Annotated in this window: 52 protein-coding genes and 2 rRNA genes (1 of these 54 only partly in view); 28 read left to right on the top strand and 26 right to left on the bottom strand. The window is 38.3% G+C overall.

Annotated features, from left to right (window positions below):
* Window positions 1-114 precede the first annotated feature (114 nt).
* The 3 genes from MKL33_RS20605 to MKL33_RS20595 all read left to right on the top strand — a co-directional run bounded on the left by MKL33_RS20605 (window position 115) and on the right by MKL33_RS20595 (window position 3,766).
* Window positions 115-3,005 (top strand): 23S ribosomal RNA (locus MKL33_RS20605).
* Between the two features lie 182 nt (window positions 3,006-3,187).
* Window positions 3,188-3,302: ribosomal RNA gene (gene rrf, locus MKL33_RS20600) — 5S ribosomal RNA — on the top strand.
* Window positions 3,303-3,454: 152 nt separating this feature from the next.
* Window positions 3,455-3,766, top strand: a complete 312-nt coding sequence (locus MKL33_RS20595) for an ankyrin repeat domain-containing protein (protein WP_075384129.1) — start codon at window positions 3,455-3,457, stop codon at window positions 3,764-3,766.
* Between the two features lie 43 nt (window positions 3,767-3,809).
* Here the strand turns inward: MKL33_RS20595 and MKL33_RS20590 are convergent, their stop codons facing one another.
* The 5 genes from MKL33_RS20590 to ribF form a co-directional block, all read right to left on the bottom strand.
* Entirely contained in the window at window positions 3,810-4,352 is a 543-nt protein-coding gene (locus MKL33_RS20590; RefSeq protein WP_161283029.1) for an NADPH-dependent FMN reductase, read from the bottom strand.
* A gap of 137 nt (window positions 4,353-4,489) precedes the next feature.
* The gene (locus tag MKL33_RS20585) at window positions 4,490-4,972 is read right to left on the bottom strand and encodes an FKBP-type peptidyl-prolyl cis-trans isomerase (RefSeq protein ID WP_161283030.1); all 483 of its coding nucleotides are present in this window, start codon (window positions 4,970-4,972) and stop codon (window positions 4,490-4,492) included.
* A gap of 1 nt (window position 4,973) precedes the next feature.
* Window positions 4,974-5,504, bottom strand: coding sequence for a signal peptidase II (gene lspA / locus MKL33_RS20580; protein ID WP_009387467.1), 531 nt, complete (start codon window positions 5,502-5,504; stop codon window positions 4,974-4,976).
* Window positions 5,497-8,334 (bottom strand): isoleucine--tRNA ligase, encoded by a 2,838-nt coding sequence (ileS, locus tag MKL33_RS20575; protein WP_005804839.1) that lies wholly within the window; start codon window positions 8,332-8,334, stop codon window positions 5,497-5,499. Before ileS ends, lspA begins: the two co-directional genes overlap by 8 nt.
* A gap of 61 nt (window positions 8,335-8,395) precedes the next feature.
* Complete coding sequence (gene ribF, locus MKL33_RS20570) at window positions 8,396-9,397, bottom strand: bifunctional riboflavin kinase/FAD synthetase (RefSeq protein WP_032012561.1); 1,002 nt, start codon at window positions 9,395-9,397, stop codon at window positions 8,396-8,398.
* A gap of 207 nt (window positions 9,398-9,604) precedes the next feature.
* Between ribF and MKL33_RS20565 the strand changes: the two genes are divergently transcribed.
* Entirely contained in the window at window positions 9,605-10,738 is a 1,134-nt protein-coding gene (locus MKL33_RS20565; protein WP_270907636.1) for a TDT family transporter, read from the top strand.
* Window positions 10,739-10,818: 80 nt separating this feature from the next.
* On the top strand, window positions 10,819-11,385 hold the full coding sequence (locus MKL33_RS20560; protein ID WP_032015174.1) for a 5'-methylthioadenosine/S-adenosylhomocysteine nucleosidase family protein: 567 nt from the start codon (window positions 10,819-10,821) through the stop codon (window positions 11,383-11,385).
* A gap of 35 nt (window positions 11,386-11,420) precedes the next feature.
* Here the strand turns inward: MKL33_RS20560 and MKL33_RS20555 are convergent, their stop codons facing one another.
* The 12 genes from MKL33_RS20555 to ubiG form a co-directional block, all read right to left on the bottom strand.
* Window positions 11,421-12,041, bottom strand: coding sequence for a TetR/AcrR family transcriptional regulator (locus MKL33_RS20555; RefSeq protein WP_005071782.1), 621 nt, complete (start codon window positions 12,039-12,041; stop codon window positions 11,421-11,423).
* A 259-nt stretch (window positions 12,042-12,300) separates the two neighbouring features.
* Complete coding sequence (locus tag MKL33_RS20550) at window positions 12,301-13,101, bottom strand: ABC transporter ATP-binding protein (RefSeq protein ID WP_032037058.1); 801 nt, start codon at window positions 13,099-13,101, stop codon at window positions 12,301-12,303.
* A gap of 13 nt (window positions 13,102-13,114) precedes the next feature.
* Window positions 13,115-13,912, bottom strand: coding sequence for an aliphatic sulfonate ABC transporter permease SsuC (gene ssuC / locus MKL33_RS20545; RefSeq protein ID WP_002120785.1), 798 nt, complete (start codon window positions 13,910-13,912; stop codon window positions 13,115-13,117).
* On the bottom strand, window positions 13,909-15,084 hold the full coding sequence (ssuD, locus tag MKL33_RS20540) for an FMNH2-dependent alkanesulfonate monooxygenase (protein WP_270907635.1): 1,176 nt from the start codon (window positions 15,082-15,084) through the stop codon (window positions 13,909-13,911). Before ssuD ends, ssuC begins: the two co-directional genes overlap by 4 nt.
* A 26-nt stretch (window positions 15,085-15,110) precedes the next feature.
* Window positions 15,111-16,094: a sulfonate ABC transporter substrate-binding protein gene (locus MKL33_RS20535; protein WP_270907634.1), complete on the bottom strand. Its 984-nt coding sequence runs from the start codon at window positions 16,092-16,094 to the stop codon at window positions 15,111-15,113.
* 72 nt (window positions 16,095-16,166) lie between these two features.
* Window positions 16,167-17,135 carry a sulfonate ABC transporter substrate-binding protein gene (locus tag MKL33_RS20530; protein WP_270907633.1) on the bottom strand — a complete coding sequence of 323 codons (969 nt, stop codon included), beginning with the start codon at window positions 17,133-17,135 and terminating at the stop codon, window positions 16,167-16,169.
* 335 nt (window positions 17,136-17,470) lie between these two features.
* Window positions 17,471-18,826, bottom strand: a complete 1,356-nt coding sequence (gene argA, locus MKL33_RS20525; RefSeq protein WP_016802669.1) for an amino-acid N-acetyltransferase — start codon at window positions 18,824-18,826, stop codon at window positions 17,471-17,473.
* 120 nt (window positions 18,827-18,946) lie between these two features.
* Complete coding sequence (locus MKL33_RS20520) at window positions 18,947-19,276, bottom strand: RcnB family protein (protein ID WP_005804830.1); 330 nt, start codon at window positions 19,274-19,276, stop codon at window positions 18,947-18,949.
* Between the two features lie 212 nt (window positions 19,277-19,488).
* Window positions 19,489-19,902, bottom strand: coding sequence for an RcnB family protein (locus MKL33_RS20515; RefSeq protein ID WP_005071792.1), 414 nt, complete (start codon window positions 19,900-19,902; stop codon window positions 19,489-19,491).
* Window positions 19,903-20,118: 216 nt separating this feature from the next.
* A complete protein-coding gene (locus MKL33_RS20510; protein WP_002120710.1) occupies window positions 20,119-20,865 on the bottom strand; it encodes a YciK family oxidoreductase in 747 nt (248 codons plus the stop codon).
* Between the two features lie 68 nt (window positions 20,866-20,933).
* Window positions 20,934-21,635 (bottom strand): HAD family hydrolase, encoded by a 702-nt coding sequence (locus MKL33_RS20505; protein ID WP_005804827.1) that lies wholly within the window; start codon window positions 21,633-21,635, stop codon window positions 20,934-20,936.
* A complete protein-coding gene (gene ubiG, locus MKL33_RS20500) occupies window positions 21,632-22,345 on the bottom strand; it encodes a bifunctional 2-polyprenyl-6-hydroxyphenol methylase/3-demethylubiquinol 3-O-methyltransferase UbiG (protein ID WP_005804826.1) in 714 nt (237 codons plus the stop codon). The genes MKL33_RS20505 and ubiG overlap by 4 nt, the downstream gene beginning before the upstream one ends.
* 180 nt (window positions 22,346-22,525) lie before the next feature.
* Between ubiG and MKL33_RS20495 the strand changes: the two genes are divergently transcribed.
* Complete coding sequence (locus tag MKL33_RS20495) at window positions 22,526-23,143, top strand: thiol:disulfide interchange protein DsbA/DsbL (RefSeq protein WP_005804825.1); 618 nt, start codon at window positions 22,526-22,528, stop codon at window positions 23,141-23,143.
* An 82-nt stretch (window positions 23,144-23,225) separates the two neighbouring features.
* Here MKL33_RS20495 and MKL33_RS20490 read toward each other — a convergent pair whose 3' ends face one another.
* Together MKL33_RS20490 and MKL33_RS20485 are read right to left on the bottom strand one after the other, a co-directional pair.
* A complete protein-coding gene (locus tag MKL33_RS20490) occupies window positions 23,226-23,873 on the bottom strand; it encodes a TetR/AcrR family transcriptional regulator (RefSeq protein ID WP_002120773.1) in 648 nt (215 codons plus the stop codon).
* A 137-nt stretch (window positions 23,874-24,010) separates the two neighbouring features.
* Window positions 24,011-24,649, bottom strand: a complete 639-nt coding sequence (locus tag MKL33_RS20485; protein ID WP_002120796.1) for a TetR family transcriptional regulator — start codon at window positions 24,647-24,649, stop codon at window positions 24,011-24,013.
* A gap of 173 nt (window positions 24,650-24,822) precedes the next feature.
* Between MKL33_RS20485 and MKL33_RS20480 the strand changes: the two genes are divergently transcribed.
* The 6 genes from MKL33_RS20480 to MKL33_RS20455 all read left to right on the top strand — a co-directional run bounded on the left by MKL33_RS20480 (window position 24,823) and on the right by MKL33_RS20455 (window position 30,955).
* A complete protein-coding gene (locus MKL33_RS20480) occupies window positions 24,823-25,848 on the top strand; it encodes a ferredoxin reductase (RefSeq protein WP_262467957.1) in 1,026 nt (341 codons plus the stop codon).
* A 30-nt stretch (window positions 25,849-25,878) separates the two neighbouring features.
* Window positions 25,879-27,021, top strand: coding sequence for a fatty acid desaturase family protein (locus tag MKL33_RS20475; protein ID WP_270907639.1), 1,143 nt, complete (start codon window positions 25,879-25,881; stop codon window positions 27,019-27,021).
* 159 nt (window positions 27,022-27,180) lie between these two features.
* Complete coding sequence (gene rph / locus MKL33_RS20470; protein WP_002120794.1) at window positions 27,181-27,897, top strand: ribonuclease PH; 717 nt, start codon at window positions 27,181-27,183, stop codon at window positions 27,895-27,897.
* A 133-nt stretch (window positions 27,898-28,030) separates the two neighbouring features.
* On the top strand, window positions 28,031-28,165 hold the full coding sequence (locus tag MKL33_RS20465; RefSeq protein ID WP_255787789.1) for a hypothetical protein: 135 nt from the start codon (window positions 28,031-28,033) through the stop codon (window positions 28,163-28,165).
* Between the two features lie 20 nt (window positions 28,166-28,185).
* A complete protein-coding gene (locus tag MKL33_RS20460; protein WP_270907632.1) occupies window positions 28,186-30,354 on the top strand; it encodes a phosphocholine-specific phospholipase C in 2,169 nt (722 codons plus the stop codon).
* Window positions 30,355-30,787: 433 nt separating this feature from the next.
* Window positions 30,788-30,955, top strand: coding sequence for an ABZJ_00068 family colistin stress protein (locus MKL33_RS20455; RefSeq protein WP_000938939.1), 168 nt, complete (start codon window positions 30,788-30,790; stop codon window positions 30,953-30,955).
* Here MKL33_RS20455 and nadC read toward each other — a convergent pair.
* A complete protein-coding gene (nadC, locus tag MKL33_RS20450) occupies window positions 30,952-31,797 on the bottom strand; it encodes a carboxylating nicotinate-nucleotide diphosphorylase (RefSeq protein ID WP_005804819.1) in 846 nt (281 codons plus the stop codon). The two genes, MKL33_RS20455 and nadC, sit on opposite strands and share 4 nt — an antisense overlap.
* Before the next feature lie 171 nt (window positions 31,798-31,968).
* Here nadC and ampD point away from each other — a divergent pair, with 171 nt between their 5' ends.
* Together ampD and murJ are read left to right on the top strand one after the other, a co-directional pair.
* Entirely contained in the window at window positions 31,969-32,538 is a 570-nt protein-coding gene (ampD, locus tag MKL33_RS20445; RefSeq protein WP_270907631.1) for a 1,6-anhydro-N-acetylmuramyl-L-alanine amidase AmpD, read from the top strand.
* A 72-nt stretch (window positions 32,539-32,610) separates the two neighbouring features.
* Window positions 32,611-34,161 (top strand): murein biosynthesis integral membrane protein MurJ, encoded by a 1,551-nt coding sequence (gene murJ, locus MKL33_RS20440; RefSeq protein ID WP_171061948.1) that lies wholly within the window; start codon window positions 32,611-32,613, stop codon window positions 34,159-34,161.
* A gap of 48 nt (window positions 34,162-34,209) precedes the next feature.
* Here the strand turns inward: murJ and MKL33_RS20435 are convergent, their stop codons facing one another.
* From MKL33_RS20435 to MKL33_RS20415, 5 genes are all read right to left on the bottom strand, one after another.
* Window positions 34,210-34,905, bottom strand: a complete 696-nt coding sequence (locus tag MKL33_RS20435; RefSeq protein ID WP_002120725.1) for an FKBP-type peptidyl-prolyl cis-trans isomerase — start codon at window positions 34,903-34,905, stop codon at window positions 34,210-34,212.
* Between the two features lie 50 nt (window positions 34,906-34,955).
* Window positions 34,956-35,678 (bottom strand): FKBP-type peptidyl-prolyl cis-trans isomerase, encoded by a 723-nt coding sequence (locus MKL33_RS20430; RefSeq protein ID WP_000030404.1) that lies wholly within the window; start codon window positions 35,676-35,678, stop codon window positions 34,956-34,958.
* Between the two features lie 192 nt (window positions 35,679-35,870).
* Entirely contained in the window at window positions 35,871-38,066 is a 2,196-nt protein-coding gene (locus MKL33_RS20425; RefSeq protein ID WP_270907630.1) for a polysaccharide biosynthesis tyrosine autokinase, read from the bottom strand.
* A 21-nt stretch (window positions 38,067-38,087) separates the two neighbouring features.
* A complete protein-coding gene (locus tag MKL33_RS20420; protein ID WP_002050525.1) occupies window positions 38,088-38,516 on the bottom strand; it encodes a low molecular weight protein-tyrosine-phosphatase in 429 nt (142 codons plus the stop codon).
* Between the two features lies 1 nt (window position 38,517).
* Window positions 38,518-39,660, bottom strand: a complete 1,143-nt coding sequence (locus MKL33_RS20415) for a polysaccharide biosynthesis/export family protein (RefSeq protein ID WP_001190673.1) — start codon at window positions 39,658-39,660, stop codon at window positions 38,518-38,520.
* A gap of 162 nt (window positions 39,661-39,822) precedes the next feature.
* On the opposite strand from MKL33_RS20415, the gene tviB reads away from it, so the two are divergent.
* The 13 genes from tviB (at window position 39,823) to MKL33_RS20350 (ending at window position 55,112) form a co-directional block, all read left to right on the top strand.
* A complete protein-coding gene (tviB, locus tag MKL33_RS20410; protein WP_270907629.1) occupies window positions 39,823-41,100 on the top strand; it encodes a Vi polysaccharide biosynthesis UDP-N-acetylglucosamine C-6 dehydrogenase TviB in 1,278 nt (425 codons plus the stop codon).
* A 2-nt stretch (window positions 41,101-41,102) separates the two neighbouring features.
* On the top strand, window positions 41,103-42,392 hold the full coding sequence (locus MKL33_RS20405) for an oligosaccharide flippase family protein (RefSeq protein ID WP_000242923.1): 1,290 nt from the start codon (window positions 41,103-41,105) through the stop codon (window positions 42,390-42,392).
* A complete protein-coding gene (locus tag MKL33_RS20400) occupies window positions 42,392-43,339 on the top strand; it encodes a glycosyltransferase family 2 protein (protein WP_140953688.1) in 948 nt (315 codons plus the stop codon). The genes MKL33_RS20405 and MKL33_RS20400 overlap by 1 nt, the downstream gene beginning before the upstream one ends.
* Before the next feature lie 6 nt (window positions 43,340-43,345).
* Window positions 43,346-44,728, top strand: a complete 1,383-nt coding sequence (gene wzy, locus MKL33_RS20395; protein WP_000367709.1) for an O-antigen polysaccharide polymerase Wzy — start codon at window positions 43,346-43,348, stop codon at window positions 44,726-44,728.
* A gap of 4 nt (window positions 44,729-44,732) precedes the next feature.
* Entirely contained in the window at window positions 44,733-45,674 is a 942-nt protein-coding gene (locus MKL33_RS20390; RefSeq protein ID WP_000142497.1) for a glycosyltransferase family 2 protein, read from the top strand.
* A gap of 3 nt (window positions 45,675-45,677) precedes the next feature.
* Window positions 45,678-46,712 carry a glycosyltransferase family 4 protein gene (locus MKL33_RS20385; RefSeq protein ID WP_270907628.1) on the top strand — a complete coding sequence of 345 codons (1,035 nt, stop codon included), beginning with the start codon at window positions 45,678-45,680 and terminating at the stop codon, window positions 46,710-46,712.
* A 6-nt stretch (window positions 46,713-46,718) separates the two neighbouring features.
* Window positions 46,719-47,546, top strand: a complete 828-nt coding sequence (locus MKL33_RS20380; protein WP_046879569.1) for a glycosyltransferase — start codon at window positions 46,719-46,721, stop codon at window positions 47,544-47,546.
* A 12-nt stretch (window positions 47,547-47,558) separates the two neighbouring features.
* Window positions 47,559-48,179, top strand: coding sequence for a sugar transferase (locus MKL33_RS20375; RefSeq protein WP_004735659.1), 621 nt, complete (start codon window positions 47,559-47,561; stop codon window positions 48,177-48,179).
* 24 nt (window positions 48,180-48,203) lie between these two features.
* Window positions 48,204-49,079 carry a UTP--glucose-1-phosphate uridylyltransferase GalU gene (gene galU / locus MKL33_RS20370; RefSeq protein ID WP_270907627.1) on the top strand — a complete coding sequence of 292 codons (876 nt, stop codon included), beginning with the start codon at window positions 48,204-48,206 and terminating at the stop codon, window positions 49,077-49,079.
* Window positions 49,080-49,193: 114 nt separating this feature from the next.
* The gene (locus MKL33_RS20365) at window positions 49,194-50,456 is read left to right on the top strand and encodes a nucleotide sugar dehydrogenase (RefSeq protein WP_270907626.1); all 1,263 of its coding nucleotides are present in this window, start codon (window positions 49,194-49,196) and stop codon (window positions 50,454-50,456) included.
* Window positions 50,453-52,123, top strand: a complete 1,671-nt coding sequence (gene pgi / locus MKL33_RS20360; protein ID WP_031966803.1) for a glucose-6-phosphate isomerase — start codon at window positions 50,453-50,455, stop codon at window positions 52,121-52,123. The genes MKL33_RS20365 and pgi overlap by 4 nt, the downstream gene beginning before the upstream one ends.
* Window positions 52,116-53,135, top strand: a complete 1,020-nt coding sequence (galE, locus tag MKL33_RS20355; RefSeq protein WP_001062917.1) for a UDP-glucose 4-epimerase GalE — start codon at window positions 52,116-52,118, stop codon at window positions 53,133-53,135. Before pgi ends, galE begins: the two co-directional genes overlap by 8 nt.
* Window positions 53,136-53,450: 315 nt before the next feature.
* Entirely contained in the window at window positions 53,451-55,112 is a 1,662-nt protein-coding gene (locus tag MKL33_RS20350) for an LTA synthase family protein (protein WP_270907638.1), read from the top strand.
* 26 nt (window positions 55,113-55,138) lie between these two features.
* Here the strand turns inward: MKL33_RS20350 and MKL33_RS20345 are convergent, their stop codons facing one another.
* Window positions 55,139-56,509, bottom strand: coding sequence for a phosphomannomutase CpsG (locus tag MKL33_RS20345; RefSeq protein ID WP_270907625.1), 1,371 nt, complete (start codon window positions 56,507-56,509; stop codon window positions 55,139-55,141).
* Window positions 56,510-56,877: 368 nt separating this feature from the next.
* Here MKL33_RS20345 and lldP point away from each other — a divergent pair, with 368 nt between their 5' ends.
* Window positions 56,878-57,671, top strand: the 5' portion of a protein-coding gene (lldP, locus tag MKL33_RS20340; RefSeq protein ID WP_171254258.1) for an L-lactate permease. 874 nt of this gene lie beyond the right edge of the window; only the first 794 of its 1,668 coding nucleotides appear in the window; its start codon is at window positions 56,878-56,880; the stop codon falls past the right edge of the window.

The raw sequence follows: 57,671 nt of genomic DNA, 5'->3' as shown, positions 1-57,671 counted from the left end.
TGAATTTAGATTGAAGCTGTACAGTGTTTAAGTGCACAGACAACAGATAGTAGCGATGAAGAATCGCACGGACAACACTCACTTGTAGGTGTTGACGACTGTTTGGGGTTGTATAGTCAAGTAATTAAGTGCATGTGGTGGATGCCTTGGCAGTCAGAGGCGATGAAAGACGTGATAGCCTGCGAAAAGCTCCGGGGAGGCGGCAAATATCCTTTGATCCGGAGATTTCTGAATGGGGGAACCCACCTACTTTAAGGTAGGTATTGCAACATGAATACATAGTGTTGCAAGGCGAACGAGGGGAAGTGAAACATCTCAGTACCCTTAGGAAAAGAAATCAATTGAGATTCCCTCAGTAGCGGCGAGCGAACGGGGATCAGCCCATTAAGTTATGTGTGTTTTAGTGGAACGCTCTGGGAAGTGCGAACGTAGAGGGTGATATTCCCGTACACGAAAGGGCACACATAATGATGACGAGTAGGGCGAGGCACGTGAAACCTTGTCTGAATATGGGGGGACCATCCTCCAAGGCTAAATACTCCTGACTGACCGATAGTGAACCAGTACCGTGAGGGAAAGGCGAAAAGAACCCCTGTGAGGGGAGTGAAATAGATCCTGAAACCGCATGCATACAAGCAGTGGGAGCACCTTCGTGGTGTGACTGCGTACCTTTTGTATAATGGGTCAGCGACTTATATTCAGTAGCGAGGTTAACCGTATAGGGGAGCCGTAGAGAAATCGAGTCTTAATAGGGCGTTTAGTTGCTGGGTATAGACCCGAAACCAGGCGATCTATCCATGAGCAGGTTGAAGGTTGGGTAACACTAACTGGAGGACCGAACCCACTGTCGTTGAAAAGCCAGGGGATGACTTGTGGATAGGGGTGAAAGGCTAATCAAGCCTGGTGATAGCTGGTTCTCCCCGAAAGCTATTTAGGTAGCGCCTCGGACGAATACCATAGGGGGTAGAGCACTGTTTCGGCTAGGGGGTCATCCCGACTTACCAAACCGATGCAAACTCCGAATACCTATGAGTACTATCCGGGAGACAGACTGCGGGTGCTAACGTCCGTAGTCAAGAGGAAAACAATCCAGACCGCCAGCTAAGGCCCCAAAATCATAGTTAAGTGGGAAACGATGTGGGAAGGCATAGACAGCTAGGAGGTTGGCTTAGAAGCAGCCACCCTTTAAAGAAAGCGTAATAGCTCACTAGTCGAGTCGGCCTGCGCGGAAGATGTAACGGGGCTAAAACTATGTGCCGAAGCTGCGGATTTGACATTAGTCAAGTGGTAGGGGAGCGTTCTGTAAGCCGATGAAGGTGTATTGAGAAGTATGCTGGAGGTATCAGAAGTGCGAATGCTGACGTGAGTAACGACAAAACGGGTGAAAAACCCGTTCGCCGAAAGACCAAGGGTTCCAGTCCAACGTTAATCGGGGCTGGGTGAGTCGACCCCTAAGGCGAGGCCGAAAGGCGTAGTCGATGGGAAATTGGTTAATATTCCAATACTTCTGTGTAATGCGATGAGAGGACGGAGAAGGTTAAGTCAGCCTGGCGTTGGTTGTCCAGGTGGAAGGATGTAGGTATGTATCTTAGGCAAATCCGGGGTACTCTATACTGAGATCCGATAGCAAGCTGTACTTGTACAGTGAAGTGGCTGATACCATGCTTCCAGGAAAAGTCTCTAAGCTTCAGTTACACAGGAATCGTACCCGAAACCGACACAGGTGGTCAGGTCGAGTAGACCAAGGCGCTTGAGAGAACTCTGCTGAAGGAACTAGGCAAAATGGTACCGTAACTTCGGGAGAAGGTACGCTGTTGTTGGTGATGGAACTTGCTTCCTGAGCTGACGACAGCCGCAGAAACCAGGCCGCTGCAACTGTTTATTAAAAACATAGCACTCTGCAAACACGAAAGTGGACGTATAGGGTGTGATGCCTGCCCGGTGCTGGAAGGTTAATTGATGGGGTTAGCGTAAGCGAAGCTCTTGATCGAAGCCCCAGTAAACGGCGGCCGTAACTATAACGGTCCTAAGGTAGCGAAATTCCTTGTCGGGTAAGTTCCGACCTGCACGAATGGCATAATGATGGCGGCGCTGTCTCCAGCAGAGGCTCAGTGAAATCGAAATCGCTGTGAAGATGCAGTGTACCCGCGGCTAGACGGAAAGACCCCGTGAACCTTTACTGCAGCTTGACACTGAACTTTGACCTTACTTGTGTAGGATAGGTGGGAGGCTTTGAAGTTGGAACGCTAGTTCCAATGGAGCCGTCCTTGAAATACCACCCTGGTAATGTTGAGGTTCTAACTCTGTCCCGTTATCCGGGACGAGGACCGTGTCTGGTGGGTAGTTTGACTGGGGCGGTCTCCTCCTAAAGAGTAACGGAGGAGTACGAAGGTGCGCTCAGCGTGGTCGGAAATCACGCGTAGAGTATAAAGGCAAAAGCGCGCTTAACTGCGAGACCCACAAGTCGAGCAGGTACGAAAGTAGGTCTTAGTGATCCGGTGGTTCTGTATGGAAGGGCCATCGCTCAACGGATAAAAGGTACTCTGGGGATAACAGGCTGATACCGCCCAAGAGTTCATATCGACGGCGGTGTTTGGCACCTCGATGTCGGCTCATCTCATCCTGGGGCTGAAGCAGGTCCCAAGGGTATGGCTGTTCGCCATTTAAAGAGGTACGCGAGCTGGGTTTAGAACGTCGTGAGACAGTTCGGTCCCTATCTACCGTGGGCGCTGGAAATTTGAGAGGATCTGCTCCTAGTACGAGAGGACCAGAGTGGACGAACCTCTGGTGTACCGGTTGTGACGCCAGTCGCATCGCCGGGTAGCTATGTTCGGAAGGGATAACCGCTGAAAGCATCTAAGCGGGAAGCCTACCTCAAGATAAGATTTCCCTAGGAATTTATTCCTCTAAAGAGCCGTTCGAGACTAGGACGTTGATAGGTTGGATGTGGAAGCATAGTGATATGTGAAGCTGACCAATACTAATTGCTCGTGAGGCTTGACTATACAACACCCAAGCAGTTGTATATGAAGCATCAATCGATTCATAAACATGCAAAGCAACTTGATTTAGTTAAACACTTAGCTAAAATGAACAAAATCAGATCCAATCAGCCCATCTGTAAAGATTTGGAAAACGCAACGTATCACACAGTGAATAAAACGAAGCAAGTATCCATACCAGTTGTGCTGGCGACCATAGCAAGAGTGAACCACCTGATCCCTTCCCGAACTCAGAAGTGAAACCTCTTAGCGCTGATGGTAGTGTGGGGTTACCCATGTGAGAGTAAGTCATCGCCAGCTCATTATTCTAAACACCCCCGTTCTAACGAATGGGGGTGTTTTTTTATTGGGCGGAATTTAATTTTTAATAAAAGATAGATCCAAAATTAGATTTGTATTCTGGCTGTATTCTATGAATATAATGATGAACTTTATTATTTTTGGGTACGTCCATGAAGATCAATTCTTTCTCTCCAATACCTGAAGATGATGAAGAGCTATCTTTGCCTGTATTGATTTATTGGGCATCTCTAGGTGATATCGATCAAATAAAAGAATTACTAATAGAGGGAGAAGATCCTAATCAGACAGATGATGAGGGATATAGTGCTCTACAAGCAGCTGCTGAAAATGATCATTTAGAGGTAGTAAAGCTCTTAGTTGAAAAAGGTGCACATGTCGCTTACAAAAGTGAATACACAGCATTAGAGCTTGCAGAAATGGCAGGTAATACTGATGTAGTGGAGTATTTAAAGAGTTTATAAAATTAAAGGCCTCTTTTGTTTAGAAAAGAGGCCTTTTGTTCAATTAAGACAAATGATATTTCTGTAGTTTCTCAACAATGGATTGAAGACCTTTTACTTCAAACTCATTAGCTTCGAATTTTTCATCTTTATTACGTTTAAATATATCTCTTATCTCTATTACAGCGTTGGGGTCAATAATACTTAAACTTGAGGTGACTTGACGTATTTGGCTAATAGAGCGAGAGCCATTTGTTGAACCATAACCAATAAATGCAGCAGGTTTACCACCCCATTCCTTACCGATATAATCAAGTGCATTTTTTAAAGCTGGGCTGTAACCATGGTTGTATTCTGGGCTAATAAAGATAAATGCGTCTGCTTGAGCAATTTTGTCTGCCCATTCTTGTTGTTTAGGTTGATCATAAATCCCGGTAGCAGGTGGGTGAGAGCCTGAAAATAACGGTAAATTCCACTCTTTTAAATCAATTACTTCTGTCTGAAAATCTTCTAGATTAAATGATTGAATTGTGGATTCTAGCCAATTGGCAACTTTAATTGCTGTACGTCCTTCACGAACACTTCCTACGATAATATAGACCAGCATGTATTTTTCCTAAGAATTTTTATCTTTATAACTTAATTCATTCTATAGGTGGGAGAGAATATAGAATTTGTAAGGATTCTTATGTCACTAATAAAAATTAAATCATAAAAAAGCCCTCATTTAGAGGGCTTTTTTATTTACATTAGCTTAATGCCTTGTTGGCCTTCAGGAGTAACCTTAAATATTTCTACTTCAAAGGTAATATTTTTCCCAGCTAATGGGTGATTAAAATCTATTTCTGTAATGTCATCATTAACTGATTTTACTACACCGAATAAGGTGGTTTTTGCCTTATCTTCAAATTCGATCATGTGACCAGGAATAGGGCGTTGTTCAAACTTAACTGTATCGAAAGTTTGAATATTTTCTGGATTCCACGGACCAAAAGCCTCTTCTGGTGGAAGGTGTACTGTACGGCGGTCACCTGCACGTAAACCGAATAATGCTTTTTCGAAACCTGGTAAAAGGTTTCCGTCACCAATAGTCAGACTAACTGGCTCTTCACGGCTACGTGTATTGTCAATTTCTACACCATTTTCGATAGCTACAGAAAAGTGTAGGTCGACTTTAGAGCCTTCTTGGATACGAATTTCTTCGTTAGGTTGAATAATTTCGGTCATATTATGCATCCGAATTTTGGTTACGTTGCTTCTCAAGGAAGAATGTATCAATGAGTAGCAAAATTGTACCTAGAGTGATGGCACTGTCCGCAATATTAAAAGCTGGAAAGTGATGATTTTGGTAATAAACATGAATGAAATCGACCACATAACCTAGGGTAATACGGTCAATTAAATTGCCTAAAGCTCCACCTAAAATTAAAGCGATGGCTACAGGTAGCACCACCATTTTTTTGGGCATACGCATTAACCAAAATACAAAAAGTATTGAAACTAAGCCCGCTAAAGATGTGAAGAAATAGCGCTGCCATCCTCCCGCATCAGATAAAAAGCTAAAAGCTGCACCATAGTTATGCAATAGTGTCCAGTTTAAAAATGGAAGTACAGGTACAGGATCTGCATAGTTTAGATGTGTACTCGCAATCCATTTTGTCCATTGATCCAATACAATGGCAAGGACTGAAAGTCCAAGCCAAATCAGATTATGTGGATAAAACTGGAATAAGCCTTTTTTAGCTTGTGAATTAGGCATATTTTCTCACTTCGCCACGACCAGTGACGTTCACAATACAACGACCACATAAACCAGGATGATCGGCATGTGTATTTACATCTGGAAGGACGTGCCAGCAACGTGCACATTTTTCACCTTCAGCTGCAGATATTTGTACACGTAAGCCTTCCATTTCAGTTGCTTCACCTTGCTCAGCAAATGGATGTACTACTACTTGCGAAGTAATAAGAACAAAACGGAGTTCATCAGCCAGTTGGTTTAAAACTGTTTGTAATGATTCACTTGCCCAAAGTTCAACTTTGGCTGAAAGATTACTGCCGACAAGTTTAGCGTTACGCGCTGCTTCAATCTGTTTATTTACTGCAGATTTTACGCTAATCAATGTTTGCCAATCTTCTTCAGAAAGCAAGTTTGCTTTTGATGAAACAGGCAAGTCATACCATTCTGATGTAAATACATACTTTTCAGTTTGTTCTGGAATCAGTGGCCAAGCTTCTTGAGCGGTAAAGCTTAAGATTGGGCTCATCCAACGGATAAATGCTTGGACAATATGATAAAGCGCTGTTTGTGCAGAACGACGTGCCTGAGAATCTGCTTTAGTGGTGTATTGACGGTCTTTGATAATATCTAGGTAGAAACCACCTAAATCATTAATACAGAAGCTTGTTAACGCACTACACACCACATGGAAGTTCATTTCTTCATAGGCAGTGATAATGGTTTGTTGTACTTCATTCGCACGCTGTAAGATGTATTGATCTAGAGCGATAAGGTCATCTACGTCCAGAGCATCAGTACTTGGTTTGAAACCATTTAGGTTCGCAAGCAAGAAGCGTAGGGTATTACGAATACGGCGATAGCTATCACTTACACGGCTAAAGATTTCTTTCGATGCTGCGATTTCATAACGGTAGTCGCTAGACGCTACATATAGTCGTAAACCATCTGCACCAAGCTGTTTGATGATTTCTTCAAGCGGGATATAGTTGCCTAAAGATTTCGACAATTTACGACCGTTTTCGTCCACTGTAAAACCATGAGTTAACAAGGCTTTATATGGCGCACGATTGTGAATTGCCATAGATGTTAATAAAGAAGATTGGAACCAGCCACGGTGTTGGTCTGAACCCTCTAAATATAAGTCAGCAGGGCTTTCTAATTCATCACGTTGCTCAAGTACAGCGTAATGCGTTGTACCAGAGTCGAACCATACATCGAGTGTATCGCGAACAGCGTTATATTGTTCAGCATCTTCACCGATGAAGTCTTTTGCTTCACGTTTGAACCATGCTTCGATGCCTTCTTCTTCGATCAGTTGAGCAACTTCTTCGATGAGTTCAGGTGTACGCGGGTGTAATTCGTTCGTATCTTTATGAACGAAGAATGGAATTGGAACACCCCAAGTACGTTGACGTGAAATACACCAGTCCGGACGACCTTCGATCATTGATTCAATACGGTTTTTACCCCAGTTCGGTACAAACTCGATATCATTTTCAATGGCATTAAGCGCACCTTCACGTAAACCTTTTTGATCCATGCTAATGAACCATTGTGGTGTAGCACGGAAAATAATTGGAGTCTTATGGCGCCAGCAGTGTGGGTAACTGTGTTTAATTGGCTGATGAGCCCATAAACGGCCTACAGCACCCAAAGCTTCAATAATCTTTGGATTGGCTTTATAGATGTGCTCACCAGCATAGATTGGAGCAGTTGGAAGATAAACACCGTTACCACCTACTGGGTTATCTACTTTAAGGTTGTATTGAAGACCTACTTTATAGTCGTCTGCACCGTGGCCAGGCGCTGTATGTACGGCACCTGTACCGCTTGTTGCGATAACGTGTTCACCTAAAATAACCGGAACTTGACGATCAGTAAGTAAAGGGTGTTGTAGGGTAAGGTTTTCAAGAGCCGAACCAGTAAAATCAGCTAAAACAACTGGGTTTTCAAGCTTGTAACGCTCAATCGCTGAAGCTACTAAGTCTTTAGCAAGAATGAAGTTTTGCTTACCGCGCTCAGTTGTCACTTGCACCAATTGATATTCAATTTCGGCATGCAACGCAACGGCTTGGTTAGCTGGTAATGTCCATGGTGTAGTGGTCCAGATCACGATATCTGTCGGATCTTGAACTTCTACGTTTAAACGGACACTTAAATCTTTGAGATCGACAACGCCAAAACCAACGTCAATTGCGTCAGATTTTTTATCTTCGTATTCAACTTCTGCTTCAGCAAGAGCTGAACCACAGTCCATACACCAGTTCACTGGCTTTAAGCCTGGCTGGATATGGCCATTTTTCTGGATGAGACCTAGAGCACGAACAATATCGGCTTCTTGTTTGTAATTCATGGTGAGATAAGGATTATCCCAATCACCTAAAATACCAAGACGTTTAAAGTCAGTACGCTGTAAATCAATTTGTTTTAGTGCGTATTCACGGCAAAGTTTACGGAAAGTTGCTGCGTCAACTTTTTCGCCCACTTTACCTACTTTTTCTTCGACTTTTAGTTCGATTGGTAAGCCATGACAATCCCAACCCGGAACATACGGTGCATCAAAACCTGAAAGCGTACGGCTTTTTACAATAACGTCTTTGAGTACTTTATTGACTGCGTGGCCTAAGTGAATTGTACCGTTCGCATATGGAGGGCCATCATGCAAAATATATTTTTTCTTGCCAATACGCGATGCACGAATCTGCTGATAAATGTTGTCGGTATACCACTCTTCTAACCATTTCACTTCACGTACTGCCAAATTTGCTTTCATTGCAAATTGAGTATCCGGCAGGTTTAGCGTGGCTTTGTAGTCCACTGCATTCTCAGGAGTTTGCTTATCGCTCATGCAAGTTTTCTTCCAGTTTAATCAGCTTGGGAGCTGACATGTTTTACAATCAAAATTCGAATTAAAAAGGAAATTGTGTCGTGTCGTTACGATATTGTCGTAACTGTTGCACGTCATTATCAATTCCAGCCTTAAGTGCTTCAAGCGAAGGGTAGTTCAATTCACCATGAAGATAGTGAAGAAAAGTCACCCGCATAAATAAGCCATACAGATTAGCAGAAACATCAGGGAAATGTACTTCTAATCTCCATTCTGGATGTTCTTGCTGAATGGCGGGACGTGTACCGACATGACCTGCGCCATAGAGGCTGTTTTCATGATATCCGGCAATTCCCGGTTTCTCTGGTGTTTCTTGGCGCACTTTTTCAGTGAGAGAAGTTGTTTCGCAAATGACTTCAACGCCATAAATACCGTTTAAACAAGGTTTGTGGCGGTTGAGACGAACATTAATGGTTGGAAAATCAAGAGTTCGTCCAATTTGGTCGCCATATTGGACACGTCCAGTAATACTGTACGGACGGCCTAATAATTTAGCTGCTAAAGCAAGATTACCCACTTGAAGTACTTGGCGAATACGGGTTGAACTGACGCGTTCACCTTCAAGTTCAATGGTATGTAAATTTGTGACTTGGAAGCCATAATCTTTTAAAAATTCACTGTTGCCTTGGCGGTCTTTACCGAAATGAAAGTCATCCCCTAAAACTAATGATTGGGCATTTAATTTATTTTTTAATAAATCTGCGAAGGCAGATGCGCTCATGCTACGAAAATGTTCATCAAATTTAGCAACCGCAATATAGTCAACGCCAAGCTCAGCTAGGTATTCAACTTTTTCCCGTAGTGAATTAATACGAGGAGGTGCATCATAACCTTTAAAGAACTCAAGAGGTTGTGGCTCAAAAATCATGACCAAAGTTTTTAAGCCTTGTGCTGCAGCAATTTTTTTGAGTTGAGCAATCATCGCTTGGTGGCCTAAATGGACACCATCAAAATTACCAATAGTCACCGCTGTTTGAGGTAACTGAAAATTGGGCGATAACGCATTGAGACGAAGCAGTTTCATGAACTTAAAATATGGCTATTTTTGCAAGGGCTATATATTGCCATAATCTCACAGATTCGTCTTGTTGTTGTGTTTTTACTCAGTTATTTTTCAAAATGAATATCTATATATTTAAAATACTGATGAATTAAATAAAAATAAATCAATTTTTCTTATTATTGGTTTGCTCTACTATGTCTTTATCCACTCTTTGATTAGAGAACTAAGATGAAAAAACCCTTTTATCAATTAAATCAAAGCAAAGATGTTATACGACATTTTACCCCAAATTGGTTTACAGCGACTATGGGTACTGGCGTGGTGAGTATGATTTTAATCCAGCTACCATTTGCTCAATCATTTTTATTCACGCTAGCAACTTTGTTATGGCAATTTAATATTATTTTGTTCAGTGTTTTTTCAGTTCTTTATTTATTGCGGTGGTTTCTTTTCCCTCATGAAGCGAAGCAAATATTTAATCATCCAAATATGAGCTTGTTTTTAGGGGCTATCCCGATGGGGCTCGCAACGATATTAAATGGTTTTTTAAGCTTCGGTGTCGGGCTTTACGGTGAAGTGGCTATCCATATTGCTCAAGCTTTATGGTACATCGATGTCTTTTTAGCATTGGCCATTGCGTGGATCGTGCCATTTTGTATGTTTAGTCGTCAGAACCATCAGCTACATACGATGACTGCAATCTGGCTTTTACCTGTGGTTGCCTGTGAAGTAGCAGCAAGTTCTGCCGGCATGTTGGTTGCACATTTACCAGCAGATATGCATAGCTTTCATTTATTAATGGCTGGCTATGTACTTTGGGGAATCTCTGTTTTACCAGCATTCGCTATTCTGACAATTTTAATGCTGCGTATGGCTTTGCATCAGCTACCTGAAAAAGAAGTCGCTATTTCTAGCTGGCTCTCTTTAGGCCCGATTGGTACAGGTGCATTAGGTTTATTGTTATTAGGGCAGCAGGCACAAAGAGTGGCGCCAAACGTAGGATTTCACCAATTTGCGAATGTCTTTCAAGCTTTAGGAGTTGTAGGTAGTCTCGTGCTTTTAGGTTTTGGGTTATGGTGGCTTGGTCTTGCGATTTTAACAACGCTTCGTCACGCAAAGACAGGTATTCCATTTAACTTGGGCTGGTGGGGCTTAACCTTTCCATTAGGTGTATTTATTCTCGCACTATTTAATTTAGGACATCAGGTTGAAATTGTATTCTTACAATACGTTGCTGTCGCATTGAGTATTCTGTTATTGACGATGTGGGGCGTTGTAATGAAGAAAACGCTAGCAGGAGCATATAGTGGTCAACTGTTTTTTTCTCCATGCTTAATCGCTTTACAACAAAAAGTGCAGTAATGATGAAAAGGTGCAAAAAGCTTTTGCACCTGATTTATACTTATTTTCTAACTTATTTAATTTTGATTTGAGCTTTTTGAATGAACACTGATATTGCTTTAATTATGGCACTTCCTAATGAATCTAAAGGTTTGTTTGAACAGGCAGGTGTTGAAGTCCATTACAGTGGTATTGGTAAGATTAATGCTGCCTTTAAAGCATTTGAGGTTATTCAAAAAACTGGCTGTAAAACTTTAATTAATCTAGGTACAGCTGGAAGCTCTGCGTTTAATCGACATGATTTAGTCGAAGTAAAAACTTTTGTACAACGGGATATGGATGTTTCACCCCTAGGTTTTGAAGTAGGTGTAACGCCGTTAGATGATCATTTGGCGGCAGAGATTCATCTTCAATCACATTTTGCTGATTTGCCAAAAGCAGTATGTGGAACAGGTGATTCATTTGAAACAGGTCAGCCAAAAGTAGCTTGTGATGTGGTTGATATGGAAGGCTATGCTTTAGCTAAAGTGTGCCATAAGTTAGGTGTACGATTAATTTCTGTGAAGTATATTACTGATGGGGCAGATGACACTGCACATTTGGATTGGGAAGAAAATTTATTGTTAGGCGCTCAGAAACTCCTAGCTCTTTATCAAAACCATTTCTAAAAAAAGATCGGCAAATTTGCCGATCTTTTTTTGTTTTAACGAGGCAATACGCCGTATAGCATCATATGTACCGTATGCTCAATCGAACGCTGGAACATACTGCGGTTACGAAGCGTTTTACCGGTCACCATTTCCATTTGAGTTGCAAAATCTGCATAGTTTTGCGTAAGGCCCCAAATATTGAGTATTAATAACTCAGGGTCGATATCTGGGGAAATCTTTCCTTCTTCTTGCCAAGTCTGAATGACTTTAGCTTTGCGTTTAAATAGCTTTTTCAAAGGCCCTTTCAGTATAGGCAAAATATGTGGAGCGCCTTGAATAATTTCTAGTGCAAACAATCTAGATGCTTTCGGTTGGCTACGAGACAGTTCGATTTTTTGAATTAAATAGTGAGATAAGGCTTCGGCTGGTTCTAATTCAGCTTCTAAAGTTTGTAAGGGGGCCAACCATTTTTGTAAAACGGTTGTGAGCACTTCTACATATAAAGACTCTTTATTTTCATAGTAATAGAAAATATTCGACTTATGCATGTCGGCGAGTTGGGCAATTTCATCCAGACTTGCGCCACTAAACCCATAGACTGAAAATACGTCAAGGGCGGCAGCAAGAAGCTGATTGCGCTTTTGGGTACTCTTTTTTTGTTCCATCTGCTGCATAATTAAAAAAATAATATTCCCATTGTAAGGGAAATTGTTTGATTTGTGCACAGGTGTCTTGCTTTTTTAATCAAAAAACGGCTACTTATTTGTGTAATAGATATACTATTGTGCAAAAAATAGAGAGATTCACTAGTTTATTGTTATTCTTAAAAATATTTTTTAAATTTCGCCCTAAAAAAGAGCAATAAAACAGCAGTTTTATTGCTCGTAAATTGGGCATTTTTCGGTTGAACAGTTCTCATTACTCATCGCAACCTTAAGTTGCCAAAACCGCATCGAGTACTTGTTGCTCAAGTTGAGCAAAAGTAATGCTCTTTTTACGCGGGCGTGGCAAATTAACTTGGAAACTTTGAGCAATCTTGCCCTTATCTAATAAGATAATACGGTCAGCTAATTGCACTGCTTCACTCACATCGTGTGTGACCAAAATTGCAGTAAAGCCTTGCTCCTTCCACAAGCGCTCAATCAAGCTTTGCATCTCAAGCCGAGTTAAAGCATCTAATGCACCCAAAGGTTCGTCTAGCAACAATATGCGTGGAGTATGTGATAGTGCACGGGCTAGGGCTGTACGCTGACGTTGACCACCTGAGAGCTGGGAAGGCCATTGTCCCGCTTTTTCTTTTAAACCTACTTTTTCTAATAATTCTTCTGCCAAAGCATGTTGTGATTTTGGTAGCCCAAGTTGAACATTTTGAAGAATATTTCTCCAAGGAAGTAAACGAGGATCTTGGAACATTACTCGAATATCATCGTTCGTAATGCCTTCACGTAAATGTCGGGCAGATTTAAATTTGATTTCCCCAAAGCTGGCTTTTTCAAGTTGAGCAATTAAACGGAGTAACGTACTTTTGCCACAACCACTTCGGCCAACAATTGCTAAAAACTCACCCGGCTGGATGTGTAGGTCAAGATCTTCGAGGACCTTTACCTCACCATAAAATTTATAAAGTTGCTCAATCAGAATCTCTGCTCCTAATACAGGTTCTTGAGATTCTGTTGGTTCTTCCGGAATGAGCTGCACTTCATTCTGATTAATATTTAAATTCAGATTTGTCATGTTCTAAGCTCCCTTATTTCTGATATCCAGAGTGCCAACGTAGTAAATAGCGTTCCAAAAGCTGTGCTAAAACATCTGCCAGTTTGCCTAGTAAGGCGTACAGAAGAATACCGACCAGAACTACATCCGTTTGTAAAAACTCACGTGCATTCATGGTCATATAACCAATACCTGCTTGAGCTGAAATGGTTTCAGCAACAATAAGCAATACCCAAACCAAACCTAAAGCAAAGCGTAAACCCACTAAAATAGAAGGCATCGCACCCGGCAAAATAATTTCTTTGTAAAGCTGCCAACGTGAAAGTCCGTAGCTTTTACCCATCTCAATCAATTGAGGGTCAACTGACCGAATACCGTGATAGGTGTTGATATAGATAGGGAAGAAAACACCTACGGCGACTAAAAATAATTTCGCTGTTTCATCAATCCCGAACCACAAGATGACAAGTGGGATAAGTGCTAAGGCTGGGATGTTACGAATCATTTGTAAGGTCGTATCGAGCAGTGTAGAGGCGAAACGCGAAGACCCGTTGAGTAGGCCTAATAACAAACCTAAACCGCCGCCTATCAGAAGGCCAAGCAGTGCACGACCAGCACTGACTTTAACGTGCTGCCAGAGTTCGCCACTCACCAGTAGATGCCAAAAAGCGGAAACTACAGCAGTAGGTGCGGGTAAAATACGGCTTTCTAAAAGACCCGAACTTGAGGCAATTTGCCAAACAACCAATAGAAGAATAGGGAAAATCCAAGGCAGCAAACGCTGCCCAATTTGTTTTGTTCCACGTGAAACAACACTTTCAGCTTTGCTCATGCAGGCTCCTTGACGGAACTATTTTGCTTCTTCTCGTCTGGAACATAATTGTTGGCAATAATTTCACCGAATGGACCGGTTAAATTTGGCTGAGCAAGTTTAGCGCGAGTTTCAATTGGTAATAACGGGAATACTAACTCTGCAAAACGAATTGATTCTTCAAGGTGTGGATAGCCTGAGAAAATGAAAGTATCAATACCTAAATCAGAATATTCCTGAATACGGGCAGCAACGGTTCCAGGATCGCCTACAAGTGCTGTACCAGCGCCACCACGAACTAAACCAATACCAGCCCAAAGGTTTGGAGATACTTCTAGTTTGTTTCGATTACCGCCGTGGAGAGCCGCCATACGTTGTTGGCCTACAGAGTCCATTTGTGCAAATTTTTTCTGTGCCGCAGCAATAGTCGCATCATCAAGATATTGGATAAGCTCGTTCGCTGCTGCCCAAGCTTGTTCGTTGGTTTCACGAACAATCACATGCAAGCGAATGCCGTAAGTTAATTTACGACCTTTAGCCTCAGCTTTAGCACGAACATGTTCGATCTTTTGCTTGACAGCTTCTGGTGGTTCCCCCCACGTAAGGTAAGTATCGACTTGCTCAGCAGCCAGATCGACAGCGACGTCTGAAGAACCACCAAACCAAAGTGGTGGATAAGGCTTTTGAACAGGTGGGTAAAGTAGTTTTGCATCATCCACTTGTAAACGTTCACCGTGGAATGTAAAAGCTTCACCCGTATGTGAGCGTGTCAAAATCTCACGCCAGATTTTTACGTATTCATTGGCAGTTTGATAACGTGTTGAGTGATCTTCATATAAGCCATCTCCGCGTAATTCTGCTTCATCACCACCAGTCACTAAGTTGAGTAATACACGACCATTCGACAAGCGGTCAAACGTTGCAGCCATACGTGCTGCCAAAGCTGGTGTGGTTACCCCTGGTCGTAATGCAACTAAAAATTTAAGGTGTTGAGTTGCATCAATTAGGCTAGCCGCCGTAATCCAAGGATCTTCACATGAACGACCTGTTGGAATAAGTACACCTTCGTAACCTAAATTATCTACTGCCACAGCAATTTGCTTCATATAGGCATGGTCAACCTGACGAGCGCCTTTACTTGTACCTAAATAGCGACTATCACCGTGGGTAGGAATAAACCAGAAAATTTTCATGTGCATTACCTATATGTCTGTTGAAATTACTTGGCAATCCAAACAGCTTGTTTAATGCTGATTGGTTTTGGAATGATGCCTTGTTGAGTAAAAATGTCTGCGAGTTGCTGCTGCTCAGCAATCACTTTGCTGCTGAGTGGAGCTGCTGATGAAGGGCGCGGACGGCGTTTAATAAATAAATCACTGGTTGCAGGTTTAAGACCTGTACTTTGACCAATCGCACCTGCCGTTTCTGCTTGATGGCTTTGAACCCACTTATCGGCTTGATTGATTTGTTTGATGAGCCCTGAAACAACTTTCGGATGTTGTTTAATAAAATTTGGGGCCGCTAAATAAAATGTATAGTTCGGGCTTAAGCCTTTACCCGATGCAAGAACACGAGCTTGGTCTTCTAGTTGTGCTGAAGCGAAGTAAGGATCCCAAATTGCCCATGCATCAACGGCACCTTTTTGAAATGCTGCGCGAGCATCGGCAGGGGTAAGCCAGATGGGGGTAATATCGCTCCAGTTTAGGCCTGCTTTACGTACGGCTTGTACAAGTAAGTAATGTGAACTCGAACCTTTTTGCAGCGCAATACGTTTGCCTTTAAGGTCTTTAAGCTGTTTGAGTTGCGAGTTTTTTGGAACTAAAATTGCCGATGCCAATGGCTTAGCTGCTTCATAAGCAATGTAATATAAAGGCTTGCCAGCGGCTTGTGCATAGACAGGAGGAGTGTCCCCAGTAACACCGACATCAAGTGAACCGACAGCTAAAGCTTCTAAAATTTGTGGACCAGCAGGGAACTCATTCCAAGTAATTTTTGCATTTGGGAATTCTTGCTCAAATAGCTTTTGCTGTTTGGCAATTGCAAAGTTAATCGAGCTTTTTTGAAAACCAATACGAAGCTCTTTCACAGTTGGGTCAAATGCCCAAGCTGGCGCTGCGATTGTTAAGCCTAATACAGTAATTGCACTGATGCGCTTAACCAATTGTATCCACTGACTCTTACTAAATAATGATTGATGTTGCATATTGATATCCTTGTTCCCCTTGAGGTCAGGCACAGCATTTATATGATTATTTAAGCCGTGCCCAAGCTGGGTTTATTTCAGTTTTAAAATGGCATCTTGAATGGTGAGTTTGTTTGGAATGAGCTTTTGTGCATAAAAAGCATCAGCTACTTGTTGTTGTTCTTGTGCCACCTTGTCAGATATTGGCTGAACTCCAAAACCCATACGTGAAATTGAAGTTTTGAGTACATCAAACTCAAGTGCGGTAGGTTTTTCGAGTAACTTGGCAGCTTCATCCTGATGTGAACTTACCCACTCAGTGGTCTGGTTAAGTGTCTGTACAACAGTGTTGAGTACTTTCGGATTATTTTCTGCAAATTTACGGTCAGCTAAATAGAACTGATGATTACTCACCAAGTTTTCGCCTGTTGCTAAAACTCGCGCCTGAATTTGATGTTCAGCCGCTGCAAAGAAAGGATCCCAAATCACCCATGCATCGACAGCACCTTTTTCAAAGGCAGCACGAGCGTCTGATGGCGGTAAATAAACTGGTTGAATATCACTTAAGCTTAAGTTGTTGGCTTCTAAAACTTTTAACAATAGGTAATGAACATTCGAGCCTTTATTAAGAGCAACACGTTTGCCTTTTAAATCTTTAATAGATTGGATTGGAGAGTCTTTTTGTACCAATAGTGCTTCAGCTCTTGGCGCAGCAGGTTGGTTTGCGACATAGACTAAATTTGGATTGGCAGCCTGAGCAAAGATCGGTGGCGCTTCACCTGCTTCACCGAGTGAAACACTTCCTACGTTTAAACCTTCAAGCAATTGAGGGCCAGCAGGGAACTCAACCCATTTCACTTGTACACCTTGTTCTTTTAATGCTTTTTCTAAGTCACCACGAGCCTTTAAAATAGGAAGAATCCCATATTTCTGATAGCCGATATTTAAGGTTGTGGTGGCTTGTTCCTCTTTTTTGGCACAACCACTTAACATCATCACTCCTGCAAGGCTGGCCGCGATGACTGAATATTTTGCCCATGAAGTGGTGTTGAAAAGTGCCATGAGATTTCGTGCTCCCCGAAAGAGAAAAAGAAAAAAATAATTGGATGAGCAGATACCCTAAATGGATTTTTATTTCAGAAAAAATAAGTATTCGGTCTTTATTTATGCAAAAAAAAGCTAAACACAATAGGCTATAAACTTATGCGAAAAAATGATTTATCTAATAGAAATATATTTAATGAATTGTTATTAAGTTAATGTAAATAAAATAAAAAATATTAAAACCTTAAAAAATTTAGATTTAAAAAAAGTACAACCATAAATTAATCGTGTTTATGGTTGTACTTTTTGAACTAAGCTTATCTGAAATAAGAATATCTTAAAAAGAGCAAAGGCTAAGGAAGCAGTTTCTTAAAGACTAAAGAATTCCTTTGATAGTTATAAAGCGCCTGACGAGCATTTGGTAAATCATCAACACTCACCTGATGGAAACCGTGCTCTAAGAACCAGTGAGCGGTTCGAGTCGTTAAAACAAATAATTGACGAATACCTTGTTCTTTTGCCTTTTCTTCAAGGAATTGCAAAATCTGGCTGCCACGGTTCGATTTACGATAACTTGGGTGTACTGCGACGCAGGCAATTTCTGCTGAACGTGTTTCATTAAATTCTGTTGGAATTGGATAAAGTGCAGCACACGCTAGAATCGTACCATCGCGCTCAATAACAGCGAACTGGCTAATCTCTTGCTCTAAACGTTCACGCGAACGATAAACTAAGATACCTTCTTCTTCTAATGGACGTAATAAATTCATTAAACCGCCTACGTCTTGAATATTGGCCATGCGAACTTCTTCATAATGCGCATCGGTAATCATGGTGCCTATACCATCTCGAGTAAATAACTCTTCGAGAAGGGCGCCATCATAGGCATAAGAAATAAGATGAACGCGGTGTACACCTGATAAAGATGCTTTTTTTGCCTGTTGCAAATGCAAAGTGAGTGTTGGGCTAATAGTTTGATATTGTTGAATATAGTAGTCCAGTTGATGTGGGCTTAATTCACGTAATATTTGCTCATCTTCATTCAGCAATCCTTGTTGCTCACCTAGAAAAATGAGTTTATCTGCTTTTAAATAAGTTGCTGTTTTAGTTGCAACTTCTTCAGCTCTTAAGTTGAAAACCTCGCCTGTAGTGGAGTAACCCGTTGGCCCTAGCAGTACAATATTATGGTTGTCGAGGTGTCGATCAATCGCATCTGTATCAATAGAACGAACTTCACCTGTAAGCTGGAAATCCATGCCATCACGAATGCCATAAGGTTTAGCAGTCACAAAATTACCTGATACCACATCTATGCGAGCGCCGTACATTGGCGAGTTTGCTAAGCCCATAGAAAGCAATGCTTCGATTTCTAGGCGGATAGAACCTACAGCACTCATGACACAGCTTAAAGATTCACGTGTGGTAATACGGCTGTTGTCATAAAAAGGAGTTTCGATTCCTTTTTCTTTAAGATTTTGATTAATTTGCGGACGCGCACCGTACACGAGAATTAAGCGAATACCAAGAGAGTGCAATAAAGCAATGTCGTGAATGATATGTTCGAAATTAGGATGACGGACTGCTTCACCACCAAACATCAATACAAAAGTTTTATCGCGGTGAGCATTAATGTAGGGCGCTGAGTGTCGAAACCAGTGTACATAATGCTGGGTGTTATTATGCGACTTACTTACAGGCTTACTTGACATACCGATCTCGAATCAACAGCAAAAAGATATAAAGATGATTCTAAACAAAAAAGATTAAAGCCGCATGTTTTCGATAAAAAAACACCCAAATTGAAATTTGGGTGCTTAAAAAGTTTTAAATTAGTAAACCACTCTAATGATTTTATGACTTTGTTCATTCACCAGTACATAATTTCCATTCACTTTATACCATTTTTGGTAACGACCTGGTTTAGTCAATTTTTGATGTTGACGATAGTCGATCACGTAACGTGAATGTCGATACTCATGCGGTACAACCTGACCTACTCGCCATGCATTGTGATGATCATCTTTTTTAATCACTTTAACTGTTTTTACTTCATGGTTTTGGTAATTGCCATGATGATTATGATCGTTTGGTGCTGCCATGGCTGTTGTTGCAACTAAACCACTAAGAGAAAGAACAATCGCTGTTGTTAATTTTTTCATTGTAAACCTCGAATGATGAGTTAAATTTCAATAATTAAAGATTAGTGAACAATTGCAGATAAATCGTGGAGGCCAAGAAGAATAAATGTGAAAACTCTCTATGAAATAAGAAGAAATTAAGAAAATACATCATTTAAGAATATAAAAAATAAAAAAGGATAAAACCCAGAGGCTTTATCCTTTTTATTCAGCGATAGCGAGGGTCTATCGCCTTAAAAACCACGAATACTCACAATGCTATTAGAATCTGTGTCGACTAAAATATAGTCATTGTTGATTTTGTACCATTGCTGATTACGGCCTGGTTTTGGCAAGTTACTGTCTTTATAGTCGACTTTATAGCCATTACCACGATAGTGCTGTGGCATAACATAGCCAGGCTGCCAGCGATGTTGTTTTAAGCGTTCAAAGCCACGCTCTTCGCGCATACGGCGTTCGTCACGGATACGATCATCATCATGATCACGTCCAAATCCTGGCCCACGATCATTCCACTCACCACGTGGACCTCCACCTTTAGGACCTTTGGGGCCATGGCCTCGGTCAAAAGGAGGATCAGCAAAGCTCGCCATACTTGTGGTTAGTACGGTTATGCAAAGGGCTAAGATGGTGAACAACTTTTTCATGATGCATCCTCGTTTACATCTGATGTCTCTCATGTTGAATACTCTACGCGCAAAATGCAGAGAAACTGTGAAGATCATTTAATGGTTCAATTAAAATTACGGATAGATCAAGGGTTTTTATCAATAATAAAAAAGGCTTGTATATCTTTTCAGGTATAGGCAAGCCAGATTTGATGATTGGCCGTAATTTAATTTAGCTTTTTCATCTTTAACTTTTTAATCCTGCGCATCAATACTTTGACCATTGAGTGCCAAGCTGTCTTCACCCATTAAATAGAGGTAAGCAGGCAAGATTGACTCAGGTGTAGGTAATGTCTTCGGATCTTCTTGTGGGTAGGCTTTCGCACGCATTGCAGTACGTGTTGCGCCTGGGTTAATGCAATTAAAGCGGATATTTGGATAAGTATTCTCCGCTGCAAAAATTTTACTCACTGCTTCAATTGCAATTTTTGAGACAGAATATGCGCCCCACAAAGCACGTGCTTCACGGCCTACACCCGAGCTGGTAAATACAACAGAGGCATTTTCTGACTTTTGCAAAAGTGGTAATAGAGCTTGAGTGAGGGCAAAAGGAGCACGTAAGTTAACTGCCATTACGTCATCCCATACTTCTGTTGGGTAATGTGCTAGTTCTACACGTTCACCCAAAATACCCGCATTATGCAAAATACCGTCTAGACGCCCAAACTGCTTTTCGAGCGTATCGACTAAAAAATCATAATCACGGTCAGAGGCACTTGAAAGCTGTAGCGGTAAAATCGCGGGTTGCGGTGCACCTAGACTTTCAATTTCATCATAAATCACTTCAAGTTTATTTAAGGTTCTACCATGTAGGACAACGGTTGCACCATGTAGGGCATAACTTAGAGCCGCAGCTCGCCCAATTCCATCACCAGCACCGGTAATTAAAATAATTCGATCTTTGAGTAGATCCGGACGAGGTTGGTATTCTGAATATTTCATTGGTAAACCTCCTTCTTTTTATATTGATAAAACGAATAGCCGTTAAAAAAGTCTATAAAACTCTGATGTTAACTTATCATACGCTGATTTTCCTGTAGAGCAGGAAGCTTTTGACGTAACATATCGTGTAATTCTGTCACTGTATTTACAATCGAATCGGCCTGCCATGATGCTAAATCATCACGGTGTTCGATAGGTAAATAGCCATAAGCTGCCAAGATGGTATACATATCGGCATTGCGACCAGCATCAATATCACGTGGGTGGTCGCCCACATAAATAATTTGATCTGCTGGGATATTTAACTGTTTAGCAGCCAAATACATTGGTTCAGGATCTGGTTTGGTTTTACTGACATCTTCAGGGCATACCAGAACCGCACAGCGTTCTGTTAGATTTAACTTTTCTAAAAGAGATTCACTTAATCCGCGTGGTTTGTTGGTCACAATACCCCATGGGATTTGTGCAGCTTCTAACTCTTCTAAGAGTGGATACATGCCTTCAAACAGATCTGTATCAACCACAATATTATTGCCGTACAGATCTAAAAAGTTTTGACGATGTGCCAAGAAAATTGGATTGGCTACATCCAACTCTGGATAGACCAATTTCACCATCGCACGTGCACCTTCAGAAACCTGAGTGCGAATAAGATCGGCTTCTACAACAGGGCGTCTTGCATCACGGCACATTTGCTGAATAATACGAATGAAATCCGCAGCTGTATCGATAAGCGTACCGTCTAAATCAAATAAAACAGCTTTCATCATGCACCTGTATTAATCGTATGAACCATATAGTTAACGTCAACATTTGGCGCTAACCAGTAATGCTTGGTCAGTGGGTTGTAATGTAGTCCAGTCATTTCTTTTAACGTAAGACCTGCATTACGAATATCATGTGCCATTTCAGATGGTCGAATAAATTTATGATAATCATGCGTACCTTTTGGCAACATGCGTAGGACGTACTCTGCACCAATAATGGCAAATAAATAAGATTTTGGGTTACGGTTAATGGTCGAGAAGAACACATGGCCGCCCGGTTTAACCAGAGCCTGACAAGCTTTTACAATAGATGCTGGATCTGGAACGTGTTCCATCATTTCCATACAAGTCACCACGTCATATTGACCAGCCTGTTCTTGTGCTAATTCCTCTACAGGAATTTGACGATATTCAATATTTTGAACATTTTCTTGCTGAGCATGTAAACGGCCGACAGCTAGAGGTGCTTCACCCATATCGATACCTAATACATCTGCGCCACGACGTGCCATGCTTTCGGCCAAAATACCGCCACCACAGCCGACATCAAGTACTTTTTTACCAGCAAGACCGCCTGCACGTTCATCAATCCAGTTAAGACGTAGTGGATTGATCTGGTGAAGTGGGCGAAATTCAGAATGTTGATCCCACCATTTGGCAGCAAGTGCTTCAAACTTTGCGATTTCTTGTAAATCAACATTCAATTGCGACATGGTGCTACCTCTAAACTTGAGTTATCTTTTTGGATGTAGTTCGCCGTTAGTGTAGCGATTATTGGGAAAAAAGCGATAAACCCAATAAAAAACTTCACAGAAGCAAAACGAATTTAGCATATTTGTTTTATATTTAGGGCATAAGCTAATGCATAACAACTTAGAGGAAAAGCTGTAGCAATGAAAAAATTGGTTTTGGGTGGTTTGAGTGCAGCAATTATGGCCGTATCGGGTGGTGCAATGGCAGCAGATTTTGTTGCTGGTAAAGACTACACCGTGATTGCCAATCCAGGCAAAGTGGAAGTTCCGGGGAAAATCGAAGTTCGAGAGTTCTTTTGGTATGGATGTCCACACTGTTTCAAACTTGAACCGCATATGCAAACGTGGTTAAAGCAGATTCCTAAAGATGTACGTTTTGTGCGTACACCAGCTGCAATGAATAAAATGTGGGAACAAGGGGCGCGTACATATTATACATCTGAGGCATTAGGTGTACGTAAGCGCACGCATTTACCACTGTTCCATGCGATTCAGGTGAACGGTCAACAAATTTTTGATCAGGCTTCTGCTGCGAAATTTTTTACTCGTTATGGCGTACCTGAGCAGAAATTTAATAGTACTTACAACTCGTTTGCAGTAACTGCGAAAGTTGCCGAGTCAAATAAACTTGCTCAACAATACCAATTAACAGGCGTACCTGCAGTTGTCGTGAATGGTAAATATGTCGTGCAGGGTGAAGATGGTAAAGTCACTCAAGTTCTTAATTATTTAATTGAGAAAGAACGTAAAGCAAAATAAGTTGTTTAGGCTTTACTTCAAAAAAATGGGCTTCATGTGAAGCCCATTTTTATATTTAGTTAATTATCACGAAATAATTCAATTAATTTTGCTGATTTTCATCTTCAATCTGAAAATTTAAAACATCAAAATTAGCTGTTTGAGTCGGCAGTGATAATGCCTGATTAATATATAAATTAATTAATTTTTGGCGAGAACCAATCGAACGCTGGTAATAAGTAGAATTTAAAAGCAGTGATGCACCATAAGTCAGTGACCAGATATAAGACAAATAGTCACGAATTGACATATCATAATTCAATGATTTTAAATAATTTTCTGTAATATCTTTAATTGCCAAAATACGCTGTTGGCGAATTTCATAAAGCTCTTCGAAAAGATGCTTCAACTTAGACTCTGTCATCGTCAGATTTTCTTCAAGTTGATGCAATAGAATCGTTTTCCCTGGTGCAAGTAAATGATGAAGCATGTAATGAGGAGCATATTCTTTGAAATCTGTATTATATTTTTTAGAAATTTCTAAAATTTGCTTTTCATTTTGAATAATGAGCTCAAGTAGAAGCTCATTTTTACTTCTAAAATGCTTATAAAGTGTGCCTTTAGCAATATCTAGCTCGGCCACTAACTCATCTAGAGTAATTTCCTGATTGTTTTCTAATAACAACTTTTCTGCCACGCTCAGAATTTTTTCTTTACGCATCAAAAACTGTGTATGACGATCAAGATTCATAGGTATTCCCACACCAGTTTGGCCTAACTAATAGTTTACTTCCTGTAAAAAGAAAAAGACTTTTCTCGAAATTTTTAGCCTTTTTCTTTCTCTCTTTACGTATTACCACATAACCTGTTTTTTGTCATTTGCCGCTTCTATCGTTCCCAGTTTGCAATCCCTCTAAACAGTAAGCGAACTTGTGTAGAAGCATTTTCAATAAAGGCAGTTTGTTGCAGCTTGAGCTGTTCACCTTGATATTGTTTCGATAGGTTGAGCCACGTCATTGCCCATGTAAATGACATATTAGTCAAAATGGTAGATAAGACATTTAAGTCTTGAGGATTTTGAATATGTTTAAAATTTTCGAGTTTAGTAAGATCAGTTGTGAGATCTTCAATCAAAAATTCGATTTCTCGGGCAATTGCTGCACGAACCGTTTCTGAACCTCCCCAACGTTCAGCAATCATAAATTGCCATTGCTTAGGGCTATGATTTACTGCCTGCACAAATAGCTCAATACTGGTTTGGGTTTTAGCAGATTTATGTTGTAAGTAACTTTGTCCAAGTTGATGTAAAACACTTTTTAAATGTAGGGCAACTTGATCGACCAATTCCTTGCCCAGCTCATCCATGTCCTGAAAATGGCGGTAGAACGCTGTCGGTACTAAACCTACTTCACGTGCAACTTCACGCAAACTGATACTACTGAACGAACGCCCAGACGTGCTTAGATGCAAGGCTGCATCGAGAAGTGCCTGACGACTTTGCTGTTTTCGTTCATCCCGTATCGACATTAAAAGAACCTATTTAAACCGTGAGCCAAAGTCTAACAAAAAAGAGCAAACTTTCATAAAAAAAATAGTGAACAAGTGTTGACTGAGTGAACAATTATAAATATAGTGTACATATGTTCACTATACGAACATGTGTTCACTCAAATAAATAGCCAGAAACAAAAGAGGAACGTATGAACGCAACACTTAGCTATCAGCCACATTGGGTTCGAGAAGATTTCGTTGATTTTGTCTTGCAGAAAATTAACGTGACTTGGGCGTGGAAAAGGGTACTTGCAGAAGTTACTGCAGTTCAGCCACTTCATACCGATATGGTGCTCATTAGACTTAAACCAAATCGTAATTTTAATTTCGATCGAGTTTTTGCGGGTCAAAGTATCCTGCTGACTTTACTTATCGATGGCGTTTACCAACAACGTAGTTACTCGATTATTGAAGTGACAACGCAAGGTGAAATTGCTTTAGGCATTAAAGTACAAGGTTTGGTGTCTCGTACAGCTCAACTATTACATGTGGGCGAGTGTGTGGAGATTTCACAGCCACAAGGTGATTTTATTTTGCACCAAGGTCAGCATCCTGCGATTTTGATTGCGTCAGGAAGTGGCATTACTGCAATTTATTCACTCTTGCAGCAAGCTTTGAAACAGCAGCTTGAACAAATTCATGTCATTTATTTTAATCGTGCGGAAATTTTTCATGCTGAATTAAAGGCTTTGGCAGAACAGCACCCACAGCTTCAATATCACTTTTTTAATACCACCGAGCAAAAACAGCATTTAACTGAAAGCTTACTGCAAAAGCTGGTTCCAGATTTTGAGCAGACAGCAACTTATGTTTGTGGTCATCATGGCATGATGCAGAAAGCCAATGAAATTTATGCACAAAAAGGTGCTCAGTCGCAGCTTCATCAAGAGTATTTTCAGCCACTTCAAGTGACTGGTACACATGCAGCACAGCCTGTTATTTTCCGCCGTGCTCAACACGAGTTTTTAGCTGAAACAAATTTACTGAGCAGTGCAGAGCAAGCTGGTTTACGCCCACAACATGGTTGCCGTATGGGTGTCTGCAATAAATGCAGCTGTACCAAGGTAAGCGGAGTTACTCAAAACCTATTAACTGGTGAAATTGAAGATCAACCGAACCGCCCAATTAAACTATGCGTGAGCCAGGCATTAAGCCCAGTCACAATTGATCTATAAAAAGAATTAAAGAGGATTAACCCTATGAATATGGCATTAGAATTTTCTATTGTTTCTAAATCTGCTCATTTAACACCTGAACAGACTGAAGAGTTTGGTCGCCGTGTTGAGCAGATTCGCCAAGACGTGATGCAAAGCCTTGGTGAACAAGACGCGAAATATATCTACAAAGTGCGTAATTTTGTTCGCTACACCGAAATCGCTTCACGTGGCATGTTGATGTTTGGTGGTTGGATTCCGCCAGTCTGGCTACTAGGCACAGGCTTATTAGGTATTTCTAAAATTGTAGAAAATATGGAACTTGGTCATAACGTCATGCACGGTCAGTTTGACTGGTTAAATGAACCAAGCCTGAACGGTAATACTTACGATTGGGATACCATTGCATCGGGTGATGACTGGCGTGAAACACATAACTATGTGCACCACACCTATACCAATATTGTCGGTAAAGACCATGATGTCGGTTATGGTATTTTGCGAGTAAGTGATCAACAGAAGTGGGAACCCCGCCACCTGTTTAATATTCCTCTAGGTCTACAGTTAATGTTTTTCTTTGAGTGGTATGTAGGCGTGCAAAACTTACATCTTGAAGATGCATTAGTTTATAAAACCAAGAGCTGGAAACAGGTTTGGACAGATTCGGCTAAAGTCCGTAAAAAAGCCACACGCCAAGTTTTAAAAGACTATGTGTTTTTCCCTGTGATCTCTGGCCCTATGTTTTTACCAGTTTTTGTAGGAAATGTAGTTGCGAATATTATTCGTAACTTGTGGTCATCTGCGGTGATTTTTAATGGTCACTTTACTGAAAATGCAGAAACGTTTGAGCCTGATAATACTGATACCGAAACTAAGGCCGAGTGGTACTTACGCCAGATTCGTGGTTCAAGTAATTTTAGTGGTACAGAATGGCTACATTTTATGAGTGGTAACTTAAGCCATCAGATTGAGCATCATTTATTTCCAGATATGCCAGCTAACCGCTATAAAGAAGTAGCACCGAAAATTAAGGCACTTTGCGCAGAATATGGCATTCACTATAACGAGGCGAACTTTATGCGCCAGTTCTGGAGTGTATGGGTACGTTTAGCGAAATGTTCACTGCCAAACCATACCACTGGAAAAGTAATGCAGACATTAGAAAAGTTAAAAGCAAAATTCAAATTTGCGTAATCTCAGTTAATTAAAAATAGCTCTTTTTTAGGGGCTATTTTTATTTTTGAGTTATGAAACTTGCAGACTTACATTTGAAAGTAGGGAATAAACTCAACCTGTCAAAATCCTTTGCTATACTATGCCCAAGTTTGTATTTAAGAGAAGTTAGGAAGGATTATGCGTATTGACCAACGTGCATTAGACCAATTACGTGAAGTGAAAATTACACGAAACTACACCCGTTATGCTGAAGGTTCTGTGCTGGTCGAATTTGGTCACACCAAAGTCCTCTGTACTGCAAGCATTGATAACTCAGTGCCACGCTTTTTAAAAGGCCAAGGCCAAGGCTGGGTAACGGCAGAATATGGCATGTTACCGCGTTCAACACATTCACGTTGTGACCGTGAAGCGGCTCGTGGTAAACAAACTGGTCGTACTCAAGAAATCCAACGTTTGATTGGCCGTAGCTTACGTGCGATGGTTGATTTGAAAAAGCTTGGTGAAAACACGATTACCATCGACTGTGACGTGATTCAGGCTGATGGTGGTACGCGTACTGCTTCAATCACTGGTGCTGCTGTAGCATTAGTTGATGCGATGAATGTTCTATTGTCTCAAAAGAAAATTAAGCATGATCCGCTTAAAGGGCTGGTTGCTGCAATTTCTGTCGGTATGTATCAAGACGAAGTGTTGCTTGATCTTTGCTATGAAGAAGACTCGAACTGTCAAACTGACTTAAATGTAGTAATGACACAAGCGGGCGAGTTTATTGAAATTCAAGGTACTGCCGAAGACAAACCGTTTACCCGCGCTCAAAGCAATGCCATGTTAGAAATGGCTGAAAAAGGGATTGCTGAGCTCATTAAAAAGCAACAAGAAGCTTTAGGCTGGTAATTTTACGCTTTCTGAAAAACGCATCTTCGGATGCGTTTTTTTATGCCTTCATCAAATCGACATAAAAACATCACTTGCCTGTCACTTTTACGCTTTATTAGTAGTTCGCATTTAAACCGTTTGGAAAAAACCAATGCGAAAACTTTCACTTTTATTAATTACCTCTTTAGCACTCATGCTCAGTGCTTGTAACGATGATAACGACTCAGATAATTCATCGCCAACAACACCGCCCACCAGTAATTGCAAAATGCACTGTGCACCATAATAAGAACTAGGATAGAACTAATGAATCGTCGTGAATTTCTTTTAAACTCTACAAAAACCATGTTTGGGACAGCTGCTTTAGCGAGTTTCCCGCTGAGTATTCAAAAAGCTTTAGCTATTGATGCCAAAGTTGAAAGTGGAACTATTCAAGATGTTAAACACATCGTGATTTTGACTCAGGAAAACCGTTCTTTCGATAATTATTTCGGAACATTAAAAGGTGTACGTGGTTTTGGTGATCGTTTTACGATTCCAATGACGGAAAGCCGAAAGGTTTGGGAACAATATGATGCGAATAAAAAGAAAGTATTGCCTTACCATCTCGACAGTCGTTTAGGAAATGCTCAGCGTGTTTCAGGTACACCACACTCATGGTCTGATGGCCAAGCAGCTTGGGACAATGGCCGTATGAGTGATTGGGTCGCTTATAAAAAACCACAGTCGATGGGCTACTATAAAAAACAAGAAGTCGAATATCAGTTTGCTTTAGCGAATGCTTTTACCATTTGTGATGCTTACCACTGTGCTATGCATGCTGGGACCAACCCAAACCGTAAGTTTATTTGGACTGGAACTAATGGTCCTACAGGTGCAGGTGTTGCGAGTGTTGTAAATGAATTTGATGGGATTGGGGCATCAACAGAAGGTTATGAATGGACGACGTATCCTGAGCGCTTACAGCAGGCTGGCGTAACATGGAAAGTCTATCAAAATATGCCAGATAACTTTACCGATAACCCGTTAGCTGGTTTCAAACAGTATCGCCGTGCAAATGAGCAATCTGGTCAACCTGTCAGTAACGACACACTAACGTGTCCAGCATACGATGAAAAGATTGATGCGACCCAACCACTTTATAAAGGTATTGCCAATACCATGCCGGACGGTGGTTTTTTAGGAACTTTTAAAGCTGATATTGCCCAAGGTAAATTACCGCAGGTGAGTTGGTTGGTCGCTCCTGCAACTTACAGTGAACATCCGGGGCCATCTAGTCCTGTACAAGGTGCTTGGTATATTCAGGAAGTATTAAATGCATTAACTGAGAACCCTGAGCTGTGGAGCCAAACCGTTTTATTGGTGAACTTCGATGAAAATGACGGTTTCTTTGACCATGTCCCTTCACCAAGTGCACCGTCTAAAGATGTAAACGGTGTTGTATATGGAAAAACCACTTTAAACGATCAGCAAGTGTCTTATGAGTACTTTAACCATCCAGCAGTAGCGACTTCAAAATCTCAACCTCAGCCAGATGGTCGAGTGTATGGACCAGGTGTACGAGTTCCAATGTATGTGATTTCGCCGTGGAGCCGTGGAGGATGGGTAAATTCTCAAGTCTTTGACCATACTTCTATTTTACAGTTCTTGGAAAAACGCTTTGGTGTGCAAGAACCTAACATTAGCCCTTACCGCCGTGCTGTATGTGGTGATTTAACAACGGCATTTAATTTTAAAACACCGAATGTTCTGCCTGTTGCTGAACTAGATGGGAAGAAAACCAAAGCCGAAGCCGATGCGATTCGTGTTGCTCAAGCTTTATTGCCACAAGTTCCTGTTCCAAGCCAGCAGCAATTTCCTCAGCAGGAAATGGGAATTAGGCCATCACGTGCTTTGCCATATATTTTGCACACCAGTGCCAAAGTCGATGTCACTCAAAAAACGGTTAAGCTGATGTTCTCTAATACGGGTAAACAGGCAGCCGTTTTCCATGTCTATAACCGATTAGATCTTACGGCTATTCCACGTCGTTATATGGTTGAGGCGGGTAAACAGCTCGATGATGTATGGAATGCTACAAATGGGCAGTACGATTTGTGGGTGCTTGGACCAAATGGTTTCCACCGTGCGTTTAAAGGTAATTTGAGTCAAGCTAACCAGACTCAAGCATTACCGGAAATTAGAGTGTGTGTAGAAGAATGTGATGCGAATTTGTATCTAAAAGTGCGTCATGATGGTAATAAGTCAGTCAAGCTCAACGTCAAAGCAAATGCTTATCTTTCAAACAAGATATGGACGATAGAAACCAATAGTTCTGAAAAAGAACTAGTTTGGGATATGTCTGAATTTGGGGGGTGGTATGACTTCACTGTGACTTTAGCTGATGACGCTACGTTTAGTCGTCGTTTTGCAGGACGTATTGAAACTCAAGAAGATTCAATTTCTGATCCTTATATGGGTTATCTAGAGTCTTAGGTTGGTAAGTTATTTCCCTTAATGTAGGTATTGAAATTTATTCCTCATTAACTGGTGCTAAAAGTCATCTGCAACCTGTCTATAATCTATAAGGATCTTATTTTTGCAACAAAATAGGATAGAGGATGAAAGTGGGCAGGTTTTGCAGATGACAATGCCTTTGGTTACTTTGGGCAAAACCAAAGTAACAGAATGGGCTGTTGGCAAAAAATTCTAAGCGATAAGACTCTGTCGCGTAGGAAAAGAGATATCCATGTCACGATAGTAAATAAAGGGAGTTATGCGGTTGATATAAAATATTATGTGGGAATATGCTGTCGTATAGATGAATAATAAAAATAAAGACTTACCTTTTGTAACAGAATCTCCTAAGCCTGGTCATATTTATCTTTTACCTTGAAACCCTGAATTTTTAAAGTAATGGGGAAAATTTATGCTACAAGGTTTTATTGTATTATTAGCAGTAGTTACATTTGTTCTAATGGCTGCCGATCCACGTGATAGTGGGGCACAAGCGACTCAGTCAGCGTGGCAAAAAACACAAGCGGCAGACATGACCAAGTCGCAAAAAAACACTAATAATGACGCAGATTTTATCTAAGCATTAAAACGCATAGATAAATCAACAGCTCTAACGTCTTTAGTTAGGACGCCCATAGAAATATAGTCAACGCCAGTGGTGGCAACTTCACGCAAGTTTTCAATAGTGATATTGCCAGATGCTTCGAGTTTACAGCGGCCCGCCACATGTTTTACGGCATCAATCATTTGCTGTTGACTGAAGTTATCGAGCATGACAATGTCCGCCCCAGCTTCAAGTGCTTGGTTTAGTTCATCCCAAGTTTCAACTTCGACTTCAACAGGTTTGCCCGGTGCAATTTGATGTGCTTTGGCAATTGCCTGAGCAATACCACCCGCTGCCATAATATGGTTTTCTTTAATTAAGAACGCATCAAATAAACCAAGACGATGGTTTTGTCCACCGCCAATAGCAACAGCATATTTTTGTGCAATACGTAAGCCTGGTAAAGTTTTACGTGTATCGAGAAGTTTTGTATTTAAACCTTCAAGATGCTGAACATATTCAGCAGTTTTTGTAGCAACAGCAGACAAAGTTTGAATAAAGTTTAAAGCAGGGCGCTCTACAGTAAGTAAGCTACGTGCAGAACCTGCAAGTTTTAAAAATGCTTCGTTTGCAGCAACACGTTCACCTTCTTGTTTTAGCCAAGTCACTTGAACAGTATTGTCATAAGCTGAGATGAGCGCATTAACCCACGGTTGTCCAGCTAAAACCATATCTTCGCGGCTAATAATGGTTGCAGTGGCTTGCTCATCTTCAGGTGTGAGCATCGCGGTAATGTCACCGTCCCCAATATCTTCTTGTAATGCTTGTTGAATATTGATTTGAATTGATTGTTCAAGCAAAGACTGAGGTATGCTCATACGGTTTCCATTTTGTCGATGACCCTAAAACTTGCGATATATTAGCACCGTCGACCTGAAAAATAAGCTGTTTTATGAGATTAATCGCGATAAACAATCGCATTTACTACTTTGAAAAGCACATAACTGTTTTAAACTAAAACAATTGGCAAGCAATTTATTGGCGTCTCAATGAAGCAAATCACACCGTATGAAGTTATAGATGGACAATTAAAAGGGGCGAGACAAATCCCTTCTCCAAATTTTAACCAGCGTCCGACTGGCACCGAAATTCAAATGATTGTGGTTCATAATATTAGTTTGCCGCCGTCTCAATTTGGAGGTGGCTATATTGAGCAGTTTTTTCAAAATAATTTAGATTGGTCAGTTCATCCTTATTTTCAGACTATTGAAGGCATGCAGGTTTCTACACATCTGTTAATTTTACGTACAGGTGAAGTCCTACAGTTTGTTAACTTTAACGAGAGAGCATGGCATGCAGGGCGTTCAAGTTATTTAGCTAAAGTAGAATGCAATGATTATTCAATTGGTATAGAACTTGAAGGAAGTGATGATTTACCTTTTGAAGACGTACAATATGAAGTGCTAACTGACGTTGTTACCGCTATCCGTCAGGCTTATCCTGACATTAAAAACCATATTGCAGGGCATTCAGACATTGCACCGGGCCGAAAAACCGATCCGGGGCCTTATTTTAAATGGCAACACTTTAGACAACTGTTAGCACAGAAAAAAACTTGAGTTCATTCATCATTTCACAACGAAAAGATTTTCTAGTTTCATTACAATAGCGTCTTTCGAATATAGCTGTAGGTGAGTGCGATGGCATTGTGGCGATCGACTTTTATTGTCAGTGCAATGACGATGTTGTCACGAGTGTTAGGGCTCGTGCGTGACGTCGTATTGCTCAACGTGTTTGGTGCAGGTAAAGATTTTGATACCTTCGTCGTTGCTTTTCGTATTCCCAACTTCTTTCGACGACTATTTGCCGAAGGCGCCTTTTCTCAGGCCTTTATCCCAGTCTTAACTGAATATAAAACGGGTCGAGCACACGCTGAAGTACAGATCTTAATTAGTCGGGTATTTGGCTGTTTGCTAACAGTTATGACCTTACTCACTTTTGTGGCTATGGTTTTAGCACCTGCAATCATCTATATGTACGCACCGGGCTTCCACAGTGATCCGGAAAAGTTCGATTTAGCCGTCAGCATGTTCCGTTTGACTATTCCATATTTAATGTTTATGTCGCTCACGGCTTTTGCCAGCAGCATCTTAAATAGTTATGGCTCGTTTGCCTCACCAGCTTTTTCGCCAGTTTTGTTAAATGTAGCGATGATTGCAGGAGCGTGGTGGCTTACGCCGTATATGGCTGAGCCAATCAAAGCATTAGGCTGGTCAGTTGTTGCAGCTGGGGTATTACAGTTAGCGATACAAATTCCTGAATTGTGGCGTAAAAACTTACTGATTCCACCTAAAGTTGATTTTAAACATGAGGGTGTAGAGCGTATTTTAAAATTAATGCTTCCAGCATTATTTGGTGTATCTGTGACTCAGATTAACCTATTGCTAAATACGATTTGGGCATCTTTCATGCAAGATGGTTCAGTGTCTTGGCTATATAGTGCCGAACGTATGACTGAGCTACCTTTAGGTTTAATTGGGGTTGCGATTGGTACAGTAATTTTGCCTTCACTTTCTGCCCGTCATGCAGAGCAGGATCAAGCAAAGTTCCGCGGTATGATCGACTGGGCTGCAAAAGTCATTGTATTGGTAGGGTTGCCGGCAAGTATTGCTTTATTTATGCTTTCAACACCGATTATTCAAGCATTATTCCAGCGTGGTGAGTTTGATTTACGTGATACACAAATGACAGCTCTAGCATTGCAATGTATGAGTGCAGGTGTAATTTCTTTCATGCTCATTAAAGTATTTGCACCTGGTTTCTATGCACAACAAGACACAAAAACACCAGTGCGCGTAGGCTTAATGTCGGTCGCAGCTAATGCAATTTTAAACGTTGTATTTATTGGCTTCTTTAAGCTTATTGATTGGCATGCAGAACATATGGCACTTGCACTAGCATCTTCAGGTTCAGCGTTAGTGAATGCCGGTCTACTCTACTTCTATTTGCACAAGCGTAATATTTTCCGATTTGGTTCACATTGGAAGAAATTAGGACTTCAATATGGTTTAGCGAACCTTGCTATGATTGCAGCGCTTTGGTTTGGGCTCAATTGGTATAACGGAGAGCTTTCACAGTGGTTACGTGTTGCCGAAGTCGTAGGGCTATGTGTAGTTGGGATAATTGCTTACCTGATCGGTTTAATCCTTACGGGTTTTCGACCTAGAGATTTAAAACACTAAAAATAAAAAAAGCGATCTAAAATGATCGCTTTTTTTATACTAATACATTTATTTTGGCAAAACTTGCAGCAATTCGATATCGAAAATTAAAGTACTATTCGGACCAATCGTGTCACCTGCACCGACTTCACCGTAAGCGAGATTTGCAGGAATAAAGAAACGTGTTTTACCGCCTTCTTTCATGGTTTGTAGACCTTCAGTCCAGCCTGCAATCACTTGGCTGAGTTGAAACTCAACTGGATGATTACGTGCGATTGAGCTGTCAAACACAGTTCCGTCAAGTAAACGGCCTTCATAATTTACTTTAACACGTGATACAGCTTTCGGTTTTTTACCTGTACCTTCTTTTAATACTTGGTATTGGAGACCTGATTTAGTCGTGATTACACCCGATTTTTTTGCATTATCAGCAAGGAACGCAGCACCTGCTTGAGCATTTTGTTGACCTACTTTTTGAAATTCAACAAGCTGCTTAGCTTCTAAAGTTTTTTTATAATCATTAATCGCTTTCGCCATTTCTTCGTCAGTTAAGCGTGCGGTTTTGTTCTGAGCACCTTCTTGTAAACCTTGATAAAAAATATCAAGATTTAGATCTGTTAAAGCATCAGTATTATTACGGCCCATTAAATAGCCATAGCTATAGCTAAATTGTTCTTTCGCCGGGCTTTTATTTGTAATAGGTGCAGCAGCAAAAACAGATAAACTCATCGTTGATGTTGCAATAATTAAACCAATTTTTTTCATGCCGTTTTCCAAAAAAAAAGGAGAGTACTGTTTTACTCTCCTGAATGTTTTTATTTCACTGAAATGAGTTCTACATCAAAAATCAGCGTACTGTTTGCTGGAATACCAGGAAGTTCCTGAGGACCATAAGCAAGATTAGATGGAATAAAGAACGTCGCTTTGCCGCCTTCTTTCATGAGCTGAAGCCCTTCAGTCCAACCCGGAATGACCTGATTAAGCGGGAATTCTACTGGTTGACCACGCTTATAAGAACTATCGAAAACCTGTCCATTAATTAAGCGACCTTCATAATGTACTTTGACAACAGACTGAGCAGTTGGCTGTTTACCAGTACCTTCTTTAGTAATGATATATTGCAAACCTGATGCAGTGGTTTTTACGCCAGCTTTCGTTTTGTTTTCTGCAAGGAACTGTGCATCTGCAGAGTCAGTAGCTGTACCCGCTTGCTCAGGCTTATCTTGATGCTGCATTTTTTGTTGTAACTCTTTTTCATAAGCAGCAACGGCAGCTTTTAAATCTTCTTGAGTATAAGCACTAGGCTGCTTATTACGCGCATCATGGATCCCTTGAACAAATGCTTTGGTATCCAGTTCAGGAGGAGTTTGCTGAGCAACTTCATACCCAAGAACGTAACTGATTTTTTGAATTGGAGAAGCATTTTTGTCTGCTTTACGTCCGACTTCTGTGGTCGGATGTTGAGTTGCATAATATACAGGTACAAGTGCAGCACCGCCTAAAACTACAGCGACAGCAATGGGTAAGGCTTTACTCATAAAAGGTTCCAAAAATAATCATTTGAGTCTAAAAGGCTGCTTCGATCTTAGCATGCTTCGACTTAAGCATAGAATGTTTAAGAAAAAAAACGAGTGGTTTTTTATATATTTTAGTTAGTTTTAATGTGGCAAAACTTAAAAAGCAAATAAAAAAACCGGATCATTTGATCCGGTTTTTATGAAGAGTTTTAATTAGTCTTCTTTTTGTGCCTTATAGGCATAAGCATAGTTATAACCATACCCACCCCCACTAGAGCGTTGAATATCGTTAAGGATAAAGCCATTCACCTTAACACCGGCTTGTTCAAAACGGTTAACGGTTAATTCAAGCTCTTTCATATGTGACTTAGCATAACGGGCAACGATTAAGTTTACACCAGTATACTGAGAAATAATAATACCATCAGTTACTGCAAGCACTGGTGGAGTATCAATAATGATATGGTCATATTGAGTCTGGAACTTCTCTAGTAAGTCTTTGAACTGGGTAGAGCTCAACATTTCTGAAGGGTTGGTTGGACTCTTACCACGGGTAATCACATCAAGATTTGTAACTTGTGTTTTATGTAATACTTGTGACAAATCAGCCTGCCCACTTAGTAATTCAGAAAGACCAGGTTTCACGTCAACATCGAAGTATTTATGCATATAACCACGGCGCATATCGGCATCAATCAGTAATACACGTTTATTCCCTTGTGCGAAAATAGTCGCTAAGTTAGTTGAAATAAATGATTTACCGACTTCTGGAGACGGGCCAGCAATCATAATAATATTATTTTTTGCTGAGGTTAAAGCGAAGTGAATGGCTGTACGAATACTACGCAAACTTTCAATCGCAATATCATCACTACTTTTAACTGCCAAAATAGGAATACTCTTTTTCTTTTTCAAGATATTCATACGAGTTTCTTGAATAGGAGAACGAGGTACAGTCGCATAAACTGGTAAATCTAATTCATTTTCAATTTGAGTTGAATCATTAACTCCGCTACGCATCATATTACGTAATAATGCAATTAATACACCGATAAAACCACCAACAAAAATAGAAAGTATTAGAACAATTAATTTCTTAGGTTTAATAGGTTTAACAGGTTCTACAGCAGTATCAATAATGCGAACATTACCAATCTCACCTGCATTAGCAATTTTAAGCTGTTGATAACTGTTTAGTAACGACGTATAGAGCTCTGTGTTTACTTTTACATCACGATATAGTTGTAAATATAAACGTTGTGTTTCAGGAAGTTGAGTTAAACGATTATTAAGATCAGCAATCTTTTTATTAATCTCTGTAATTTGTGCATCGATTTGACGGATTAATGGATGATCATTGGTATATTTAGCAGAAAGCTCAGCTTGTTTCTGTTGTAGCTCGATTTTAAGCTTTTCTAAATCAATATTTTGCTTAAGTAATAGCTCCGACTCAGCATTTACATCGACTGTTTTATACTTTTCACGAAATTGGTTAAACTTGATCTCAGAATCTTCTAGCTGCTTTCGAAGCTCTGGTAATTGTTTCTCAAGAAAAGCTAAAGTTTGTTTAGATTCTAAAGACTTTCGCTCAATGTTTTGTTGGTGATAAACAGTTAGAACATTATTTAGTACTTGTGTAATGTGCTCAGGATCTTGACCTAGATAATTTAAACCAATAACACCAGTCACTTTACCTTTTTCAGCAACACTATAGATATCATTAAAATTTTTAACGGCTGTTGGTAGAGCGAGTTTAGTTAAAGTATAGCTTTGTTCTTTCAGGTTACCTTGAGCATTAAGTTGTACCTGCCAAAGACCTCTATTTGTATTTAGTATATTTTTTTTGTTTAATTGACCATTAAATACAACTTGATCTTTGTATGTTAAAGTGAATTGATTTGCACCTTTGAACTCTAACTTTAAGGGTTTATCTAAATAATATTCAGGTACTTTAAGTTCTCGTATAATCAAATTATTATTTTGATTACTGTACAGTACAGATTCATGACGATACTCAAGTCTACTCTTATCTTGTGAAATTAACTTGTCGATCAATCCTGATTGGTTATCTTTGACGTTAATATCAAGATTAAGGTTCTGGATGACTTGTCCTAAAACCATTCTAGAACGAAGAATCTCTATTTCTGGATCAGCTGGTGATTTTTGAGATAGACCTCCACTGACTTTAGAAAGGTCACCAAGCAAAGCAGCAGAGGCAGCGCCTTTACTGTCCTCAACTTGTACCATTGCATCTACAGAATAAGTATCTGGCGTTATCCGTAAGTATAGCAAGGCACAAATTAAACTTAAGACCACGCAGCATGCTATGATTTTCCACTGTGCAATCAATGAAAAGAATAACTCTTTTAAATCGATGCTATCTTCGCTAGTTTTAGAGTTTTGGTTCATAAATTTACAACTAATATACAATTATAATTGAGTGCGCCAATCTTGCACATAGCTTTGAATGTTGCGGCAAGTCTGATCAAAAAAAGCTTGGTCATGCTGATAGGGGTCAGGTATATTTTGCCCTTGCCAATGGCCAAGCCTAAAAATTTTACCCTTAGCAAATGGCCAAGTTTGTTCAATATGCTTTTGCTGATTATTGCTCATTACTAAAATCAAATCATTTTGTTTGATCAATTCAGCACTGAGCTGGCGAGCCACGTGTGGTCTCATATCAATATTCAACTGATCCATACAATGAATCGCTTTGTCATCTGCAGTATGACCTACTAGGGCTGAAATACCAGCAGATGAGATATTTAATGTAGGATGTTGGGCCTTTAAAAAGTATTCTGCCATTGGACTGCGGCAAATATTACCTACACAGACTACTAAGATATTTTGTAACTGCATTCTAGTTTTTACCCAATTGATCAAAGGTATAAAGTGCACTTGAGAATGGTACAATCTGGTTCATAATACGCTGCCAGCGTGTTAAACCAGTTGCATCAATATAAACAATATCATTTTTTTGCATTTGGAATTGATTAGATAATGCAAGGTTACCAATACTACTCAAATTGAGCTGATAGATTGTTGATCTTTTTGTTTGTAAATCTGTACGCATGACATAAATACGAGCTGCACTTGCCGAGTATGGATTAACACCTTCACTCTCGCCCAATACATCACTTAGGGTCATTCCCTGATCTCGTAATGGAATTGCTGAACTTTTATTAGACTCACCCATAACATAGAGTTTTTGATTTTGTTTAGTATTTACATAAATTGTATCATTGGGTTGGACTAATAATTTGTGTAGTGAATAACCTTGTTTCTCAAGTGCAACGACATTTAAATTATAAACTTCGCCATTACGAATGAGTTGAATATCAGTATTATCACCAGACTCTTGATTTACACCTCCAGCCATACTTAAGGCTGTATAAATACTAATTGGTTGATCATCTAAAGTGTATTGTCCACTTTTCATAACCTGACCATTAACAAAATAGCGTTTAGCTTGATATGACAACACGCGAACTACAACATCAGGTGTTTTTAAATACTTAGCAAATTGACTTCGTAAATATTTATTGGTCTCAGCCAGTGTTTTCCCTGCAATGTGAACTTGGCCTACAAGTGGTAACTGTACATTTCCTGCAGAATCAATAGGGTATCCAAATGCTTTAATATCAGTAGAGGCACCTTGAATAGGAGGAGTAATTTCAGGATAAGCCCAAAGCTGAATAGATAAAACATCCCCAGCACTTAAGCGGTATTGATAAAAAGGAGTATTAAATAAGGCGCTTATATTTCCTTGTGGACGCAAAGCCTCAGAACTAATCTTTGGAATATTGTTTTGGGTGAGTTGAACAACAGAAACCTCTGCGCCTTGTTCTGTTTTAAAAGTACCTTGTTCAGGTAAGTCGTAAGTTTGTAAGCCTGAGGTGACTGCACATCCTGTAAACGAAAGTGAAATGGCTAAAAATAATAATGTGCTTTGGTGCTTCACATTCAAACCCTTTATTGTTTGTAATCCAATGATACTTTGCATGAAAACATTGGATTGTAGTCTATAATTAACCCAAATCATACTTTATTTGCCAAGCAGTGATTGTATATTTCGAGAAAATTTTGTTTAAAGTCTGCTATATTAACGTAGTAGGTCGTATCCATGATGTTTCTCCATTTAAAATTAAATGGTTAGGTTTTATATATGTTTCAACTTGAGCAACTAAAAATAGCAATTATCGGCTTAGGGTATGTTGGATTACCTTTGGCAGTTGAATTTGGTAAACATAAACCTACAATCGGATTTGATATAAATGAAAATCGGGTATTAGAGTTAAAAAACGGATATGACCATACATTAGAAGTGACTTCTGATGAGTTAAAACACGTACAGCATTTGTCGTATACAGCACATATTCAAGACTTACAGAATATAAACTTTTTCATTGTCACTGTGCCAACACCCATTGACGATTTTAAACAACCTGACTTGACCCCTCTCATAAAAGCATCCCAAAGCATTGCTAAAGTTCTAAAAAAAGGCGATATCGTTGTTTATGAGTCAACGGTTTATCCTGGTGCGACAGAAGAGGTTTGTATACCCGAATTAGAAAAACATTCCGGTTTAAATTTTAATAAAGATTTCTTTGTTGGTTATAGTCCAGAACGTATTAATCCTGGTGATAAACAACGACGTGTCACTAATATTTTAAAAATTACCTCAGGTTCGACTCCAGAGGTCACTGACTATGTTGATCAAGTATATAATTTAATTATTGAGGCGGGTACACATAAGGCCCCGAGTATCAAAGTCGCTGAGGCTGCTAAAGTCATTGAAAATACACAAAGAGATGTGAATATTGCATTAATCAATGAGTTGGCTCTGATTTTTAATAAAATGGGTATCGATACAGAAGATGTACTCAAGGCAGCAGGTACAAAATGGAATTTTTTAAACTTTAGACCTGGTTTAGTTGGTGGTCATTGTATTGGTGTTGATCCGTATTATTTAACGCATAAAGCAGAGTCAATTGGTTTACATCCAGAAATTATTTTGGCAGCTCGTCGCTTAAATGATCGTATGGGTGAATATGTTGCAACCCAATTGATCAAAGAAATGGTAAAGAAACGTATCCAAGTTGTTGGTGCTCGTATATTAATTTTAGGTTTGAGTTTTAAAGAGAACTGCCCAGATATACGAAATACTAAGATTGTAGATATGGTTAAAGCACTAAAAGAATACGATTTAGATCTTGATATCTATGATCCTTGGGTAGATAGTGCTGAGGTTGAAGCAGAGTATGGGTTAGCTCCAATCATGGAATTAAAACAAGGTCGGTATGACGCTATCGTAATTGCAGTTGCACATGATCAGTTTAAGGTAATGAGTACTGAAGACTTTCATTCTTTAGGTAAAAAAAAGCATGTCCTTTATGATTTAAAGCATGTTCTTAATAAAGTAGATGCAGATTTAAGACTATAGCAATGGTATTGATTGGGAAGTTAAAGAACAAAGTATTTGCCAATTCTGTTTGGATGATGTCTGAAAAACTAATTTCAATTTTTGGTTTAATCTTTGTTACCTCATTTGTTGCAAAGTATATAGGTCCTGAAAACTTTGGAAAGCTAACCTTTGCAAGTTCAATTTTTGCCATCATTCAAACAATTGCAATGTTTGGATCGGAAAATATTATTTTTCAAAAAACATCTAAAAACAAAAAATTAGGTGAATATATAATTGATTCCACAAAAATAATTAGAGATATTCTGTATCTTGGCTTTTCATCACTTACATTGTTTTATATTTATTATGCTACTGATTATTTAACTTTTGTATTTTCACTTGCGACAAGTGTGGCGATTTATTTTGCTGTTCACGATGTATATTTAATATATTTTAATGCAATTTTGCAATCTAAAATAAATGCATATTGTAATATTTTAGCTTTGATTATTTCACTAATTATAAGATATTGTATCGCAAAATTTCAGTTAGCAATAGAGTTATTATGTATTCCGATAATAATGATTACCTTGGTACCTTTTTTTATTAGAAAGTATTTGTATGCACAGAAAAAAGTGAGTGAAAGTGATATTGTAGTAGAAAAATTTAAGCGTTATCGAAAATTTATGTTGGGTGTGGGGCGTAAACTTGCTTTCTACTCACTTTCAGTTGCAATTTTTACAAAAACATCGCAGTTATTTCTAGGTATTAAGTCCCAATATGATTTGGGTATTTATACTGTAGCAATGACATTGGGGAATAGTTTCTATTTTGTTTTGGTTGCAATAATTTCTTCATATTTTACACAAGTTTATGTTGAGAAGGATTTTGAAAAAAGCCAAAATATGGTTGCTAAGCTAAGTTTGGTTATCATTTTAATCTGTCTGTTAGTAATGGTTATTTTTTCTTTAACAGGACATTATATTATTGAATGGTTATATGGTAAGCAATATGCAAGTGTAAATAATATTCTAATATTTACAGTATTTGTTACGTTATTTTCAGGGCTTTCCACAATTGCGGAGAAGTATTTGTTGAAATTTAATGCATATGACTATTTGAAGAAAAAAACACTTTATTTAGTTGTCTTTAATATCATACTAACAGCTTTTTTTGTTCATTTTTGGGGTTTAAATGGTGCAGTTTTTGCCATTTTAACTACAGAAATTATGTCATTTTCTATATTTAATTATTTTTATAAAGATAGAATCATACTCGATGTTCAAAAGAGAATTTTTTTACCTTCCACTTATAGAAAAGAGTACAACTAATGATAATTTTAAGTATAATTGTTCCTATATATAAAGTAGAAGAATATATTGTTGAGTGTATTGAGAGTATATGTAATCAATTGATCAGTGGCGTAGAGATTATTTTGGTTAATGATGGTACGCCTGATAGATCTATGGCTTTAGCACGTAATTATATTGCTCAGAAATATCCTCATTTTGAAAAACAATTTGTTTTTATTGATCAAAAAAACCAAGGACAAAGCGTTGCTAGAAATAATGCATTAAAAATAGCAAAGGGTGAGTATGTTGGATTTTTGGATTCAGACGATTATTTATTACCAAACTATTTTTATGAATTAATAAAAGTTATAAATGAGAAAAAAGTAGAAATAATTCATTTTAATGCTAAACAATATGATATAGATAAAGGTTATGTTGAGAATATTTGTTTTGTTACACATAGTAAAATTTCAATAAATGATGAATCCTATAGAGAAAAGTTGTTTTTACAGTCTTATTGGTATCCTTGGTTAAGAGTTATCAAAAAAGACATTCTAAGTAAATTTGCTTTTGATATTAATGTGTATATGGAAGATAAGCTGTATTTTCCAAAAATTTATTACTTTGCAAATGGTCTAGAAATTTTTGAATTGCAAAAAGAACTTATTTGCTACAGACATAGAGAGGGTAGTTCAATTAGAAGTGGGTATCCAGCACCTCTTCTAAATGGAATTGACTTAGGGATAAAGAAATTTATACCAACAAATAAATATCCTCTTTATTCTATTATTTATAATCAATTTTTATCTCAAAAAATATCAATAATGATAGATAGAGGGCAAAGTTTGTCTACAGTCTATTCATTTGTTATTAGTGAGGAGGCAAATATTAAGCTAAATTATAGAGTTAGTTATAAGATTTTTTTGTTAAAGTATTTTCCTTTTATCTATCTAGTGTTATTAAAGTTAAAAAAGAAATGGGTGTGAAAGAATATGGATATGGTTTTTAAAAATAATAAAATAATAGCAACTGTAATTTTTTTAACATTTAATATTGTTTGTATTTTATTTTACTTTTTTGGAATTTTTAATGACTTAAGTGATAGCTTCTATCATAAGTTTTGTGAATTTTTATATATATTAAACTTTGCCCTAATCCCCTTTTTGTTTTATATTTATAGGGTGAAAATATTTTCTCCTCAAGGCTTGTTTTATATATCAAGTTGTTTGTTTGCTTTAGGTAGAGTTTTTTTAAGTTTTTTTGGTTTATATCGAGATTACTATGAATTGTATTGGGGGCAGCTTTTTTATTTTAATAATTTAGATTTTTTTGAGAGTTTAATTTTTTGGCAATTATCGTTATCTTCTTTTATATTAGGTAGCTTGATTTTTTCTACTCGGTTAGAGTTTAATATACAATTAAGCAATTTGAATTATAAAAAAACATTTTATATTTTAAACTTTTTAAGTGCAACTATACTTTTTATTTTATGGTTTCCAATATCTTATGAAATGATTTCAATGTTTATGGTAGCTGGTTATGAAGGGTTGTATACAGGTCAGGCGGATTATAGTTTTGGTGCTCAACGTATAGCAAGTTTACTTCTCCCTATAATGGTAGCAACCGGTGTTTTATGCAATAATAAAAGAAGTTTATATTTTTCTTTATTTATTCTGTTTTTGTATATATTAGTAAATCTATTTGTTGGTCAAAGAGCACTTTTATTTGTTTGGGTATTAATTTGTTTATGGATGTATAATTTAATAACAAAAAGAGATTTACCTTTTTTTAAAATTTCATTACTGGGTATTTCTTTAATGATTTTTGCACAATTTTTAGAAAGCTTTAGAGGAGGTCGAAGCGACTTTGGTTTAGAAAATCCTCTATCAAAATTTATTTATGTACAAAGTCTAACTTATATATTGCCATCAATAGTAAATAGTTTACATGCAGAATGGCCTCCATTGACTTATGTAACAATGTTTTTTCCTGTAGCTGGTTTGTTTTCATCGTTAGGTTTAGTGACAGGAAGCCAAAATTATAATTCAGGCGCTTTTTTTGCTTATACATTAAATAACTCTTTATTTGATAATGGGTTTGGTTTAGGGTGGTCTGTTTTTTTAGACTTGTATATTTTAAGTGGACGTAATTATTTGTTATTAAGTTTTTTTTCTTTTATATTAGGATTAGTTTTTTGTTATTTAATAGAAAAATCTAAAAAAAATGTATTGTTTTTATACGTATTATTGTCTTCGCTTCCTGCTTTTATGTTCGCACCACGGAGTTTGATGTATTCTATTAGTTCTGGTTTAATTTATTCATTTGTCTGTTTCCTCCTTATTTTTATTTTTGTTATTGTTATTAAAAAGAGATAGTTAAATGACTTTTGAGCAGCCTTTAATAAGTGTTTTGATTCCAGTTTACAATGTTGAAGCTTTTGTTAAAGAAGCAGTCTTTTCAATTTGTAATCAAACATATAAAAATATTGAAATAATAGTAGTTGATGACTGCTCTACTGATAATACATACAATATAGTTGCTGAATTAGCTATGATTGATCCAAGAATTAGACTTTATAAAAATGATAAAAACTTAAAAATAGTAAAAACTTTAAATTTCGCATTAGAACAGGCAAAAGGAGAATTCATTGCAAGAATGGATGGCGATGACATAAGTACGCCAGAAAGACTAGAAAAACAGTTAGAATTTTTGTTAAAAAATCCTCAATATTATTTAGTGGGTTGTCATGTTAATACTATAGACCCTAATAATAGAATAATTGGTAAGCAAGAAATGCCAATCAATGATAATATTATTAATAAAACAATAAAGTATAGTTCGCCAGTTCTACATATTTGGTTAGCTAAGCGAGAAGTCTATACTAAACTTAAAGGATATAGAGAAATTCCTGGTGCTGAAGACTATGATTTTTTATTAAGAATGCATTCATTAGGTTTACTCTTTACTAATCTAAATAGTTATGAATATTCAGTTCGTATTCGTGACGGGAATACTACCTCTACAATTGGTTTTAATCAGAGATTGATGTCAAATTATGTGCTTGATCTATATGAGATGAGGCTAAAAACTGGAAAAGATGATTTTAGTGAATTGAATGTTTCACAATATTTAGAAAAATATTCTAAATATAAAGCGGATTTTGATCAGTCAAATATTTTTTTAAAATCTGCATTTATGGCAAAGGCTGATAAAAAGTTTTTGAAAATGTTATTTTTTATAGGCTTATGCGTCATGAAATCCAGATTTCAATTGCAATATCTTTTAAAGCGATTGGTTTTTAAAATAATTACGATAGGCTAAGCTATGAAAATTCTTTTTGTAATTAATTCTTTAAAGAACAAATCTGGAACTGAACGTGTTGCTATTGAACTGGCAAACAAATTATCTCTCATGGCTAATTATGATGTTACTCTTTTAAACAGAGAGTCTGATAAAAGTAATACAGCTTATCCAGTTTCTGATAATGTAAATGTAGTGGCAATTTCAGGTAACTTCTTTGAATTTTATAAAAAATTAAAGATACATCTTTCTCTTCACTCTTATGATATTGTGATTGTACATAATATGGGTAAGTTATCTTTATTATGTACTCTTTTACCTAAAATCAAAAAATTGGTTACATTAGAGCATGTCTCTTTTGTTAGTCGTCCTAAAAAAGTTCAAGTCTTAAGTAAATTCTTTTACAAGTGGGTTGATCAGGTTGTTACCTTAACTCAAAAGGATAAAGAGCAATTTGATAAATTTCATTCTAAAGTTATTGTTATTCCCAATTTTTCACCCTTCCCTATTGTCTCAGAATCTCCGCTGAATAGTAAACAAATTGTAACGATAGGTCGTTTAACCGATCAGAAAAATTACCTTCATTTATTGAAAGCTTGGAAAAAAATATATCAAATGATACCAGAGTGGCACCTTAATATTTATGGTGAAGGTGAACACAAAAAAATGCTACAAGATTATATTGAGGAGAACTCTCTACAGCGCGTTATTTTGAAAGGCAGTACATCAAATGTGCAAGAGGTATATAGACAATCAGACTTTTTTGTAATGTCGTCTAAGTATGAAGGTTTACCTATGGTTTTAGTAGAGGCGCAGAGTTTCGGGTTACCTATTGTTTCTTATGATTGTCCTTTTGGACCAAGTGATGTTATTCAAAATCATAAAAATGGCTTGTTGGTTGAGAACCAAAATATTGAGGCATTGGCAGATGCGATTTTACAACTTGCTTCCTCTCCAGATATGTTGGCGCAATTCTCACAAAATTCATTGATCAATGCTAAAAAATATCAGCCTGAACAGATCTTAAAAGTTTGGATTGAAAAGGTTTTGGAAGGTTAAAATTGTATGTTCTCGGTTCTATTATCCCTATATCATAAAGAAAAACCTGAATATCTAGAAAAGTGTTTTGAAAGCATTTGGGATAATCAGAGCTTGAAGCCAAGTGAAATAGTTTTAGTTTTAGATGGGCCTATTGGTGAGCAACTCACAACTTCTGTACAGGAGTGGCAAGTTAAAATCGGTGAAAAACTAAAAGTAGTTGCGTTACCGCAAAACGTAGGGCTTGGTAAGGCATTAAATGAAGGGCTAAAACAGTGTAGTGCTGATTGGGTTTTTCGTATGGATACTGATGATATTTGTACATCTGATCGGTTTGAAAAACAACTTGCTTTCATAGAACAAAATCCGGATGTTGTTTTGTTTAGTTCTCAAGTAATGGAATTTAATCAAGATATTACTGATGCCGATGTAATCAAGTCTGTGCCTTTAACACATGACGAGATTAAAAAATTTGCACAAAAACGTTGTCCCTTTAACCATATGACCGTCGTGTACAAGCGTGATGTTATTTTGTCTCTCGGAGGTTATCAGCATCATTTATTTATGGAAGACTACAACTTATGGTTACGTGTAATTGGTAATAATTATAAAGTTGCGAACTTACCTGACGTCCTTCTATATGCTCGTGTTGGTAATGGTATGCACGCACGACGTAAAGGTTTCCAATATATTAAAAGTGAAAAACAGTTACTAGATTTAAAAAAACAACTAAAGTTACAAAATCCTGTATATGCTAATATGCTGTTTCTGATACGGTCTGCCTTTAGACTGTTGCCAGCAAATATGCTAGGTAAAATTTATAATACCTTTCTTCGTAAAGATATTAAAAAATGAGTGAATGAAAATATGAAACGCTTAGTAGACATAGTCATTTCTTTAATAGCTCTAACCGTACTGTCGCCAATATTTCTGATAGTTGCTTATAAGGTCCGTAAAAATTTAGGTTCACCAATATTCTTTTATCAAGAAAGACCTGGAAAGGACGGAAAATTATTTAAAATGATTAAGTTCCGTTCGATGAAGGATGCCTTTGACGCGCAGGGGAATCCATTGCCAGATGAAGCTCGTATTACGCCTTTTGGTCAAAAATTGCGTTCTACTAGCTTAGATGAAATGCCACAGCTTATTAATGTCTTAAAAGGTGATATGAGTGTGGTGGGTCCTCGTCCAATGTTAAAAGACTTTGTCGCTTTATATTCACCAGAACAAGCACGTCGCTTAGAAGTACGTCCTGGAATGACTGGTTTAGCTCAGGTCAGTGGACGTAATGAACTGGATTATGAAGAACGGTTTAAATGTGACGTTTGGTATGTAGACAATCATAGTGTTTGGGTTGATTTTAAAATCATGTTTAAAACAGTCAAAGTGATGTTAAGACGCGAAGGTATTAATGCACCAGGGCATGTAGGACCATCTTTATTTAAAGGTAATGACGTCCAAGAAAATGTCGACTCATCTGTAAAGTAAATTTTATATCTTGAAATATTTCTTATGATCAAAAAAGCAGTTTTACCAGTAGCTGGTTTAGGTACACGTTTTTTACCCGCAAGTAAGTCAATCCCAAAAGAAATGGTTACGGTAGTTGACCGCCCAGCCATTGAATATGTCGTCCGTGAAGCGGTGGAAGCTGGAGTTGAACAGATTATTTTAGTGACTCACTCTTCAAAAGCATCGATTGAAAACTATTTTGATCGGAACTTTGAGTTGGAGACTACTCTAGAGCAAAAGAAAAAATTTGATTTACTTGCAGAGATTACCCAAATCGTTCCTGCTCATGTGAGTGTGGTAAGCGTAAGACAACCTCAACCTTTAGGTTTAGGGCATGCGGTTTTATGTGCGAAAAGTGTAGTAGGGCAAGATGATTTTGCTGTGTTATTACCAGATGTATTGGTGAAAGATAGCTCAGGGCAGAATGATTTGTCGCGTATGATTTCTCGTTATAATGAATGTCAGGCGGCACAAATTATGGTAGAAGCAGTTCCTAATCACTTAGTAGATCAATACGGTATTGTTGATGTTGCACAAAGTCCAAATGAAGGCGAAAGCATCGCTATGCAGGGCATTATTGAAAAACCTGTAGTGGGTTCTGCACCGTCCAATTTATCTGTTGTTGGTCGTTATGTTTTGCCTGCAAAAATTATGCAATTACTCGAAAATACACCGAAGGGTGCGGGTAATGAAATTCAGTTAACAGATGCAATTGCGATGCTGCAACAAACTGATGTAGTGGAAGCCTATCGTATGCAGGGACAAACCTTTGACTGTGGTAGTAAGCTTGGTTATTTAAAAGCCGTACTTCACTATGGCATAGAACATCCTAAATTAGGAAATGATTTTAAACAGTTGATTCAAGAACTTAAATTATAAATTTTGTAGCTCAACTTAAGTATTTGTAAAAAATAATGAATATTTGAGCTGTTCAACATATTCTCTTCCCATAATGGGAAGAGAATTCTATATAATATTAAAATCAGGTGTACAATGAAAATCGCGGTATTTGGAACCACCTTGCACGCTGGTGTAATGGCAGCGTTACTAGCTGAATATGGTAATCAGATCTATTGGTGTACAAGTGTCACCTGTGAAGAAAATATATCTGTACTTTCATATCAAGATCAAGAAGTTAATCATTATTTAAATAAACAAAGAAAGGCGGGTTTTTTAACAGAAAGTCCTTTTTCTCAAATTCCTTTAGATATTGAAGTTTATTTATTTTGTTTTAGCCCAACACAAATCGAGCTTGCTTTAAAAACAGTTGAAAAGTTGAGTGAGCGCCCGATAGTTCATCCACGTTTAATGATCAATGGCTCAACTTTTGGTTTACATGGTACAGAAAAATTAAAGCAACATTTACCTAAAGACGAGTGGGTTTATTTTCCTGATGTGATTCAAGAAGGAAATGCGATTAATAGCGTGCTGAACGTAAAACATGTCATTGTTGGTGTTGAATCAAGCTATGCTCAAGACATAATGCAAGAGTTATTGCGTCCATTCTTCCGTTTTAGCTATCAATATTTATTCATGCCGATTTTAGATGCCGAATTTACTAAGCTCAGCATTTCAGGCATGTTAGCAACTAGAATTAGTTATATGAATGACCTTGCTCTAGTTGCGGAAAAGTTGGGTATAGATATTGCGAATGTAAAGCATGGTATTGCTGCAGATACACGTATTGGTGCAGCCTACTTGTCGGCAGGTGTTGGGTTTGGGGGTGAAAATTTTTCACATGATATTTTAACACTTTCTAGTACTGTTTCCGAAACGGGTGTGAAAAGTCGTCTTTTAGAACAAGTTTGGGCTATTAATGAACAACAAAAAGAAATTTTATTCCGTAAGTTGTGGAATTATTATCATTGTGACTTGAGTGGAAAAACGGTTGCAATTTGGGGGGCTTCATTTAAAGAGAACACCCCAAGTACACATAACTCACCTATTCATATCTTATTGGCTGCTTTATGGGCCCAAGGTGTAAAAGTACGGTTACATGATCCGCAAGCTCTTGATGAAATTGCAGCTTTATATGGCAGCCGAGAAGACCTAATCTTATGCGCTGATCAATATGAAGCCGTACAGGGTGCCCATGCTTTATGCTTAGTGACGGCATGGAAACAATATTGGAGCCCTGATTTTAAACAGTTGCAACAATTAATGCAGCATCCTCTTATTTTGGATGGGCGTAATATTTACGATCCGGCATATGTGAAAGCAAAAGGTTTCGCTTATGAAGGAGTAGGTCGATTATGAGTAAATCTATCGAGAAGTTTCCTAAAGAGTTAGTCTCGCCTATAGCACAGCTTCATTCCTTGGTTGAGAAGAATTCAAAATTACATATCAAAGAATTATTTGCAGCCGAGCAAGACCGCTTTCAAAACTATTCGGTAAAGTTCGATCAATTGGTTTTTGATTATAGTAAACACCGTATAACTAAAAGTGTTTTAGAACAATTGTTTGCTTTAGCAAAGACGAAACAATTAACTCACTGGATTGAGCGCTTATTTTCCCAAGACAAAGTCAACTGTACTGAGCAGCGTGCAGCTATGCACTGGGCCTTACGTTTACCATCGGAATATTCTAAATTTCCTGAACTCACAAAACAGGTTCATACTCAATTACAGCGTATGTACGCTTTGGTTGAAAAAATCCATGCTGGGCAATACCGCGGTGCTACGGGTGAAGTGATTCAGGATGTCGTTAATATTGGTGTAGGTGGTTCCGATTTAGGGCCTCAAATGGTGACCCATGCACTATGCGATTTTAAAGTAAAAACTGCCAAACCTCTTAATGTACACTTTGTTTCGACTATGGATGGTAGTCAGTTATCAGACTTGCTCCATCAACTGCGTCCGGAAACGACTTTATTTATTATTTCTTCAAAGTCATTTGGCACTATTGATACTTTATCCAATGCACAAACAGTTCGTCAGTGGCTTGAAAAAGCGTTAGGAAAACATGAACGCGTTGTAAAAAGTCATTTTATTGGTGTTTCTACAAAAGCTGATAAAATGACCGAATGGGGAATTGCTCCTGAAAACCAGTTGCTGCTTTGGGAGTGGGTAGGTGGACGTTATTCTCTTTGGTCGTGTATTGGTTTACCTATTGCATTGTCAGTTGGGATTGATGGGTTTCAGCAGCTTTTAGCTGGTGCACATGCTGTCGATGAACACTTTCAAAATACAAGCTTTGAGCAAAATATACCGGTTCTCATGGCATTATTAGGGGTCTGGAATAATAATTTTTTAAATATACAGACCCATGCTGTATTACCTTATGATGGCCGTTTAAAATATTTTGCAGCCTATTTGCAGCAGCTTGAAATGGAATCTAATGGTAAGTCAGTACAACGTGATGGACAAAAAGTTGAATTAGATACTTGCCCAATTGTATGGGGTGAGGTTGGCCCAAATGCTCAGCATGCATTTTACCAGTTACTCCATCAAGGAACTCAGGCAGTAACTTGTGATTTTATTGCTCCTATAAAACGTTATAATGCAGATCATTTTACTTATGTAGAAAATGCTGAAGCATTAGTTGAGCAACATCATCTTGCACTTTCAAACTGTTTGGCGCAATCACGTTTATTGGCTTTTGGTAATGAAGCTTTGGATTCAGCTGAACTAAAGAATTTACCAATTTATAAACAATATGAAGGTAATCAGCCGAGTTCGACATTACTTTTAAAAGAACTAAATCCATATAGTTTAGGGATGTTAATTGCTTTATATGAACATAAGGTATTTGTTCAGTCGGTAATTTGGAATATTAATCCGTTTGATCAATGGGGTGTTGAAAAAGGTAAGCAGATTGCTGATCAGTTACTTCCAATTTTAAATGGTGCTCAAAATGATCTTTCAACACTTGATGCTTCAACACGTGGTTTGATTAAAATTTTATTAGGAAAAGTCGATGGCTAAAATTTTAGTTACAGGTGGTGCAGGTTATATTGGTTCACACACTTGTGTAGAGCTTTTAGAAGCAGGCCATGAAGTTATTGTATTTGATAACCTTTCAAATAGCTCAAAAGAATCTTTAAATAGAGTTCAAGAGATCACACAAAAAAGTTTAACTTTTGTGGAGGGTGATATTCGGAATTCTGGTGAGCTTGACCAAGTGTTTCAAGAACACTCAATTGATGCGGTTATTCATTTTGCAGGTTTAAAAGCAGTAGGTGAAAGCCAGGAAAAACCGCTTATTTATTTTGATAATAATATTGCAGGCAGTATTCAACTGGTGAAGTCAATGGAGAAAGCTGGTGTTTATACATTAGTATTTAGCTCCTCTGCGACCGTATATGATGAGGCAAATACCTCTCCGCTGAATGAAGAAATGCCAACAGGTATGCCAAGTAATAATTATGGATATACAAAACTAATTGTTGAGCAATTATTACAAAAACTTTCAGTAGCTGACTCTAAATGGTCTATTGCTTTACTACGTTATTTTAACCCAGTAGGTGCACATAAGAGTGGGCGTATTGGTGAAGACCCGCAAGGTATCCCAAATAATTTAATGCCTTATGTGACTCAAGTTGCTGTTGGTCGTCGTGAAAAATTATCCATTTATGGTAATGATTACGATACAGTAGATGGTACAGGTGTGCGAGATTATATCCATGTTGTTGACTTGGCGAATGCACATTTATGCGCTTTAAATAACCGTCTACAGGCGCAAGGTTGCCGTGCATGGAATATTGGTACAGGTAATGGTTCATCTGTTTTACAAGTAAAAAATACCTTTGAACAAGTGAATGGCGTACCTGTTGCTTTTGAGTTCGCTCCACGTAGAGCAGGGGATGTTGCGACTTCTTTTGCTGACAATGCTCGTGCAGTTGCTGAGTTGGACTGGAAACCTCAATACGGTTTAGAAGATATGCTTAAGGATAGCTGGAATTGGCAAAAGCAGAATCCGGCGGGTTATAAGAGCTAATTATTTAAATTTTCTAAATTCAAATATATAGCAGTTGTTGGTCAATAGAACGCGTGTTTTCTAAAGAGACAGCAGTTGTAGCGGTTATTTTCATGCTAGTATTCGCCACAATTCTGTTAGCCTCTTTTTGCAGTCATGGTTTTTCTACGTCAACAACTGTTATTCATCTTTATTGCCTTTTTATCTACCTGTGTAGGTATATATGTTGCATGGGACATGAATTTAACTGGGCATAAGTTTTATACCTATTTGATTTCAGAAAAGGCTATTTTTTCAATTCTTTTTAACTACGCGGTAATTCAACTATTTTTTATTGTGGTTGGTCGTAAATATGCTGCAATTTTTTTAAGCCAATTATTCGTTATATTTTTAAATTTTATTAATAAAAAGAAGCAACAGTATTTATTTAGCAATTTAAGTCCTGAAGATATTTTTTTACTTCCAGAAGCAATGAAAGCCACTCCTTGGCACTTACAACTTATCTTTTTTACTCTTATTATTTTCTTTCTTATCATACTTTTAATTGCTCTACGTAAAGAAAGTAAAGCCACTTTTCATACCTATGTCCCTAATATCATTATCTTTGGACTAATCAGTAGTGGTTTAATTTACTTAAATTTTATTAAGAACCCTACAGGCGCTTGTTTTTCTGAAAGAAAACCTATGATTTGTGCTAGCTTGCAGGAATTTCCCAATACCAGAAATGATTGGGTTGGTGACTACCGGAAGATACAAGATTATGGATTTGTGACTTTTTACGTTTCTAAAGTATTGGATAATGTAACTAGCGTATTGTTACCTAGTCGCAAAGTATCTGAATCAGCGATACAACAAATTTTGCACCAACATCATATTTTACATCCGTTAGAGAATAAAACTCCTCAATATCCAAATATTATTGTAGTAATGGAGGAGTCTTTTTGGGATTCACACAAATTAGATAATGAGCTTCCGAAAGATTTATTGTCTTTTGTTCAACAAAATCAAGTGTCTAATTTATTGTCGCCTACTTTTGGCGGAGGTACTGCGAATGTAGAATTTGAAGCCCTTACAAGCCTGAATACGACTTTTTTTCCTAATGAGCTGTTATATGTTTCTAAGCTAAAAAAACCAATTTATGCTCTTCCTTATTATTTAAATTCAATGGGTTATCAAACGGTTGCAATGCATAATAACTATAGTTATTATTATAATCGTAATAAGGTATATCCAGACTTAGGGTTTGAGAAATTTATATCACTTGAAAATATGATTGCTCAAAAAGATCGGAGTAATATATTTAATCAAGGGGGCTGGGCCACAGATGACCTTATTTTTGATTCGATTAAGTCTACTCTAAAACAAAATGAGCAAAAGCCAAAGTTTATTTATGCGATTACCGTCGAAAATCATCCAATGTATAATGATGATCGATTTGGGAGACAGAATTATAAATTTAGTAGAGAACTAACTGAAACCCAAAAACAAAAATTAAGTACTTACACGGCTGGAATTGCACGTGCTGATCAAAAGTTGCAGGAGCTTGCTGAATATTTAAAGACTGTAGAACGGCCAACAATTTTAGTGGCTTTCGGTGATCATTTGCCTAATTTGCAAGAAGTCTATGATAGATATGGATTTTTTAAAGAAGATACTGAGCGAACTAATCTCAAAAATTATCAGACGCCGTTTGTAGTGTGGAGCAATTATAAATTAGATAAGAAGCCATTGAAGCAACCTTATATTGCTGCAAGTTTTGTTGCTCCAAAATTGTTAAAGCTAGCAGGGCTACCTTTGTCAGATTATTATCAATTTGTTGATAATGTTTCGAGTTGTTATAACGCTATACATCAAAAATTTATAAAAGAAGCTCCAACTTGTAACTTTAACAATAAAGTTTTGTTAAAGGATTATGAAAATTTAAATAGAGATGTATTAGATGGGAATAATCATACTTATAAGATTATGCAAAATACTCAAATAGAGATGGAAAAGTAATTTCCATCTCTATTATATAGGAATTATTAAGACTGAATTAATCCAGTCAATTCATCTACATAATATTGCATTGGCTGAGCTTGGCGGTCTGCACGGCTTTCAATGTTGAGGCGTAATAACGGTTCAGTATTTGAAGCACGGACATTAAAACGCCATGCGCCAAAGTCGAGGCTTACCCCATCGGTACGGTCAATTTGTGGATTTTGATTCGCATAGAAGTCGAAAATCTTTTGAATCGTAGTTTGCGTATCGGCTACTTTAAAGTTGATTTCACCACTACAAGGGAACTTGGCAATCATATTTTCAACGAGTGTTGAGAGAGATTGTCCTGTTTCAGAGAGTAGAGCAATGGTGAGTAACCAAGGAATCATACCGCTGTCACAGTAAGCAAAATCACGGAAATAGTGATGGGCACTCATTTCACCGCCGTATACTGCATTGTGTTCACGCATAACATCTTTAATAAATGCATGCCCCGATTTTGACTGTACAGCAACACCTTTATATTCGTCGACGATATCAAATGTGTTCCACACTAAACGTGGGTCATGCACAATTTTTTCGCCTGACTGTTTGATTAAGAAAGCTTGAGCCAATAGGCCGACAATATAGTAGCCCTCAATAAACTGACCTTTTTCATCGAACAAGAAACAGCGGTCAAAGTCGCCGTCCCAGGCAATTCCCATATCTGCTTTATGCTCAATGACAGCATTACGGGTACTGTCACGGTTTTCAATTAAAATTGGGTTGGGAATCCCATTTGGGAAAGTACCATCTGCTTCATGGTGAATTTTAATAAATTCAATAGGTACATTAAGCGCCTTAAATTTTTCTTCAATGGCATCAATCACATGACCAGCTGCACCATTACCCGCGTTTACCACTAACTTTAATGGACGGATTTTTGCAGGTTCAATATAAGTCAGTAGATGGTCAACGAACTCAGGCAAAATGTTATAGCTTTGCGTTGTACCTTTTTGGCTAACTTCTTCAAAGTTATTGGTCTCTGCTAAAGCCTGAATTTCTTTTAAACCAGTATCGGCACTAATTGGACGAGCATTTTCTCGAACCAATTTCATACCGTTATAGTCCATTGGGTTATGACTCGCAGTTACTTCTATACCACCTTGTACGTCTAAATGAAAAGCGGCAAAGTACACTTCTTCAGTACCCGTCATGCCTAAATCAAGCACATTCACACCCGCATCATTTAAACCGCGGATGGTCGCTTGTTTTAAAGCCTCACTGCTTAGACGAATATCACAACCTACAACCACAGTTTTTGGTTTATAGATTTGTCCGTAAGCGCGGCCAATTTTATAGGCGATTTCTTCATTCAATTCGGTGCCGAGTTTGCCTCGGATATCATAAGCTTTAAAACACGTTAAAGTAGTCATTATTCAATTCAATACATGTGGTTTGAGTTGTGTGCACATTATACATAGATCATCAAATTGGTACGTTTATAGTTTTTATATTCAAATACTTCATTTCTGTAGGTCATATTTAAGTTTATAAGGAAGCTTTTTACGACTTTAGTCGAATAAAAAAAATTATAGATGAGAAATGGCTTGATTTTTCTTGTCTCTATTGGTCATACCAATTGTGATAGTTATTTAATCATTGATCTTACCAATAACTGTGTTTATGATGCGCATTGTGGTTTAAGGAAAAACATTTGCACTTAAATTTTAATTGGTCATACCAATTTGTGTTAAATGTTGAAATTTTAAGGTACAAAAATTCGCCCCGGCATTTCAAGGAGATGACAATGCTCAATATGTGGCAACAACTTTATGACCCTTTAAATAATATTTGGCTGTCCAGTGCGGTTGCATTAATCCCGATTATTTTCTTCTTTTTGGCGTTGGCTGTTTTTCGTTTAAAAGGCAGTATCGCGGGTACGGGCACAGTCATTATTGCATTATTGATTGCACTATTTTTCTATCAAATGCCGGGTCAAATGGCCTTTGCGTCAATCATTTACGGTTTCTTCTACGGTCTATGGCCAATTTCATGGATCATTATTGGGGCAGTTTTTCTATACAAAATTTCGGTAAAAACAGGCCAGTTTGAGATTATTCGCTCAAGCATTTTGTCGATTACCGAAGACCAACGTCTGCAAATGTTATTGGTTGGTTTTGCATTTGGTACTTTCCTTGAAGGGGCGGCTGGCTTTGGTGCTCCAGTTGCGATTACCGCTGCACTCCTTGTTGGTTTAGGCTTTAAGCCACTTTACGCTGCTGGTTTATGTTTAATTGTAAATACGGCGCCAGTGGCATTTGGTGCAATGGGTATTCCAATTATTGTGGCGGGGCAGGTTTCTGGTGTAGACACCATGGAAATTAGCCAGATGGTTGGTCGTCAGTTACCATTTTTAGTCATTATTGTGCTGTTCTGGATCATGGCGATTATGGATGGCTGGCGTGGTGTTAAAGAAACTTGGCCTGCAGTGTTAGTCGGTGGTGGTGCTTTTGCGATTGCCCAATATCTTACATCTAACTTCATTGGTCCTGAGTTACCAGACATTACCGCAGCAATTGCATCATTGGTGAGCTT

Source organism: Acinetobacter sp. AOR43_HL (assembly GCF_027854635.1).
Lineage (GTDB): Bacteria > Pseudomonadota > Gammaproteobacteria > Pseudomonadales > Moraxellaceae > Acinetobacter > Acinetobacter pittii.
This window is presented reverse-complemented; position numbering and strand designations above follow the sequence as displayed.

What these genes read in the sequence shown, in the direction of transcription:
- MKL33_RS20595 (WP_075384129.1), top strand. Translation starts at nt 3,455, where the DNA reads ATGAAGATCAATTCTTTCTCTCCAATACCTGAAGATGATGAAGAGCTA.
- MKL33_RS20590 (WP_161283029.1), bottom strand. Translation starts at nt 4,352, where the DNA reads ATGCTGGTCTATATTATCGTAGGAAGTGTTCGTGAAGGACGTACAGCA.
- MKL33_RS20585 (WP_161283030.1), bottom strand. Translation starts at nt 4,972, where the DNA reads ATGACCGAAATTATTCAACCTAACGAAGAAATTCGTATCCAAGAAGGC.
- lspA (WP_009387467.1), bottom strand. Translation starts at nt 5,504, where the DNA reads ATGCCTAATTCACAAGCTAAAAAAGGCTTATTCCAGTTTTATCCACAT.
- ileS (WP_005804839.1), bottom strand. Translation starts at nt 8,334, where the DNA reads ATGAGCGATAAGCAAACTCCTGAGAATGCAGTGGACTACAAAGCCACG.
- ribF (WP_032012561.1), bottom strand. Translation starts at nt 9,397, where the DNA reads ATGAAACTGCTTCGTCTCAATGCGTTATCGCCCAATTTTCAGTTACCT.
- MKL33_RS20565 (WP_270907636.1), top strand. Translation starts at nt 9,605, where the DNA reads ATGAAAAAACCCTTTTATCAATTAAATCAAAGCAAAGATGTTATACGA.
- MKL33_RS20560 (WP_032015174.1), top strand. Translation starts at nt 10,819, where the DNA reads ATGAACACTGATATTGCTTTAATTATGGCACTTCCTAATGAATCTAAA.
- MKL33_RS20555 (WP_005071782.1), bottom strand. Translation starts at nt 12,041, where the DNA reads ATGCAGCAGATGGAACAAAAAAAGAGTACCCAAAAGCGCAATCAGCTT.
- MKL33_RS20550 (WP_032037058.1), bottom strand. Translation starts at nt 13,101, where the DNA reads ATGACAAATCTGAATTTAAATATTAATCAGAATGAAGTGCAGCTCATT.
- ssuC (WP_002120785.1), bottom strand. Translation starts at nt 13,912, where the DNA reads ATGAGCAAAGCTGAAAGTGTTGTTTCACGTGGAACAAAACAAATTGGG.
- ssuD (WP_270907635.1), bottom strand. Translation starts at nt 15,084, where the DNA reads ATGAAAATTTTCTGGTTTATTCCTACCCACGGTGATAGTCGCTATTTA.
- MKL33_RS20535 (WP_270907634.1), bottom strand. Translation starts at nt 16,094, where the DNA reads ATGCAACATCAATCATTATTTAGTAAGAGTCAGTGGATACAATTGGTT.
- MKL33_RS20530 (WP_270907633.1), bottom strand. Translation starts at nt 17,135, where the DNA reads ATGGCACTTTTCAACACCACTTCATGGGCAAAATATTCAGTCATCGCG.
- argA (WP_016802669.1), bottom strand. Translation starts at nt 18,826, where the DNA reads ATGTCAAGTAAGCCTGTAAGTAAGTCGCATAATAACACCCAGCATTAT.
- MKL33_RS20520 (WP_005804830.1), bottom strand. Translation starts at nt 19,276, where the DNA reads ATGAAAAAATTAACAACAGCGATTGTTCTTTCTCTTAGTGGTTTAGTT.
- MKL33_RS20515 (WP_005071792.1), bottom strand. Translation starts at nt 19,902, where the DNA reads ATGAAAAAGTTGTTCACCATCTTAGCCCTTTGCATAACCGTACTAACC.
- MKL33_RS20510 (WP_002120710.1), bottom strand. Translation starts at nt 20,865, where the DNA reads ATGAAATATTCAGAATACCAACCTCGTCCGGATCTACTCAAAGATCGA.
- MKL33_RS20505 (WP_005804827.1), bottom strand. Translation starts at nt 21,635, where the DNA reads ATGATGAAAGCTGTTTTATTTGATTTAGACGGTACGCTTATCGATACA.
- ubiG (WP_005804826.1), bottom strand. Translation starts at nt 22,345, where the DNA reads ATGTCGCAATTGAATGTTGATTTACAAGAAATCGCAAAGTTTGAAGCA.
- MKL33_RS20495 (WP_005804825.1), top strand. Translation starts at nt 22,526, where the DNA reads ATGAAAAAATTGGTTTTGGGTGGTTTGAGTGCAGCAATTATGGCCGTA.
- MKL33_RS20490 (WP_002120773.1), bottom strand. Translation starts at nt 23,873, where the DNA reads ATGAATCTTGATCGTCATACACAGTTTTTGATGCGTAAAGAAAAAATT.
- MKL33_RS20485 (WP_002120796.1), bottom strand. Translation starts at nt 24,649, where the DNA reads ATGTCGATACGGGATGAACGAAAACAGCAAAGTCGTCAGGCACTTCTC.
- MKL33_RS20480 (WP_262467957.1), top strand. Translation starts at nt 24,823, where the DNA reads ATGAACGCAACACTTAGCTATCAGCCACATTGGGTTCGAGAAGATTTC.
- MKL33_RS20475 (WP_270907639.1), top strand. Translation starts at nt 25,879, where the DNA reads ATGGCATTAGAATTTTCTATTGTTTCTAAATCTGCTCATTTAACACCT.
- rph (WP_002120794.1), top strand. Translation starts at nt 27,181, where the DNA reads ATGCGTATTGACCAACGTGCATTAGACCAATTACGTGAAGTGAAAATT.
- MKL33_RS20465 (WP_255787789.1), top strand. Translation starts at nt 28,031, where the DNA reads ATGCGAAAACTTTCACTTTTATTAATTACCTCTTTAGCACTCATGCTC.
- MKL33_RS20460 (WP_270907632.1), top strand. Translation starts at nt 28,186, where the DNA reads ATGAATCGTCGTGAATTTCTTTTAAACTCTACAAAAACCATGTTTGGG.
- MKL33_RS20455 (WP_000938939.1), top strand. Translation starts at nt 30,788, where the DNA reads ATGCTACAAGGTTTTATTGTATTATTAGCAGTAGTTACATTTGTTCTA.
- nadC (WP_005804819.1), bottom strand. Translation starts at nt 31,797, where the DNA reads ATGAGCATACCTCAGTCTTTGCTTGAACAATCAATTCAAATCAATATT.
- ampD (WP_270907631.1), top strand. Translation starts at nt 31,969, where the DNA reads ATGAAGCAAATCACACCGTATGAAGTTATAGATGGACAATTAAAAGGG.
- MKL33_RS20435 (WP_002120725.1), bottom strand. Translation starts at nt 34,905, where the DNA reads ATGAAAAAAATTGGTTTAATTATTGCAACATCAACGATGAGTTTATCT.
- MKL33_RS20430 (WP_000030404.1), bottom strand. Translation starts at nt 35,678, where the DNA reads ATGAGTAAAGCCTTACCCATTGCTGTCGCTGTAGTTTTAGGCGGTGCT.
- MKL33_RS20425 (WP_270907630.1), bottom strand. Translation starts at nt 38,066, where the DNA reads ATGAACCAAAACTCTAAAACTAGCGAAGATAGCATCGATTTAAAAGAG.
- MKL33_RS20420 (WP_002050525.1), bottom strand. Translation starts at nt 38,516, where the DNA reads ATGCAGTTACAAAATATCTTAGTAGTCTGTGTAGGTAATATTTGCCGC.
- MKL33_RS20415 (WP_001190673.1), bottom strand. Translation starts at nt 39,660, where the DNA reads ATGCAAAGTATCATTGGATTACAAACAATAAAGGGTTTGAATGTGAAG.
- tviB (WP_270907629.1), top strand. Translation starts at nt 39,823, where the DNA reads ATGTTTCAACTTGAGCAACTAAAAATAGCAATTATCGGCTTAGGGTAT.
- MKL33_RS20405 (WP_000242923.1), top strand. Translation starts at nt 41,103, where the DNA reads ATGGTATTGATTGGGAAGTTAAAGAACAAAGTATTTGCCAATTCTGTT.
- MKL33_RS20400 (WP_140953688.1), top strand. Translation starts at nt 42,392, where the DNA reads ATGATAATTTTAAGTATAATTGTTCCTATATATAAAGTAGAAGAATAT.
- wzy (WP_000367709.1), top strand. Translation starts at nt 43,346, where the DNA reads ATGGATATGGTTTTTAAAAATAATAAAATAATAGCAACTGTAATTTTT.
- MKL33_RS20390 (WP_000142497.1), top strand. Translation starts at nt 44,733, where the DNA reads ATGACTTTTGAGCAGCCTTTAATAAGTGTTTTGATTCCAGTTTACAAT.
- MKL33_RS20385 (WP_270907628.1), top strand. Translation starts at nt 45,678, where the DNA reads ATGAAAATTCTTTTTGTAATTAATTCTTTAAAGAACAAATCTGGAACT.
- MKL33_RS20380 (WP_046879569.1), top strand. Translation starts at nt 46,719, where the DNA reads ATGTTCTCGGTTCTATTATCCCTATATCATAAAGAAAAACCTGAATAT.
- MKL33_RS20375 (WP_004735659.1), top strand. Translation starts at nt 47,559, where the DNA reads ATGAAACGCTTAGTAGACATAGTCATTTCTTTAATAGCTCTAACCGTA.
- galU (WP_270907627.1), top strand. Translation starts at nt 48,204, where the DNA reads ATGATCAAAAAAGCAGTTTTACCAGTAGCTGGTTTAGGTACACGTTTT.
- MKL33_RS20365 (WP_270907626.1), top strand. Translation starts at nt 49,194, where the DNA reads ATGAAAATCGCGGTATTTGGAACCACCTTGCACGCTGGTGTAATGGCA.
- pgi (WP_031966803.1), top strand. Translation starts at nt 50,453, where the DNA reads ATGAGTAAATCTATCGAGAAGTTTCCTAAAGAGTTAGTCTCGCCTATA.
- galE (WP_001062917.1), top strand. Translation starts at nt 52,116, where the DNA reads ATGGCTAAAATTTTAGTTACAGGTGGTGCAGGTTATATTGGTTCACAC.
- MKL33_RS20345 (WP_270907625.1), bottom strand. Translation starts at nt 56,509, where the DNA reads ATGACTACTTTAACGTGTTTTAAAGCTTATGATATCCGAGGCAAACTC.